This window comes from Sinorhizobium sojae CCBAU 05684 (assembly GCF_002288525.1).
GTDB classification, from domain to species: Bacteria; Pseudomonadota; Alphaproteobacteria; order Rhizobiales; family Rhizobiaceae; genus Sinorhizobium; species Sinorhizobium sojae.
Genome location: NZ_CP023068.1, coordinates 1379323 through 1436163, shown reverse-complemented (window position 1 = coordinate 1436163; position 56841 = coordinate 1379323). Strand labels below are relative to the sequence as shown.

Here is a 56841-nt window from a genome sequence, read left to right as displayed (position 1 = left end):
GCATGCAGGCCGACATTTTCCAGCACATCGACAAGCGTCTTCTCATCCGCCTTGATGCCGAAATGGTCGAGCGGGCGTTCGAGGATCGCCCGGATACGGCGGCGGGGGTTGAGCGAGGCGTCGGGGTTCTGGAAGATGTACTGGATCTGCCGCAACTGCTCGACCGAGCGACTTTTCAGTGCCGGCGCGAGCAGGCCGCCGGCAAGGCTGATCAGCCCCGCGCGCGGCGGCAGGCGGCCGCTGATGGCGCGGGCAATGGTCGACTTGCCGCTGCCGGATTCGCCCACGAGTGCCACAACCTCGCCGGCGCGCAGTTCCAGATCGATATCGCGCACCACGGAAGGGCTTGTGCGGCCAAAGAACCTGTCGAAAAAGCCGGGTTTCCGGTAGCTGAGATCGAGGTCGGCGACCGCGAGCAGGCGCTCGGGCCGTGCCGCGACACCGGCACGGCGTTTCGGCCTGCCGACTGGCGTCTCAGGCGCCACCGCCTCCCGCCATTTCATGCAGGCGACGGCGCGGGTGTCAGCGACCGGCTCCAGCGCCTGCGGCGTGGTGCGACAGGCGGCGGTCGCGAAATCGCAGCGCGGCTCGAACTTGCAGCCGGTCGACATCTGGTCACGGCGCAACATGCCGCGCAGACCACGCGCCTGCCGCTCCGTACCGTCGACGGTCGGGATCGAGGCGATGAGTCCGCGCGAATAGGGGTGCGCCGGTGCTGCCAGCAATTGATCGCAGGGCGCGACTTCGACGAGCTGGCCGGCATACATGACGCCCACCCGGTCGGCGATCTGGGCGAGCAGCGCGAGGTCGTGCGTCACGTAGAGCATTGCCATGCCGATGCGGCTTCTGAGATCGCCGAGAAGCTGTATGATCTGGCGTTGCGTGGTGACGTCGAGGCCGGTCGTCGGCTCGTCCAGCACCAGCAGGTCCGGATTGCAGGCGACCGCCATGGCGATCGTCACGCGCTGCTGCTGGCCGCCGGAGAGCTCGTGCGGATAGCGATGGCCGACATCCGGTAGGCCGACCAGCGCAAAAAGCTCGGCGATGCGGGCCTGCATGGTCATGCCGGCCGGCAAGGCCTTGTGCGTGGCGATCATCTCGCGGATCTGAGAACCGACCCGCATGCCGGGACTGAGCGAGGTCGTCGGGTTCTGTGGCACAAGTGCGATGCGGTTGCCGCGTAGCCGCCCGAGTGATTTCGCGTCGAGCTTCAGCAGGTCTATGCCGTCGAACAGCACCTCGCCGGTCTGCACCAGGCTGTTGATCGTGCCGTAGCCGAGCAGGCGATAGGCGACGGTGGACTTGCCGCAGCCGGATTCCCCGACGAGCCCGAAGGCCTCGCCGCGCGCGATCTCGAAGGAGACGCCCTGCACGACATTGGTCCAGCGGGCGGGGCTGCCATAGGCGATGTTCAGGTTCCGGACTTCGATGAGTTTTTGCATTTTCACGCTCCCGCAACGGGCCGCTGGCCGAGCATGCGCGACAGGCCATCGGTGAAAAGGTTGAATCCGATAACGAGGGAGGCGAGGCCGAGGCCGGGACCAAACACCGTCACCGGCGAGGCGATCAGCAGGTTGCGGTTCTCGCTGATCATCAGGCCCCATTCCGGTGTCGGCGGGCGGATGCCGAAGCCGAGGAAGCCAAGCGCGCCGATGAGGATGGGCGCATAGCTGAGGCGCAGCGAAAACTCGACGAGCAGCACGTTGGCAGCGTTCGGGAGGATTTCGCGGAAGACGATGGACCAGATGCCTTCACCGCGCAGCTCCGCGACGGCGACATATTCGCGTGTCGCGATTTCCATGGCGGCGGCGCGCGCGATGCGGGCGATGCGCGGTGCATAGACGAGGCCGACGACGAAGACGATCAGTACCGGCTCGCCGGCAAGCGCGGGACCGGCAGCGATGATCAGCACCAGCGCGAGCGCCAGGAAAGGAATGCTGATCATAGCCTCGACGATGCGTTGGGTAACCTCGTCGAACCAGCCACCGATATAGCCCGACAGAAGACCGAGCGTGGTGCCCGCGACCATGCCGAGAATGGTGCCGGCGAAGGCGAGCAGCAGCACGATATGCGCGCCGTGCATGAAGCGGCTGAAGACATCGCGGCCGATCTGGTCGAGACCCATCGGGTGTTGCCACGAGGCGCCCGAGAGCGGCAGGCCGGCACCCATTTCGGCAAAGCCGTAGGGCGTCCAGAACACGCCGGCAAGGGCAAAGAGCGCGTGGGCGAGAAGGATGACCGCGCCGACCCTGAAGGGACCGGGCGTGGCACGCCAGCGGTCGATGTCGAGCCAGGGGACGCGCTTGGCGAGATTGGAGGTGATCGTGGTCATCGGCTTGCCCTCAGGCGCGGTTGCAGCAGGATGGCGAGAACGTCGGCGACGAGATTGGCGGCGACATAGACGGCAGCGCTGATCATGACGGTTGCCTTGATCAGAGGGATATCGCGCAGTTGCAGCGCGTCGATCAGCAGCGTGCCGAAGCCGGGATAGGAGAAGACGCGCTCGACGATGACGACACCGCCGATGAGAAAACCGAGATTGAGCGCTGTGACGTTGAGCGCCGGCACGACGGCGTTAGGCAGAGCGTGGCGGAAGAGTACGGCGCGGGGGCGCAGACCCTTGAGCTCGGCAAGGCGTATGTAGTCCGAGCGCAGCACCTCGATCAGGCTGTCGCGTAGTACACGGATGGCATAGACCGCCATCATGATGGCGAGCGTCACAGCGGGCAGCACCATGGCGCGCAGCATCTCCTGCCAGGTGCTGGCCTCGGAGACAGTCGCCAGCGCCGGCAAGATCGGCACGGCGACGGCAAACAGGAAGAGCAGCATCGTCGCGAGCAGGAAGTCCGGCAGGGATAGTAGGACGAGTGTGATGACCGAGATGATGTTATCGACGGCCTTGCCGCGGTTTACCGCCTGGATGATGGCTGGAACCACCGCCAGCACGAGATAGATCACGAAGGCGAAGAGTGACAGGAGGAGCGTGTTAACGATGCGTGGGCCAAGCACGTCGGCGATTGGTCTCCCGGTGGCGATCGACACACCGAGATCGCCGCGCAGGAAATCGCCGAGCCATTGGAAATAGCGCACGAGCGCGGGCTGGTCGAGATGGAGCTGGCTGCGCAGCACCTCCAGCGCCTTGGCGGTCGCATCACGGCCGAGGATGCGGGTGGCGACGTCGCCGGGAAGCGCCTCAAGGATCAAGAAGATCAGGATCGAGACGAGAAGAAGTGTCAGCACTGATAACAGGATCCGGCTGGCGAGAAGACGAAAAATACTCATGTTGCATCGAGCCCCACTGAAGAACGGGCGGCATCCGCCGTCATGGTATCGGCAATGAAGGCGGCATCTGTGACGAGGTCGCCGTGCCATATGTAGAGAAGCACAAGAGGCCGCTCCGCCGAAAGCGTCGCATGGGGTAGCCACGGCGGATGATGGATGATCGCATCGGTGCCATAGCTGGTCCAGTTCGCCGTGCCGGCGCGCCAGAATGAGGGGCCGGTGACAGTGTAGTAGATCTCGTCGGCTGGGTGGTGGTGGAGGGGATAGTGGGTCTTCGGCCCCAGGAACATCAGGCCAAAAGCTATCTCGGGGTCTTGGATCAGCGCCGGCGGCCCATCGCCGGGACCGCAGATGACGCCGTAGCCGTAGTTTTCGCCGAAATCGCTGCTCGGCGGGTTGGCGAGATAGTTGCTGCTGCGGGTGATGTGAAGCGAGGGTAGGAGCCCGGCGAGCGCTCCGGCAAGAGGCGACTGCACGGCATGGGACGCCAGCTCGGCTTCGCAGACCGCCTGGATCGGCACGCGGCCCGCCGGAGTGTCTTTAATTGGCGGTAATTGCCTCGCAATCCGGCGCAGCCGGGTGGCATGAGACCCGGGCACAGGCTTCGGATCGCGATCGAGCGCAGCGGCGAAGCAGTCGAGAAATGTCGTCAGGGCGGAAACAGTCATGCAGCTATCCTCTTCCACGGGACGGCCTGTCCCGTGGATGCGGTTTTCCTGGAGGGGTGCGACGGCGGTTATTGGCCGCAGGTCAACTCGGCATAGTCGATGCGGTTCACATCGACATTCGGCGTATAGCCTGTGCAGCCTTTGCGAAGGCCTGCGACGACCGATGTGAAGACTGGCAGGATCATGCCGCCTTCTTCGGCGACCATGCGTTGTGCCTCCCGATAGAGTTCGTTGCGCTGCATCTCATCGGCCGTCTGGCCGGCCTTGACGACAAGCGCATCGAAATCATCGCGTCTCCAATGGGTCTCGTTCCATTCCGACTTGCTGTTTAGCGACAGCGTCAGGGCCTCTGCCGGCGGTCGGGCGCTGGTATAGGAGATAACGGCCGGCTTCTTCAGCCAGATCGTGTCCCAATAACCTTCCGCCGGTGAGGTGATGACATTGACGCGGATACCGGCGGGAGCCGCCATCTGGGCGTAGACCTGGGCAAGCAGCATCATACCGGGATAGGAGTCCGAGGTGTACAGATCGAAGTCGATGCCATCGGGATGGCCGGCTTCCGCCAGCAGCGCCTTGGCTTTTTCGACATCTGCTGTCTTTGCCGGTGTGGCAAGACCGAGCGGCGAGGAGAGCGGGATGGGCGTATCGCCACCGACCTCGCCATAGCCTAGCAGCACGGTGTCGAGGATCTTCTGGCGGTCCATTACCAGTTTCATCGCCTGACGGACCTTGACGTTGTCGAAGGGCGGCGTATCCGTCCAGACTGCCAGATAAAGCGATGTGGCGCCGGGCGTGGCAGCGAGTTCCACGGCGGGATTGTCCTTCAGCGTAATAAGGCTCGCCGGATCGACCGTGAGCGACAGGTCGACAGTGCCCGACAGCAGCGCGGAAAGGCGGGAAGTCGGCTCCAGGCTGGTGGTGATCTCCAGGCATTCGGCCTTCGGCAGGCCGGCACGCCAGTAGTTCGGATTGCGTCGCATCACCCGCACCGCACCGTTGATGGTGAAGGTCTCCTGCATGAAGGGGCCCGTGCCGTTACCCTTGACGCGCAGGTCCTCGGATGTGGCACCCTCTGGCACCATTAGCGCATATTTGGTCGCGATCAGCATCGGTAACTCGACGACAGGTGCCTTCACTTTGAAGCGCACCGTGTGATCGTCGACGGCTGTGATCCCATCCGTATCCAGAAAGGCAAGCGTCGAAAACCCGCCGGGCGAAACGGCAGGATCGAGCAGACGGCGATAGGAATAGACCACATCCTTGGCGCCGAAATCGGAGCCGTCATGGAACTTCACGTCCTTGCGGAGGCGAAAGGTCCATTCCGTCGCATCGGCATTCGCTTCCCAGGATTCTGCGAGTGCCGGCACGGGCTGCATCGTGTTGCTTCGATCGACCAGAGGCTCGTAGACCGCGCGGATATGGTAAACGCTGTCGGTTCCGATGAGTGCGGCCGGGTCCATGGTCTGTTTTTCACCATCGGATTCGTACCCAAGTACGCGCACGCAGGTCTGCTGCGCAAAGGCGGTCGTCGCGGAAAAAAGGCATGCGGTTATGGTCACGGCGAGCGCCGTGCCCTTGTGAAGATGTCTCTTCATTTCAGTTCCCCATTTTTGATTATTTCAGCAGTATGAAAATCGAACCCCCGCCTTGCAAACGATTAGAATTAACGTCTACATGAGGAAAATTCATGTGGGTTTGCGAGTATGATCCAGCGCACTTTGCCTCCCCTGTCGACACTGCGGGCATTCGAGGCGGCCGCGCGGCTGATGAGTTTCAAAGCCGCGGCCGAAGAGCTGCATGTCACCCAATCCGCCATCAGTCACCAGGTCGCCTCGCTGGAGCGCAATCTCGGAGCCACCTTGTTCCTCCGGCTGCCGGGCCGGGTGGAGCTTAGCGAGACGGGGGCTGTTTACTTCCCCGTGATACAGGATGCTCTCGACAAGATCGCGCTGACCACCGACCTCATCCGCCAGAACAATGGCCCGGCCTCGCTGACCGTACAGGTCTACGTCACTGTCGCCGTGCGCTGGCTGATACCGCGTTTGCAGGCCTTCAAGGAAGCTTCGCCCGAAATCGCCGTCAACCTCGATGCCAGCCTGCTCGATTGGGAGTTCAATCCCGACCGCGCCGATATTGGCTTTATCTATACGCGTACGCCGAACCGACCGAACCTTTCCTATACACTGCTGCGCCGGGAGCGGCTCGTCGGTGTCTGTTCACCTCCGATCGCCCGGGCTATCAAGGCGGCGGAAGACCTGCGACACTTCTCGTTCCTTGCGGTCAGCGGAACCACTGAGGACGCAGCAACATGGGTCGCCAGCGTTGGTGCGACCGGCGTTTCGCAAAAATCCGCACCGCTCTTCGACAGCAACCTGCTTGCCATCGAGGCAGCGATCAGCGGGCAGGGTGTTGTGGTCGTTCCACATTTCTTGGTCGAGGCGGATATCGCTGCCGGCACTCTCGTTGCTCCGCTCGCCTCTGATGTCATGCAGCCAGGCGGATGGTATCTCGTTCACCAGGAGCGGCGGGGTAACGAGAAGGCCATGCGCAAATTCCTACAGTGGATCCAGGAGTTGGCGTGATGCCCGCCAGAGCGGGCTTCCCGGAATGTTCAAGCGGCCCGCAACGGTCGGGTTGCAGGCCGAAAGTGTCAAAGCCTTGCCGGGCAAAATCAGTTCATCAGGGCATATTCCTTCAAGAAGATGGATCCGGCGGCGATATCGGGGGTCATGGACCGGTCATGATCCAGGAACGGCACCTTTTGGCGAAACGCATCGTGAAAGGATTTGGTCGCTGTCGCCAGCTTTCGCTCCGGGTGCTCCTTAAGCCGCAAATCCGCCGCCTGCGCAGCATGCAGCAACTCCATGGAGAGGATGGTGAAGCTGTTGTCGATTTGCGCGCGCACGCGTTCCACGACGAAGGACGCATTCGTTCCGACATCTTCGACACCGCCGGCGATCGGTCGGGAGTCGAACGAGGTCGGCTGCGCCAGCGCCCGGTTCTCTGTCGCCAGAGCCATCAGGGGTGCTTCAACCACGAGAAACGCGTGGTGCGTGTTTTCTGTGCCGAGATAACGCGGCAGTTTCGAATGGGTCGGATTGTTGAGCTTTAGGACGCGTTCGGACGCCGCCGTCGTGTGATGCGCCAGCACGATGCCGAGCTCCTCGAAAGTGATAACCCAGGGCAACGGTTCGAAGTTCGCCGTCGGAAGCACCGCGCCGCCCTCCACGTAGCCGCTCCGTGCCTGCGGGAGGTCCGATTTCGGCTTGGCGCCCACGGCGATGCCGGGATTGTCGTCCGAAGAATTGATCTGGATCTCCACAAGCGCCTTGGTCCGAGACAGGCTGTCCGCAAAGCTGCCGAGCAGATAAGGCGCGGTGCGGAAGCTCAAAGGGTCCTGGAGAATACGCTTGTCATCCGCTTGCCAAAGATAGCTGCCGTCGAGCACGGTCCGCAGTTCGGCGGTCGAACTGAGGTGACTCGGGAACGGCCGGAGTTTGGCAACGTCTTCGAGCAGGGGAGAGACGTTCCCGTTCAGACCCTCTAGGCTGAGCGCGTAGACGAGGCGGGACGTCGAAAGCAATTGTTCGGCATCGTGGATAGCGATGGCCGCGAGACCAGCGGCATAGGCGTTGGAGCTCAGGATGGCGAGACCGTCCTTGCCGAAAGGCTTCAGCGGTTCGATGCCGGCGGCCTTCAGGCCATCGGCGGCCGGCATGCGGCGACCCTGATAGTCGACGTCGCCTTCGCCAAGCATGGCAAGGCCGATATGGCTGAGCAGTGTCATATCCGCCTGGCCGACCGAACCGCGCGATGGCATGATGGGCGTGATGCCTTTGTTCAGGAACGCGATGAGCATTTCGGCGACATGCGGCTGAACGCCCGGGCCGCCGGTCAGGATGTTGTTGAGGCGCACGGCCATGGCGGCGCGCACGACGGGCAGGGCGGTATCGGGTCCGACGCCGACCGAGTGGGCGCGCAGTAGACCCTCATTGAATTCGCGCGAGGCTTCCATGAGCTCCGGCGTGAGTTCGCCCGTGGCATCGACCATCTTGCGGTCCTTGTTCCAGCCGACGCCGACGGTCAGGCCATAGATCTCCTGTCCTTCTTTTGCGCCCTGCAGAAGCACTGCATAGGCGCGGGCAACTCTGTCGAGGCTGTCATCGTCGACCATGACCGCTTCACCATTGGCGACGCGTACGATCATTTCGGGCGTGGCGTCCCGGCCGTTCAAAGCGACATCGGCCATGGCTGTACTGGACAAGAGCAGGCAAGCGCCCACGACACTGTAAAAAAGGCTGTTAATTCGCATCTAATTTCCCCTGGCGTTTGAGTGCCGGAGGACTATCGAAGCAACGAAAGTCGATCGCAAATGATGAGATTTAAACTCCGCTTGAAAGAAATTCATGCGGACGGCAGGGGCGGCGACTAAATAGAAACCCGCCGCGATGCGGGCCTTTGATTGTTGGCCTGCTTGGCCACAGCACTGGCGGCCGTCCTGGCGAGCGTTTGATGCAACGGCTCGGCATGCCGGTCAGCGACGACACTATCCTGCGGCATTTAAAGCGGGATGCCACTGTTGCTCACCACAATACCGAGATCCGGGTGGTTGGTATCGATGATTGGAGTTGGCGGCGGGCAACAAGCTATGGGACCGTCATGGTCGATCTCGAGCGCCGCTCAGTTGTCGACATACTGGACGATCGGAGCGTTGAGAGTGCGGCCATGTGGCTGCGGAGCCATCCTTCGGTCGAGGTCGTCAGCCGGGACCGCTGCGGCCTTTATGCGCAGGTTGTTCGCGAGGGTGCACCGCAGGCGCGACAGGTCGCCGATAGATTTCACCTGGTCCAGAATCTTCGTTCGGCGATCGAAGAACAGATGAGCCTTTCCGGCCGGGCCACCGGTAGGGCGATCCTGTCGAAGGACGCAATCGTCGATGCTGCGACACACCGCCGTCGCGCCCGCCTCGCGCATAGGCAATCTCGCCAGGAAATATTCGAGAAGCTGCATGCCTTGCGCGATGAGGGTCTGTCTTACAGCGAAATCGCCCGACGGACAGGCTATGAGCGTCGTAGTGTGGCGAATTGGCTCAAGTTCAAGGCTCCCCCAGACAGACGTCGAGCAGCATTGAAGCCCACATCACCTTGGTATTTCGAGGCCTTCCTCGCCCAATGCTGGAGGGATGGGAACCGCTGCGGCCGACACCTGTTTCATGACGTCAAGCAGCGCGGCTACACCGGCAGCTTCGCCAATCTGGAGCGACTATTGGGAGCTTGGCGGAGAGCCGAAAGGGAGCGGGTCGGTGATGTGCTGCCGACCGTGTTGAAGTTGGAGCCGGTTCGAGATCCGGAAACTGGCCATGCGATCTCGCCGGTGATTGCCGCATCGCTGTGCATCAAGCCACGAGGCATGCTGACAGACCGGCAGGTAAGGAAGGTCGATGCCCTTAAGCAGGGATCTGAAGCTTTCGCCGAAATGCGACGCTTGGCGATGCGCTTTAACGGCATCCTCCGCGGCAAGAGATCGGCACCACTGGAGGAGTGGATCGACGATGCGATCGACTCCGAGCTCATTCCGATCATGCGGTTCGCCCGCGTCCTGCGCAGAGACATCGATGCCGTCAACAACGCTATTGAGATGCCCTGGAGCAATGGACAGGCCGAGGGCCAGATCAACCGCCTCAAGAGTAAGCGGTGTTCTCAGGCCACGGGCTTGGTTTCTGGCTTTTCGGCGTAGGCCCAAGGCAACAGGTCGTCGAGCTGGCTGTTCGGGTGGCCATTGACGATCTTGGTGATGACGTCGGTCAGATAGGCAAGTGGCTCAACGTCATTGAGCTTGGCCGTTTCGATGAGCGAGGCGATGGTCGCCCAGTGTTCGGCCCCGGCGTCGGAGCCTGCGAACAAGGCATTCTTCCGATTGAGGGCAATCGGCCGGATGGAACGCTCGACGGTATTGGAGTCGATCTCGATACGGCCGTCATCGATGAAACGGATCAATCCGTCCCAGCGTGAGATCGTGTAGCGGATTGCTTCGGCGAGCTTGGTCTTCTGGCTGATGAGGGAGAGTTGCTCGGTCAGCCAAGGCGCGAGACTGTCGATGATCGGACGGCTCTTGTCCTGCCGAACGGCGCGACGTTCCTCGTGGGTGAGACCGCGGATATCGTCCTCGATTTCGTAGAACTCGGCGATACGCCTGAGCGCTTCGCTGGCGATGGGCGCGGGACCTGCGGCGGCCAGCTCATAGAAGCGCCGATGCACATGGCTCCAGCAGAATGCCAGAGACACGCTATTGCCGGCGGCGAGCGCGCGATAGCCAATGTATCCGTCCACCTGCAGGACGCCGACGAAGGAATTGAGGTGTGCCATCGGTCGTTCGCTCTTGCGATCGGGCGCATAGACATAGACGACGCCGGGCGGATCGGCTCCCTGCCACGGCCTGTCGTCGCGAGCGTAGGCCCAGAGCTGCCCTGTCTTCGTCTTCCCCCGACCCGGATCGAGCACTGGGGCGGTCGTCTCGTCGGCGAAGAGCTTGGACGAGGCCTTCAGATGTTCGAGAAGCCTTTGATGGACCGGGCGCAGGTGCCAGGCAGCGCGGCCGACCCAATCGGCGAGTGTCGAGCGGTCCAGGTCGATCCCCTGGCGCGTGTAAATTTGCGCCTGCCGGTAGAGCGGCAGGTGATCGGCATATTTGGAGACCAGCACCTGGGCGACAGTCGCTTCGGTCGGAATGCCGCCCTCGATCAACCGCGCGGGAGCCGGAGCCTGGACAACGACCTCCTCACAGGCACGGCAGGCATATTTGGGACGGCGTGTTACCAGAACGCGGAACTGGGCCGGCACGATGTCGAGCTTCTCTCTCACGTCCTCGCCGATCCGGTGCAGGCCGTTGCCGCAGCAGGGCAGTCATGGCTGTCGCTTGGCACGTAAACGTGAGAATGCGGCTGTTTCAGCCGGATGTGGCATTTAAAGATGAGAATCCGACGGGCGGGATTCTCAAATTAACTGCAACTGCGAAGACGCCACCGAACGGCATGTATGGGTCATGATCTCGTCGATAGCGCTGCTGAATCGTGCTTGGTTCTGACCCATCATTTTCGCACGCAGCATTTTGAGCATCTCTGGTCCAGCCCGCTCGACGATAGCTACTCCTGCCAGCAGAGCAGGTCGCAGATGCAGCGGCAGGATCGGACTTGCTGGAGTAGGCAGGTTCCTCCGTTCCGTAGCGACGACACCATCGAGATCTGGAATGATTGTGCCGAGCACCCTGAATCGCCACGGTTCGTACTCACGGGGAAGGGGTCTCGGCACGCGTCGCATCAGCAGAAGGCGCGCGATTTCGGCCGGCGATGTCCAGGTTCGGATACCGCGCTCGGCTTCATCGTCGAGGAGCCGTTCTCCTATGAGCGCGGCCCCTTTATAGCGGTCGAAAGGAGAGGGGCGATCATGCCCTCCTGCGCGCTCGAGCAGGTCGCCGCAAAGCGGACAGGTGATGCGCCAGCCGAGAAACTGGCTGCGAAGGAGAGGCCTCGGTTCGTGGTCACCCGAATGACAGGCACAGGACTGTAGCGGTCTGGCTGCAATCAGGCGTCGCGATGCTGGCGCCACATTCGAAAAGGTCATGCGGCGCAGGGTGGCCGGTTCGGTGGAGAAGATGCCGGCGAGGCGGGTGACCTGAGTAGCGGTCAGATTGCGATCGGCCGAGCGCAAAGACGACACCTCGGGAAGACAATGCCGCAGCATACCAAGTGGCGGGATCGCATAGAAGGAAGCATGCCGGCTGATCCACGACGACAAGAGCTCGTCGGCGTGGGGCGCCAAGATTACCGGCAATTGCCGCGAGGATGTTCCCGCGTCATGCGAAGGCTGCCTCGGCATCAAACTCCGGCTCCCACTTCTCGATCGCTTCGTTGGTAATCTGCTCGCGTCCGCTTTCGATGGCCTCAATGGCGAGGGTGTTGATGGTGTGGAAAATGTTGGCGGTAATGCCCTCGGTGATCTGCAGCATCCGCCGCAGCGATTTTGCAGTTAACACCGAGGACTGCCGCAATGGAGTGTTGCGCAAGATTGACACGACCAGAGTTTCGAACTGTTCGTTTGCAGCCCAGCGGCTCAACGTGAATTGCTCGAACCGGCGGGCCAGTTGCACGTCGCCGCTAATGGCTTCCCGCGCCTCGTTGACGCCGAAGCAAACGAGTGAGATCCGCAGACGATTGCTAAGAAAGCGCAGAGTGTTGAGAACGATGCGCTGCTCACGATAGGTTCCGGCGAGAATGTTGTGCACCTCGTCGATCACCAGCGCCTGCACGCCGATCGCTTCCATGATCCGCAATGCAGCCTGCTCCATCTGGGCGATATCGGCCCGCGGCCGCTGGGGTGCGCCGAGCAGGGTCAGCAGTTCGGCGTAAAACCGCCGTTCGCCGGGCCGGCTGGTCATCTCCATCGCCAAAACCGGTGTCTTCAGTGTTCCCGTCAGCGAATTGAACGTTGGCGGATGCTGGTCGCGGAAGCGCTTCATGATCATCGTCTTGCCCATGCCGCTGTCGCCATAGATAGCGACGGAAGGCATCCGCGTTCCTCGTGGATGATCGAGGAGCCGGTTCAGCCGATCGAGCGCCTGCTTGGCGCGCGGGTAGAGCACCCAGCGGCGCGATCGTATCGCACGAATGCGTTGCTCGTCCGTTTCAGCAAGCAGCGCTGCGGCGCTCGCGGTCAGGTGGGAGATTTCGTTGTTCATGCCAGCTCACTCCGTGTCCTCGACAAAGGGCACAGGTTTGCTGGAGTCGATTCCCCGAAGCGAGCCCCATCCGCGGTCATCCACGTTCGTTTTTGGCTTTCCTGCACCGCCGCGTCGTACGGCTGCCGTCTTCTTGGTTGCTGCATCCACCAGTTGGCGCTGCGCGATTGCCGTGCCGACGATGGCGCGGGTATTGATTTCCTGTCGCCCTTTCGCCAGCAGTGTGCGTCGCGCCGCCACGGCCTCATGAAGTGTCACCGAAGGCAGGGTCAAATCAGCATAGCGGGCTTCCACGAAATTGCCCGAAGGTCGCCGTACGAAGATACGGGCCATGTCCCGCGGGTCGTATTTGACGAGCAGGCGACGGTTCGAGCGACCGACGTCGGCGCTGAGCGCAGCTGACCAGTAGCGCAGGCCAAACAGATGAATTCCGTTTGGCCGCAATGTGCGCTCCTGTTCGGGCAGGAACGCCAGCCAGAAACGCATTCGATCCTGCGGCAGTCGCAGCGGAATTTCCTGAAACAGGGTAGCTCAAGACTGTATGTCGACGAGACCACGGCTCCGGTGTTGGATCCGGGGCGCGGCAAGAAGAAAACTGGCTATCTTTGGGCTATTCTTCGCGACGACCGCGGCTGGAACGGATCTATCCCGCCCGGCGTGGTGTTCCATTATCGGCCTGGGCGTAAGGGCGAATATGCCGCAGAAATCCTCGACGGCTTCACCGGCACGATCCAGGTCGATGCCTATGGCGGCTACTCACACCTCGCCACGCCAAAACGCACCGGCGGCGATCCGTTGAGGCTGGCCTTCTGCTGGGCGCATGGCCGCAGAAAACTGATCAAGTCCCAGCCGAAGAAGGGATCGCCCATCGTCGACGAGGCGTTGTTGCGCATCGCTGCCCTCTACAAGATCGAGGATAGCATCCGAGGTTGTGATCCCGATCATCGCCGGGCTGTCCGCCAGAACCTGTCCCGCCCGCTGGTGGACGAGTTCTTCACCTGGCTGGCAGCTCAGGCCGCGCGCGTCTCGCGCAAGTCCGACCTCGGCGAGGCCATGGCCTATATGCTGAAACGCCAGGTCGGCTTCCGGCTGTTCCTGGACGACGGCCGCGTCGACATCGACTCCAACCTCGTCGAAAACGCGATCAGAAGCCCAGCCATGAACCGCCGCAATGCGCTCTTTGCCGGCCATGATGAAGGCGGCCGTAATTGGGCCCGTTTCGCCAGCCTGATCGGCACATGCAAGATGAATGGCGTTGAACCATACGCCTACCTGCGCGATCTCTTCATCAGCCTCGCAAATGGCCACCTCGCCAAAGACATCGACGCCCTCATGCCCTGGGCCTATGCGCAACGGATCTGCAGCTCATAATGAGCTCGTCCGGGACTCCCCGACGTGCTCACCGACCTTCCGCAAGCGCTAGACCTGACCGTTGCAACCGGGAAATCAATGGGGTGGAGACGCCGCATACAAATGTATCGTTTGGCAACTAAGAGCTCGTGTCGCGGCAGGTCACCCCTAAGCTCTTTTGAAAAGCAACTTGGAGACCGAGGCCGATTAGCACCGTGCCACCTGCACGCTGCATCAGACGCTGTGCACGACTGGAGTACCTCAATCTCGCAATGACTGCGCCGGCCAGCACGACACCAACGATGTCGGCTAGGGAGAACATCGCGTTCACGATAGTGCCGAGAATGAGGAACTGCAGCCAGATCGGAAAGGCTGCCGCCGGATCGACGAACTGAGGCAAGAACGCCAAGAAGAAAATCGGGCTGAGCGGATTATTCGCCGTCTGAATCCAGCCCGTGCTTCCAGCAGTATGCCCTGGAGATATTCAGGTCAGCCAAGAGCCTGGCTGGCCAGGACGAAAGTTCGAACCTCCGGCGTTTGCGGTCCGCCGGTAGCGCCTCGAGCCATCGCAACCACGCCGCCCTGGTGAGGCAGCCCCCAACCTTCGAGCAATAACGAAAGGCCGCTCTGTTCAGGGATGTCGATGCGCACGAAACGACCTTCCTTACCGGAAAGGATGAAGGCGATCAAATCCCTCGCCTGTTGAGCGTTCTCTGCCACGACCGGCCCAACGACTTCGCCGATCCCGAAAGGCCGCGTGGCCGCGAAAGCGACGATATTGTCACCGTTCCGGACCACGGCAAATGGCCCCTCCTTCGCCAGCGCATCGTGGAGTGCGCCGCGATCGGCGCCGAAAGCCGCACGATCAAGCGCTTTGAGCGCCGGCAGGGCGTCGTCGGGCGCGATCCACCCGACATTTTCAGGTGTATCGATCCGACCAACAACACCCTGATGGCGTACGACTTGATGCCTCGCAACGAAGCCCAGCTTCTCGTAAAGAGGTAAGCCGTCACTCGTCGCCGTCAAACGGCATTCCCGATCCCCGGCGAGTTCGATCACGGCGGTGGTCAATTGTCTTCCCAGTCCCCGGCCACGCTGGCTTTCATCGACAATAATCATGTTGATCGCTGAGCAGCTGTCGCCGAAGGGAGTCATGAGGGCCGTGCCCACCACACGGTCACCAGCGAGGGCAACGCGTCCCTCGCTCAACGACCATATCATCTCCCAGTCTTCTCTCCTGTGCGCCCAGCCCGCTGCACGCGACAGCGCCAGTGCACCATCCAGATGGTGCGCCTCGAAAGGCGCGAGAGTAACGGTTTCCGTTTGCATGGGTTGATCCATTTCGTTGGTCAAGTTTCAGGCTGTACCGCGACGACAGCGATGCGCGAGCCCTTCATTGAAAAGGCTTCCGCCGCAAGCGCGAGCCGGTTTGGTAAACAGCGTGGGCGGATGTACCGCCCATCCAAATTTCGGGATGGAGCCGATCGAAGGGCCGTGCCTACGGGATCGCTCCGTTCCCGACCTGAAATTAGGAGACAATGCACCTCAAAACCGCAACGCTCCCTCAATGATCAGGTGACCGTGACGAAGATTTTCCGCACCGTCTCGATCGTTTTCCAGACTCCGACATAGCCGGGTTTCATGACAAAGCTGTCGCCCGCGCGATAAATGACCGGCGCCTTACCCTTCTCGGTCAATTCGATCACACCATAAACGAGATGGCAGAACTCAAACGTTTCGCCCTTTATGGAGTGCGTCTCGCCCGGGGTCGCCTCAAAAACACCGGTATTGACTCTGCCCTCCTTGGCAGTGTCCTGCAACCAGGCCTTGAAAGCGGGGCTGCCGGCGATCAGGCGATCCGGCTCGGCAGTTCTATGCTTCGGTTCAAACGATGGATTCGGGTCGATGGTTTTCAGTAGTGACATCTAGTTCTCCATTTTTTTACCTGAGTGAAAGCGACTCGGCGTGGTCATTAGGAAACCGATGCATCGCAAATGCATTCTCCTGGGCCCCTTCTGCGCGACGCCATAACGGCTTACTCCTGATCTGCCCTCCACGATCAGATTGCTCCGACTTTGACCTTCGAACCGTCAACGAAACGCGACAGGCGGAAGGGGGTGGGGTCGACACAGGGCGTATCATTGGCCACCAAGTCGGCCGCCAGGTGGCCGATGCCCGGCCCGAGCCCGAAGCCGTGGCCGGAACCGCCCGCGGCCAGGTAAAGGCCCTTCACACCATCGGCCGGCGAGATGACCGGTACCGCGTCCGGCGTGCAATCCACATAGGCCCCCCAGCTATCGGCGATCTCGATGCCTGCCATCGCAGGGAACTGTTCCGTGACCCGGTGAAGAATGGCCGCGATCGTGCGGCGGCTCGGTGCGGGGTCGAGAACGCGCATCCGTTCGAAGGGCGACAGTGTGTCGCCATTCCAGCTACCGAATGCCTCCGGACCATGAAAGAAGGACTCGCCGATGCCTATTTGCACCGCTTTCAGACGCGCCAGGAACATCGGCATGAACCAGCGGGCGTAGCGAAGGCCTTGTGGGGTGATATCCAGTGTAGCCCTGCCGCTGATCGCAAGCGTGTAGCTGCCATCCTGCCGGCGGGTCAACGCACACTGCGGCGTATAGATCGCCTCACCCAAATCCTTTGTGGGTCGCGTACGAAGCGCTGTTTGGCGCACGCTCGCCTGCGGAAACAGAACGCCGTACTGGCGACAAAACATCGACGTCCAGGCGCCGCCGGCGCAGAGAACGGCTTGTGTCCGGATGGTTCCCTTTTCGGTGATCACCCCGGCTACCGCGCCATTGACCAGATCGAGACCTCGCGCAGCGCACTCCTGGTGGATCGTCGCCCCAAACTTGCGAGCGCCGTTCGCAATCGTCGGCGCGGCGATGGCGGGTTCGGCTTTGCCGTCATCGATCGAATGCACCCCGCCCAGCCATCGGCGGCCGTTTGCCGGAATTGCGGCAGCCGCTTCCTTGGCGCTGAGCATCCTGGTATTGACGTTGAACGGGCGAGCCGTGTCACGCCATGCTTCCCATTCCGCAAGCTGCCGCGGATTATCGGTAGCGTAGAGCAGACCGCATCGGCGGAAACCGACGTCCTCTCCGATCTTCGCCGCAAACTCATCCCAAACCTGCAAAGCGACACCGGAGAGCGGCAGCTCGCGCTCATCCCGGTTCTGCCGCCGGCACCAACCCCAGTTGCGGCTCGACTGCTCGCCTCCGACATGGCCCTTTTCGACCAGGGCGACGGACAGTCCCCGCTCCGCGAGAAGGAATGCCGCCGTTGCACCGATAATGCCGCCGCCGATGACGACGACATCCGCCTTGGCGGGAAGCTCTTGATCGTTCTGTATGCGTTTGACAATCGGAGACATGGGGGCTGACCTGAACTTTGGCGGCCGATCTATACGGCACTTTTTCCTGCCCCTCCGGCAGGAGCATCGGAGGCAATGACGGCTATTGCATCGACTTCCACGAGATAGCCGTAGTGAAGTTCCGGCACTGGAACGACGGTGCGAGCCGGGCGGGAATCCCCTAGTCGCGCCGCATAAACCTGGTTGAAGCGAGGCCAGTTGGCCACGCCGACGATGTAGGCAGTCACCCTGACGAGATCGGCGGGGTTCCCGCCTGCGGCTTCAAGAATTGCCAGCAGGTTGTCGAGCGCCTGCGCCGCCTGGGTCTCGAAGCTGTCGTCCGCCAGGGCTTCTCCACCCGGTCGGATCGGTAGCTGGCCCGAAATGTAGAGGTGCTGACCGACAAGCTTTGCTTGTGAGTAGTGGCCCGCTGGGCTTGGTACTCGATCGGTATTCACAGTTATGGATTTGGGCATCACCAGCCTCCGAAGCGGGTCCAGCGGGTCTCGATAACGTGCGAGCGGCCGCGGACCACGTGATAGGTTTCGTGCTGCGCAGCGGTTGCACAGGCGTGGTTTGGCAGGATCCGCACCCGTTCTCCGACCGCCAGGTCCGGCAGTCGTGCATTCGACCCGGGGCGCACCGCTATAATTCCATGTTCCTGGTTCGCGTCGGAAACGATGATGTCATGATAGGGCGTGCCATCCACGTCGCATACCAGACCATAGCCCTGGTCGACGGCCTGCTTGCCAGTGCCACGGTCCCGCGACAGCGACATCCATCCGCCATCGGTAATGATCCAGCCTTTCTCGCGCTGGTGACCGATGATCGTCGCAAGCACGCTAAGCGCGATGTCGTCGATTTGGCAAATGCCCAGCCCAGCCATCACCAGGTCGAAGAAGACGAATACGCCGGCGCGCACTTCGGTCACTCCGGCGAGATCCGTCGCGTGATGGGCCGTCGGTGTCGAGCCGACGCTGACGACGGGGCACGGCAGGCCCGCGGCGTCCAGAATGCGCGCGGCGTCCACGACGGCCAGGCGCTCCGTCTCCGCGTAGCGCCGCAGCGCCTCGATGCTTCCCCCATTATAGCTGTCGCCGGCATGGGTGAGGACGCCACGCAGCTCGCCATCTGCCGTCAGCGCCCGCCCGATTTCCACCAGCTGCGCCTGATCAGTGGCGCGCACACCCGAGCGATGGCCGTCGCAGTCGATCTCGATCATGGCGGGGATGCGCGTCCCGGCCCGCCGAGACGCCTCGGCCACCGCTCGTGCCTGCTGAACAGTATCCAGAGTGACCACGAGATCCACGCCGCTCGCTCGCAGCTCCGCGACACGCTCGAGCTTGGCTGGAGCGATGCCGACTGCATAGATCATGTCCCGGACGCCTGCCGCCGCGAACTGTTCAGCCTCCTTCAGGGTAGAGACGGTTGCCGGTCCTTCCGGTGAGGTCATCACCCGCCGTGCCACTTCGATCGACTTGGCGGTCTTCAAATGCGGCCGGAGGGACACTCCCATGGCGTCAAGTCGGCTCCTGAGCCGCAGAACATTCCTGTCCATTCGGTCTGCGTCCAGTACCAAACAGGGTGTTTCCAGGTCCTCAAGGCTGGCCGAGGCGGCCAGCCGGGAGGTGGGGTCGGTCGTCGCTAGAACCATGAAACTGATCTCCAATTCGGGATTTCACCTTGTAGTCAAACCATGAAGATGACAATTAATGGCTGGTGAATGTTCGCTTCAGGTGCTGATTAATGTTGACCTCCGACGATCTTGCCTTCTTCTCGGTTCTCACAGGCTCGAAGTCTCTCGCCGACAGCGCGAGAAAACTAAACGTGACGCCTCCGGCGGTGACACAGCGCTTGCGTGCCCTGGAGGAGAAAGTCGGGGTGCGGCTGATCGACCGGTCCGGACGGCGGCTGCGGCTCACGGAAGAGGGTTCATTGGTCGCTTCTCATAGCGTTATCGTCAGTGAGGCCATCGATTCGCTCGCCGAAGCCTTAGCTGATCGCAGGGGTGTGGTTCGCGGACACCTCAGGGTCGCAGCCCCCCACGGCTTCGGACGGCTCTATGTGGCCCCGGTCGTGGAAGCATTCGCGCGAGAGCACGGCGGCGCGACCGCTACTCTGCAGCTATCCGATCATCCGACGGCTCTGCTCGTTGAAAGCTATGATGTCGTTGTTCATATCGGGGCGCCGGGGCATCTGGACCAGGTCGTTACGACATTGGCACCGAACCCGCGAATTCTCTGCGCAAGTCCGACATATCTTGACGCTGCACCGCCCATTTCAGCGCCCGCCGATCTTGCTCAACATCGTTGTCTAGCGGTTCGCGAGAACGACGAGGACGTGACGCTGTGGCGCTTCAAGGGGCCGCGGCAGGAGATTGCGACGGTGCGCGTCAATCCGGTCCTGTCGAGCAACGATGGTGCCGTCATCCGCGAGTGGGCGCTTGCCGGTCAGGGCATCATGATCCGTTCCGAGTGGAACGTCGCAGAAGATCTCGCTGACGGACGGCTGCGGCAGGTGCTGCCCAACTGGAAGCTCCCGCCGGCCGACATCGTCGCGATGCTCGGCTCGCGGCACGGGCGAAGCGCCCGGACTGCCGCCTTCCTGACGATGCTTCGACAGGCGCTGAAGCCGCCGCCCTGGCGAGCCGCTCGTGCGGATCCGGGTAGTCAATAGCCCAGGATGGCCTTCGTCTCGAGATACTCCTCGAGCCCGTGAACGCCATATTCGCGGCCATTGCCCGAGCGCTTGTAGCCACCGAACGCAGCCGTCCCGTCCCACGCCGGATAGTTGATATGAACTTGCCCGGCGCGGATCCGGGAGGCAACCCTCCGTGCCCGCCCCGGATCCGAGGACTGGACATGGGCTCCTAGTCCATAAACCGTGTCGTTGGCGATCGCGATTGCCTCTTCTTCGTCGCGATATGGAATGATTACCAGCACGGGTCCGAAGATTTCCTCGCGAGCGATGCGCATGTCCGGCCGAACCTCGGAAAAGATCGTCGGCTGTGCGAAGAAGCCTCGATCCTGACCTGCTGGACGTCCCAGTCCGCCGCAGAGGAGCTTCGCGCCTTCATCAATTCCCGCACGGATCATCGCCTGCACCCGCTCATACTGGGCGCGATTGGCGATGGGCCCCATGGCGGTCTCGGGATCGCGCGGGTCGCCCACGCGGATGGCGCGCCCAGTTTTACCGGCCAGAGCTTCGACTTCCGCAAGCCGATGGGCGGGTACGAGCATGCGCGTCGGGGCGCTGCATGACTGTCCGACATTGCGCATTCCGGCAAGGACGCCCTTTGGCACCGCCTCGGCGAAATCAGCATCATCGAGCAGGATGTTGGGTGATTTGCCGCCAAGTTCCTGGACCACCCGCTTGACCGTCGGGGCCGCCGCCTGCGCGACGAGCACCCCCGCACGCGTCGAGCCGGTAATCGAGATCATGTCGACATCCGGATGGCCGGCGAGAGCTGCGCCGACACTGTCTCCAGTGCCATTAACCAGGTTGAACACGCCTGGCGGAGTGCCTGCATCATGCATCAGTTGGGCGAAGAGCAAGGCGCTGTAGGGGGACAGCTCACTGGGCTTGAGGACGACGGTGCAGCCCGCCGCGATCGCCGGGGCGGCCTTGGCGGTGATCTGGTAGAGTGGCCAGTTCCACGGGGTGATCAGGGCGCAAACGCCGATCGGCTCCTTGGCCGTCGCGGTTTGCCCATTAATCGTCAGGAACGGGTATTTCTCAAGCACCTCCATCTGGACGCGAACGTGCTCGGCAGCGAAAAAAAACTGCGAGGCACGCGCGAAGCTGATCGCCGCGCCCATCTCCATGACGAGAGCTTCGGCGAACAGTTCCGCTCTCTCGTTGAGGAGCGCATACACCCTGCCGAGGAGCTCAAGCCTTTCGGACACAGATGATTGAGAGAAGGCGGGGAAGGCCTTGCGAGCTGCCGCAACCGCGAGATCGACGTGGTTTGCCTCTCCGGCGGCGATATGGCCGATAACCCGTTCCGAGGCGGGATCAACGACGGGCAGACTTGTTGCGTCCGCGTATTCTTGCCACTCCCCGCCAATATAGAACTGGGTTCCTCGTTCGGTTATCATCATTTGAACCTCTTGATAGTGCCATGCCGCCGGGGCGGGCCTGCGTCAGAAGCATGCCTCATCTCACCTGAAGGCGACAATTTACGTCGCCTGAATGTCGCCTTAAGGAGGGCGTTAACAAACGCGTCTGCGCTCGGTGTCAGCGATCGCTGATCTGAACGCGTCTCCTTTTGCGGTAAAGTCCAAACAGGATGTGCCTCTGTTTTGCGGCACTCTATTTCCGGATTACAGAGGAGAGAGCAAAGGCAGTTAGCGTATCGCGCACCCCCGGCATCTCGGCTATATGCTGCCAAATCTGCCGGATGCGGTCGGCCTCGGCAGACTCTACCCTGACGAGGAGATCGAAGTCGCCGGTCATAACGTCGCAAGCGACGACTTCCGGGATTTTCCGCAGCGCCTGGATGACGTCGCCGCCCCTCATGCGATCGTGCCGGTAGACGAAGATCAGTGCGGTCGTAACGTGTTGGCTACTCCCATCGCCGGTCACGATCGTATATCCTTTGATGAAGCCTTCTCGCTCCAGTCGTTCGATCCGCACTCGCACGGCGTTACGCGAAAGATTCACCTTCGCCGACAACTCCGCGTGCGAGATCCGGGCGTTGGCCTTCAATTCGACGAGTATCTGTTCGTCAGTTCGATCGAGAAGATATTTCATGGGGTTGCAGCCGGTCGATCAGCCTAGAATTTCGAGCGTTACTGACCGGTAAGCTACCACGGCGATTTCCGGTAGTAAGGTTCTTTCCTTCTGACTGGCAAATCGCCTCGATGTCGAAGCCATTATAAAACCCGCTAATGCTTCCTTTTCCGCGCCGCTCAGGCTTCGAACCTCTTCATAACCCTGCAGTACCGCCCGCGCCCGTTCCTTGTTCAGTTCTCCGTTGGATTCCCCCGCCCAACCGACAAGCACATCCGCAACCTCTGACAACAGCGCATCATCGTGCCGCAGCCTGAAGTTGATGACCCCGCTTACTTCCTCTCCGAGGAAAAAAACATTCTCTTGGACCAACGCGCCGTGAACAGCCCCAGCTGGAAGATCCCTTGATGTGCGCTTTTCCTTTCGTTCCAAGACAGTATGGATCTGAGCCATCACACGTCCCAGGCTTCGGCATTTTGCCGCGCCTGCAATGGTGGATGAGGAGCCCGGTACGAAGCTGACGACGGCAACCAATCGATCCGCGGCCCGGCACGTGGCGTGGCCCTCGACGGTGCGCAGCGGTTTGGGGCAGGGGACGCCCTCTCGATGGAGCGCCTCCATGGTTTCGAAGGCTCTTTCGAGATCTAAAGGCTGGGCCCCGTTCTCGAAGAGCGTAACGATGAATTCGCCTTCCTGGGCGCGAAACAGGTAGGTCGTCTCGCTGTCGCCGTCAGCGATCCCAATCACCGACGAGAGCGACGTAAAACCATAGGCTGCAGTGATCGATTGGCGATCTTCATCAGAGAGCTCGGTAAAAACAGCCATTCTTCTACCCTTATGAGGCTGATGAACTTAGCGACGTATGTGCGGTCAAGTCGACTTCAATTCCCTCGGTGCATGCGTTCAATTCTCATTCTCTACTCCCCTGATGCAGAATTCCGGCGTGGCGCATTGCAGCAGTGATTGCTTTCTGAACCGATGGGCTAACCTCAACGAGAGGAAGGCGCAAGTCGCCGCTGATTTTGCCGAGTTGAGCCAAAGCGAATTTAGCGCCGGCCGGACTGGTCTCGAGGAACAGTGCGTGGTGAAGGGGCATCAGTCGGTCCTGCAGAGCCAATGCGGCGGCGTAATCGCCGTTCAGGCATGCCTGCTGAAATTCTGCACACAGCCGGGGAGCGACGTTTGCGGTCACTGAGATACAGCCGTGACCTCCGTGGGCCGTACAAGCCAGGGCCGTCCCATCTTCGCCAGTTAGAAGATTGAACTCTTTGCCGCAGGTCATCCGCTCGAGCGACGGGCGCAAGAGATTGCCCGTCGCATCCTTGACACCCTTTACGTTCCGGCAATCGTTGAAAATGCGGGCGAGCGTTTCGACCTGAATATCGATCACACTCCGCCCTGGAATATTGTAGACGATGATCGGGAGCGAAGCTTCGGCATCGATCGCCTTGAAATGCTGATAAATCCCCTCTTGCGTGGGCTTGTTATAGTATGGGGAGACGATCAACAAACCATCTGCGCCAGCCTCTTGGGCGTGACGCACAAAGTCGATTGTTTCCTCGGTGCTGTTGGAGCCTGCCCCGGCAATAACGGGAACACGACCTTTGGCGGTCGCGATCGCGATCTCCACGACTTGCTTGTGCTCGGCATGGCTGAGGGTCGGGCTTTCCCCGGTGGTCCCGCATGGAACAAGGCCGGACGAGCCCTCGGCGATCTGCCACTCGATGAGGCTGCGAAGCGCAGCCTCATCGACCTTCCCATCAGCGAACCGCGTGACGAGCGCTGTGATGGATCCTTTGAACATCTTTGACTCCCGGAAGCACTGATGGGCTGAGCTGGAGGAAGCGGCGCCTGTCACCGCTTCAGCCGATTGATGCAGACGACCTTCGGCTGGGTCATGTCTTCATAGGCAAACCGAACGCCTTCACGTCCCATGCTGCCGTATTTGAAGCCGCCAAAGGGCATCGCGTCGAACCGATAGTCGGACGAGTCATTGATCATGATACCTCCGGCGTCGATTTGATTGGCGGCATCGAGAGCCTCCTCCAGATCATTGGTGAAGATACCAGCGTGGAGGCTGTATTCCGGGCTGTTTGCCAGCTGGACTGCCTCATCCAGTTCATCGAACGGCTGCAGGATGACAATCGGTGCAAAGACCTCCTCATTCCACACGTCGCACGTTGCTGGCACGTTCTCCAGCACTGTCGGGGGGTAGAGAGTGCCGGAGGGCCTGTGCCCGCAAAGGAGTGTAGCGCCAGCGGCGATTGCGCGCTCGACCATGGCAGCAGCTCGGCCAACCGCCTTTTCGGAAATCATCGGTCCCACGTCAGTATCTGCTTCCATCGGATTGCCGGTCTTGAGCCCGGCAGTCCGAGCGAGGAACTCCGCCTTGAAGCGCTCATAGATGGGCCGCTGGACCAAAATCCGCTGCGTGCCGATGCAGTTCTGGCCCGCCGCCCAGTAGGCACCCGACACGCACTCTTCAACCGCCGCGTCAAGATGGCTGTTTTCCATGACGATAACCGGTGCATTTCCGCCGAGATCCATCGCGAGCTTCTTGATGCCGGCACTCTTCGCGATGGCCTCGCCGGTCGAAAAACCACCCGTGAAGGAGATCATCCGGACGTCCCTGGCCGAAACGAGCGCTTCTCCCAGCTCCGCCCCGCCGATAGCTACCGTGATGACTTCATCCGGCAAACCGCTTTCGAGCAGCACGTCCACCAGCTTGATGGCCGACAGAGGCGTAAGCTCCGAAGGTTTCAGGAGTACCGCATTGCCGCCGGCGATCGCGGGGCCGAGCTTGTGGGCCACGAGATTGAGTGGGTCATTGTAAGGCGTTATTGCAGTGATGATGCCGAGCGGCTCCCGTGTGTACCAGCCTTGACGGGATTCCGAGCCGGCATAGGAATCAAAGGGGATCACCTCGCCAGCATTCCGCTTGGCTTCCTCCGCCGAGAGCTTCAAAGTATTGACACACCGCGTAGCCTCCTTGCGGGCCTGGGTGATTGTCTTCCCCGCTTCCCGCACGATCAGGAGTGCAAAATCCTCCTTTTGGGCTTCAACAGTCGCTGCCGCCTTTTCGAGAATTGCGGAGCGTCTATGACGGCGTAGGGACCGTGCGATCTGGGCACCACGATTGGCGCGCTCAAGCAGCAGGTTCACACTGTCGGCACCGGTCTCAGAGACTGTTCCGACAAAGCTGCCGTCGAAGGGATTGCTGATAATGATCTCGTCCACGGACGTCTTCTTGCTGAGGGCGAGGCTCTGCATCATGCGGCCTCCTTCGTAGCTGTGGCTCTCCGGGCGTTGTGGATGGCGACAATATCGGACAGCAGCGCATAAGCGGTCTCGATCCGGCCGGCGCCAGGGCCTGTGACGGTGACAGAGCCGAGCAGTTCGGTGTTAAGCGATACGGCATTGGTCGCGCCGTTTACACCAGCGAGTGGATGCTCGAAGGGAAGTTGCTTCGGGGAAACACTGCCTGTTACCGTCCCGTCTTCATTCCGAACCGCCGATCCGATTAACTTCCAACGGCTATTTACTGCTTTCGCGTTTTCGATATCGGAAGGAGAAAGGTTGGAGATCCCCGTGCACGTGACCTCTTCGGGCTTGAGGCTTGCCCCCAGCAGCTCGTTTGCCAGGATCACTACCTTGAGGCGAACGTCAAAACCTTCGACATCGGCGGTCGGATCGGCTTCCGCATAGCCGAGTATCTGAGCCTCCTTGACCGCAGTTGCGAAGTCAAGGCCGCGTTCCATACGGCCGAGGACAAAGTTCGAAGTACCGTTCAAGATGCCCTCGAAGCCCTTCATCTCCGCGCCGGCAAGCGTCTTTTCTGCCATACGGATGACAGGGGTGCCACTCATGACGGAGCCCTCATATTCGAAATGAACGCCGTGCGCCTTTGCAAGAGCCTTCAGTTCCTGCGCAGCGATCGCGACCGGCCCTTTGTTCGTGGTGACGACATGCTTGCCGGACTGCAGGGCCCAGCGGCAGTGCGAAACAGCCGGCTCGCCGTCCTTCGGGTTTGTAAACGTTGCTTCGACGATTATGTCAGCAGGCGCCGTCTTGATGATTGTTTCGTTATTGGCTTCCGCGCTGCCGCCAGAGAGCTGGCCAAAGCCGCCTTTCGTGAAGTTCGCTTCAACCAAGGTCTTGGCATCGAGCCCGTTCGGCGAAATAACGGCACCGAGATAGAGGTCGCTGACAGCGACGATGTTCAGACGGAAACCCAGGTCTCGTTCCCAGAGCGGGTTCTTCGTCGCGATGAGTTCGGCCAAAGCGCGATTGACGCCACCAAACCCGATAAGAGCAATGTTATAGATTGTCATTTGGATCCTCCGGTGAAGCATTGTGTTCCGCAATGATGAGATGCGGATCGCTCAGTCGGAACAGCACAAACAGACCAATCTACCGTGCGTTTTGCTCATTCCACCGCCGCCGTGGCTGGTGGGTAGGGGGTTGAGCCGAAGACGGCTACCGCTGTTCAACGCCCAGCGTGCGGACAGGCAGAACTCGGATCAATGAGGATCTGGCCGAGGAAGCATTATTGCTTTGTCTCCTTTTCGTACCCATTCCTGTCTTGCAAGACTCTGCGGGCGAATGGCTGCGATGGGTCGGTTGTTCGCACTGACCACCATCGCAGAAGAGTTTATCCGGCCGTCCAAGTCGACGTACTTCGGAGCGGATTTGCGTTGGTCAAACCGTCACAACGATCTTGCCGAATTGTTCATTGGATTCCAGAAAGCGATGCGCCTTGACAATCTGATCGAACGCAAAGGTCCTGGCGATGACCGGTTGGAGCGACCCCGATATCACCCCGTCGAGAATGAACGCCTTGGCGGGTTCCAGCCGGGCCGGATCGCCGATCACCTCGTGAACGAGGTAGCCGCGCAGCATCAGGCTCTTGCTGAGCACGGTGAACAGCGGAAAGGGCGTCTGCTCGGGGCTCAGGCCGCCATACTCGATGAGAATGCCGCCTGGCGACATGGCAGCGGTCAAAGGCTCGAAGATCGGTCCGCCGATCGGATCGAACACCACCCGAACGCCCTGTGGGCCGGCAATTTCCTTCAGGCGGGCTTCCAGGTCTTCCTCCGCGGAGGCGATGACATACGCCGCGCCGGCCTCCAGCAGCGCCTGCCTCTTGGCCGATGTCCGGGTGACTGCGATCGGTATCGCGCCAACCTTGTTGGCAATCTGGATCGCGGCCAGTCCGACGCTGCTTGACGCCGCGGTAATGACGACGAAATCCTGGCGGCCGAGCCCACCGATGTCGATCAGCCCGCCGTAGGCGGTGAGATACTGCATCCAGACGGCGGCCGCCCCCTCCCAACTAAGCGATGTCGGATGCTTGACGAGGAGCGCGGCGGGAAAGGTCGCGAGCTCGCCATACGACGGCCAGCGGATCATCGACCTCGCCGGCACCACGCTGACCGCATCGCCCGGCGCGAAGCCGTCCACGCCTTCGCCGACTTTTTCCACGACGCCCGCGGCTTCCAGGCCGAGGCTGGAAGGTAATTGCGCCGTTTCAATATAGTTGCCTGACCGTAGCAGGGCTTCGGCTCGGTTGAGGCCGAGCGCCTTGACCCGGATCCGAACCTCGCCCCGACCGGGCTCCGGAACATCCACATCTTCGATCCGCAGAACTTCCGGACCACCAAGCTCGTAAAGCGAACGACGCGCGTCATGGCTAAACACCAAAACAAGTGAACGGAATGAGCTATGACAGCAGTGTTTCAGCAGATAAATAGCGGACTAGTCAGCACAGTAGAAACCAAAGGTTTTGAATATGGATCGCCTGACAAGCATGGCCGTGTTCGTCAAGGCCGTCGATCTCGGCTCGTTCGCGGCGGCCGCAAGCGCGCTCGAGCTCTCCGGGCCAATGGTCGGCAAGCATATCCGGTTTCTGGAGGAGCGGCTCGGTGTGCGCCTCATTAACCGCACCACGCGGCGTCAAAGCCTGAGCGATTTTGGTCGCGCCTACTACGAGCGCTGCCGCGTCATTCTTGCCGAGGCGGAAGCTTCGGATGCGCTTGCGGCCGACCAGCTTTCCGAACCGCGCGGAAAACTGCGCGTCACCATGCCGGTCCATTTCGGCCGGCGCTGCGTCATGCCCGTACTGCTGCAACTCGCACGCCAGTATCCGGCACTGGAGCTTGACCTCTCCTTCAACGATCGCCTCACCGATCTTGCGGAAGATGGCTATGATCTCGCCATCCGCACGGGCACACTGGCGGACAGGGCCGGATTGATCGCGCGTCGTGTCGCGCGCCAGCCAATGATCGTTTGCGCCTCACCGGCTTACCTCGAAACCCATGGCCGGCCGAAGACGGTGGAGGAGTTGGCGCAGCACAAAGCAGTCGTCTATCGCCGATCCGGCCCTGTTCCGCCTTGGCTGTTCCCACAGCAGGGCCAAACGCCATTCGAAGTGCTTCCGCTCAACCGATTCCGCCTCGATGATCTCGATGCCATCGCCGATGCCGCGACATCCGAGGCGGGGCTTGCATGGCTTCCATACTGGCTGGTGAGGGAGCGGATCGAGACAGGCGCTCTTATCCGGCTTCTCCCCGATCAGGCACCGTTCCTTTATGATTGCCATGCTGTATGGCTGCAGACGCGGCATCTGCCGCTGAAGGTCCGCGTTGCCGTCGATGTTTTAGCCACGGAATTGCCCAGGTTCATGATTTGAAATGCAGGAGGGCCGCTCATGAGCACAAACGGTGCATCACGTTTGTTGCGCAATCTCCCGAACGACGCGTCGAAGCCATTGGTGGCCGGGATCCGCGTCATGACGTGCATGCCAAGCCTGGACAACCCGAAACGGCGGAATATCGATCGGGGGCGGAAAGAAGCGAAGCGGCAGCGGGCTGGGCAGTGACCCAAAAAGGCGGCGGGGTTCGGTGGCCACGAGGTTCGAGGATTCGACCAGAAGGGGCGCCATCAAGAAATGCCCAACGGTAACAGCGACCTTCCTCTTCAATCCGCGCTCCGCCAGGACGGCGTCGACATAGCCATGCGGATTACCTCTCGTCGACACCTGAAGATGTCGCAGGCATAGATAGCGGTCGAGGTCGAGGGGATCCGCAAGGTCTGGGTGGTCGCCTCGGCCAGCACAGACAAAATCCTCCTCGTAAAGCAGTTCCTCACACAGGTGAGACGGCGGCTCGGGAAAGTTGCCGGCAATGAGTTCGACTGATCCCTCCTCCAGCATCGGCAGGCCGACACTGTGGCTGGTGTTGCGGATCACGAGCGATATCTTCGGCGCTTCGCGTTCCATCCGTGCGGTCAATTGGGGCAAAAGCACGAAGGCCGCATAATCCGAGAGGCCAAGCACGAACTGTCGACCGCTCTCTTCTGGTTCGAAGATCCGGCCCCCGCGCAGAACACTTTCGACCTGCTCGAGGATTGAGCGGATGGCCGGAGCGGCGTCCAGTGCAGCCGGCGTCGGGACCATGCCGCGCGGCGAGCGGATGAAGAGAGGATCTCCGAACAGAGCACGCAGCCGGTTGAGCGCGTGGCTGACCGCTGGCTGAGTGAGACCTATCCGCTGTGCGGCGCGGGTGGCATGCCCTTCCGCTACCAGAGCGTCGAACACCACCAGAAGATTGAGATCAATGTTCGCGATATTTACCAGCTTCATGAGGGCGATACTAAATATGCATTGGATTTATTGCAAACGCCGGGCGATGCTTTGGCTGCATCTCAGCGATCGGGTGACGATCGCCTGTGCCGTCCCAAAAGGCACGAAATATCAAAATAGACCAAAGGATGCTCACATCGATGATCAAGACATGGAAAGTTGCCAGGCCTGATGGTGACCGTACCACAGATCGGGGCAGACGAACGATGATCCAAACAACCATGGGACTGATGACAGCGGCCGCTCTGGGCAATTCTGCGGCTGCTCAATCCAGCGAGGAACCAGGCGCTGATCGCCGCGCAAGGGGCCTCGAGGCGCTCAGGGCCGTTGGCGGCGGCGACGTCAGCCGGAACCTGGATCCGCTTTCTCCGGATCTTTCCACGCTACTTATCGAACATGCCTATGGCGACGTGATGGCGCGCCCAGGCCTGCCCCAGAAAACTCGCGAGCTCATCAATGTCGCTGTCATTACCACACTCGGCACGGCCCGCCCAGCTCTGCGCTTTCATATCGCCGGGATGCTGGAAACTGGTTGGAGCCCGCGCGAGGTTGTCGAAACCTTGCTCCACAGCGTCGTCTATGGCGGTTTTCCTTTCGCACTAGACGCAATGCTACTCGCCCGCGACGTGTTCGCCGAGCGCGGCGTCACCGTCGGAACGGGCACGGGGCGGCCGGACGGCGACGACTGGGTGCTCGGCGTCGAACAACTGCTCAAGACAGGCGGGGATGACGCCGGCGCCTTTGTCCGACGTGTGATTGAAGGCAGCGGCCCATCCCCGGATCTCGATCGGCTGACGGTAGAATTTGCGCATGGCGAAATCTGGAATCGGCCGGGGCTCGCGCTGAAGGATCGCGAACTGGCGACACTCGCCATGGTGATCGCCATCGGCAATCTCGACAGCAGGGTTCGCTTCCATGTCGAGGCATGTCTGCGCACGGGTTGGACACGTGCCGAAATCACCGAATTGCTGATCCAGATGCCGGTCTATATCGGTTGGCCGCAGGCATTGACGGCAGTAGCACCTGCGTTAGATGTCTTTGCGGAAGTGGAAGCGGGTGGCCTGGCTGCGCCGTCACTCACGGGCGAGGCTATCGCCACGCAACGCTCACAGTCGGAACCAGATGACGCACGCTTCAACAGAGGTGTCTCTGCAATGGCCGCAACCAGTCAGGTATCTGGCGAGGGCGTCGTCGATGCTTTCCGCGACATCGCGCCTGATCTCGGCCGCTATATCGTTGAGTTCGCCTATGGAGAGGTGTTCTCAAGGCTCGGCCTCGATCTCAAATCGCGGGAACTGGCCACAGTCGCCGCATTGACGGCGCGTGGAACAGCAGCGGATGAAACGCCGTTGAAGGTCCACGTCGAGGCGGCCTTGAACACCGGGGCGACAAAGCAAGAAGTGACAGAGGCGATTCTCCACATGCTTCCCTATGCTGGTTTCAGTCGTGTTCAGGCGGCGATGGCGGTGGCGACGCAAGTCTTTTCCGACCCGTAAACGAAGGCGGAGAACCGCGGAGAGCAGGGATACTTCCTTGCTTTCCCCAATGCTCGAGAAGCGCAGGCAGGCATTTTTGTAGTTCACTATGTCCGCTGATGGCACCAGCGTCGGAGTTCTGGACCGGGCCGGCGAGCGTCTGCATTGGGGTCGAAGGGAGCCGTTCTTCATAGGCCCCATGCACGGCTTGTTGCGAGGATGTGCACGTTTTGGGCTAAAAAGATCGCATAATGTATCGTCTGGAACGCTATTTCCAGAACACCGCTTCGGTGCCCCCGCGGCTTGAAAGCCGTCGAGGTGTGCAACCAAGGCAGATCAACCCCGCAGGTCAGGCAGATTGAAAGCCTGGCGGAAGTAGGATCGAAATGCAGTCATTGCCGGCGTGAATTCCACATCCTTGCGCCATGCAAGGCCCACGTCCATGGCCGGGACCGGATCGCGGACGTTGATCGTCTCGATGCGTCTGCCTTCCAGCGACCATGGCCGGTGCACCATGTCCGAGAGAATGGCGACGCCCTGGCCGTTGGCGACGAGCGAGCGCACGGCTTCCACCGACGACGTTCTGAGTGTGATCCGGGGCTGGTAGCCGCTGTGGCTCCAGTATTTCAATGATGAGTAGGCCGCCTCGTCGACGGTGAGCATGATATAGGGCTCCTCGGCAATCTCCTTGAGGCCGACGGAATCCAGCGCCAGCAGATGGTGTTGTGCCGGTACCCAGAGCCTGCGGATGGAACTGAGAACCTTCTCGGTAGTCAGCGACGGGTTGAGGATGTTGGACGTGAGCAAGACCGAAATGTCATAGCGGTTGCTCAGCAACCCTTCTTCGATCGACTCCCGGTTCAGTTCAAAGAGCTGAATCTCGAGCTTGGGAAAGAGCCGCCCCAACCGTTCGATATGCAGCGGCAGGAAATAGCCGATCACCGTATATGTCGCCGCCACCGCCAGCGTGCCCTCAACGTCGTTGCTGACGACCTGCATGCGCGCCGCCTCATCGACTTTTTTCAGGATATCGTAGGCATGCGACAGAAACTGCCGGCCAGCGCCTGTCAGGTCCATGCCATGGGGCGAACGCAGAAAAAGGGCGGCTCCGACGACCGCTTCAAGTTCCTTGATCGCCGTCGTCACCGCCGATTGCGAGATCGAGAGCTCCACCGCCGCCTGAGAAATCTGCCCCGTCTCGGCGGTTGCAATGAAGTAGCGTAGTTGTCTGAGGGTGAAAGACACCGTCGTAGACCTTTCTGAAATTCGAAGACGCCTCTTCTGAAAAACTGAAACACTGCCTTTTCGAGTGGCACTTTCTTGCCGCCGGCAAGGCAGTATTGTGCCAGAGCCTTGAATAAATGGGGAATTAACGTGGCTGCCAAATCAGCGACGAGTTCTGTTTTTTCGATATCGATGCACAGAAAATTGTATTTTTCAAATGCCGTTTTTACCCCTAGCTTTTTTGAGGGTTGAGAAAAAAGCGAACGACCCGGGACTGCCCGAAGAGAAGGATCCGGCATTGCGTGACGTGGTGGACATCAATTGCGATATGGGCGAAGCCTTTGGGCGCTGGCGGATCGGTGATGCCGATGATGGAACACTGATGCCCCTAATCAGTTCGGCTAACATCGCCTGCGGTTTCCATGCGGCAGATCCGAACCTGATGGACGACACCGTGCGCCTTGCCGCTGATCACGGCGTCGCGATCGGCGCCCATCCTGGCTTCAACGATCTGCAGGGCTTTGGACGGCGCAAGATCGCGGGCACGGCTAAGGAACTCGTCAATGACGTCGTCTACCAGGTCGGAGCCCTGAAGGAGTTCGCCCGACGCCACGGAGCGCGTCTCCAGCATGTGAAACCGCACGGCGCGCTCTACATGGAGATGGCCGCCAATCCGGAGCTCTCGCAGATCTTCGTGCAGTACATGCGCAAGGCGGAACCTGACGCCCTCATCTTCTGCATGGACATCTCGGCTACTTATACGGCCGCCGTGGAGGCCGGGCATCGCGCGGCTCGCGAATTCTATGCGGACCGCGATTACGACGAGAGCGGCTCGATCGTGTTTACCCGGGATGCCGGTCGGCCGGATCCGGCAGTGATCGCCCGCAAGGTCCTGCGTGCCTGCACGGAGGGCAAGGTGAGGGCGGTGACCGGCAAGGACATCGACATTTCCTTCGAAACCATCTGTTTTCATTCCGACACGCCGGGGGCGCTCCATATTGTCCGCCACATGCGCGAGGCGCTGACGGCGGAAGGCATCCGCATCGCGCCCGTGTCGGATATCGCCAGCCGCTGACCTACCAACCGGAGAGTGACATGAGCAAAACGGAAATCCGATCCCCCCTTCCAGGAACCTTCTACCGCTCTCCGGCCCCCGACGTGCCCCCCTTCAAGGCGGATGGCGACAGCGTCGCCGCTCCTGACACGATCGGTATTATCGAGGTGATGAAGACATTCCAGGAACTGTCGGCCGGTGTAGAGGGCAAGGCAATCCGCTTTCTGGTCGACAACGAAGAACCGGTCATGGCCGGACAGGTGATTGCCGAGGTCGAGGCATGACGATCCGATCGCTCCTCATAGCCAACCGCGGCGAGATTGCGGTCCGCATCATCAAGGCGGCCAAGGCGCTCGGCATCCGCACCGTACAGATTTACAGCGCCGCGGATGTCGACATGCTGGCCGTGAAGCTTGCGGACGAAGCGGTCGAGGTCGGACCGCCGGCTGCCAGGAAGTCTTACCTCAACATCGAGGCGGTCGTGGCGGCGGCGAAGGCGGCGGGCGTCGATGCCGTTCATCCGGGCTACGGTTTCCTTTCGGAAAATGCGAATTTCGCGGACGCGGTCGAAGCCGCAGGCCTGACCTTCATCGGGCCGAAAGGGGATGCGATCCGGCTCCTAGGCGACAAGGTGGCGGCCCGCGAAGTTGCCGCTCGTGCCGGTGTCCCGACAGTGCCGGGCAGTGCCGGGCGGATCGACGGCCTTGAAGAGGCGACTGCCGTTGCCGAGAGGACCGGCTATCCGGTGATGATCAAGGCGGCCGCAGGCGGCGGCGGACGCGGCATTCGCGTCGCGAACAACCGGGCCGACCTAGAGCGGCATTTCCCCCAGGCGTCGGCCGAGGCGCTCGCTGCCTTCGGCGATGGCGGACTCTATCTTGAAAAGGTCATCACCCGCGCCCGCCATGTTGAAGTGCAGATTCTCGGCGATGGAGAGAATTTCATCCACTGCTACGAGCGTGAATGCTCGCTCCAACGCCGCCGGCAGAAGGTCTGGGAGGAGGCACCGTCATTCTTGCTGCCACAGGATGCACGCGAAAAGCTCTGCGCAAGTGCCGTGGCGCTCGCGAGGGAAGTCTCCTATCGGGGCGCAGGCACGGTCGAATATCTGTATGACGACGAGACTGGCGAATTCTACTTCATCGAGGTCAATACCCGCATCCAAGTCGAGCATCCCGTCACGGAGATGATCACCGGTATAGACCTCGTCGCCGAAATGATCAGGATCGCCGGCGGCGCCAAGCTCTCGATCGCACAGGAGCGGGTGAAGATCGCCGGCCACGCGGTCGAATGCCGGATCAATGTCGAGGACCCGGTCCGCGGCTTTCTGCCGACCCCCGGCAGGATCGATCGGTTGGTGGTGCCAGCAGGCGAAGGTGTCCGCTTCGACACCATGCTCTACGAAGGCTATGCGATCCCGCCTTTCTATGACTCGCTCGTCGGCAAGCTGATCGTGCATGCCGAGAACCGGGACGCATGTCTTGACCGGCTTGCCCGGGCGCTCGCCGACCTCACGATCGTCGGCCCGCCGACCACGGTCGGCTTGCATCAGGCACTCGCAGGTGATCCCGCTGTCAAGGGCGGGGCCTTCCATACCCGCTTCCTGGAGCAGTGGCTTGAGACCGAATTTGCCGGAGAGACCGGCAGGACCGCGGAGGTTGCCTGATGACGACCCGATACAGCTTCGGAGGGGATGAGCACCTCTTCGTCGAGTGCAGCGAGGAAATGTCGCTCGAAGCATTCTTCAAGAGCCTGTCCATGGTGAACGGCGTTCGCGAGAGCGGCATCAGGGGCGTGACCGAGATTTGTCCGGCAAACGCTTCCTTCCAGATCAAGTTCGATCCCGACATCATCCACCCGGATGATCTCCAGAAGGAAGTGCGGGCCATCGAGGGCGCCGCGGAAAAGGCCGAGCCGGTCATCAAGACGCGTATTGTCGAGATTCCGGTCTTCTACAACGATCCCTGGACCCACGAGACGCTGATGCGCTTTCGCGAGCGTCATCAGGATCCAAACGGCACCGACCTCGAGTACGCCGCTCGCATCAACAGTTACGCCTCGGTCAAGGAGTTCATTGCCGCCCATTCCGGCTCGCCCTGGTTCGTCTCCATGGTCGGCTTCGTCGCGGGCCTGCCCTTCATGTACCAGATGGTCGAGCGCCGGCGGCAGATCGAGGTGCCGAAATACTTGAGGCCGCGAACCGATACGCCGCGCCTGACCATCGGCCATGGCGGCTGCTTCGGCTGCATCTATTCGGTGCGCGGCGCCGGTGGCTACCAGATGTTCGGCATCACTCCCATGCCGATCTTCGATCCTACCCAGACGACCAGCTACCTCAGCGACTTCATGGTGTTCTTCCGGCCCGGCGACATCGTGAAGTTCAAGTCCATAGACCGTGAGGCCTATGACCAGGCGGTCGAGGATGTCGACCATGGCCGCTTTGCGCCGCCGATCCGCGAGGTGAGCTTCGACCTTGCCGAGTTCCACAAGGACATCGATGGCTATAACGCCAAGCTGGAGGGCATGCTTTATGGCCATTAAGGTGCTTCATCACGGCCTCGCGACCACCGTCCAGGATCTCGGCCGGCCCGGGTATTTCCATCTCGGCATTCCGGTCGGCGGCGCGATGGACCGCTACGCCATGCGATCGGCCAATCTCCTCGTAGGCAATGACGAAGGCGCCGCGGGTCTCGAAGCGGTCTTCCTTGGCCCCAAACTCGAGTTTGCCGCGGACGCGCTCGTTGCGGTGACCGGTGCCGACATGCCGGCAAAGGTCGATGGAGTCCTCCAGCCCGGCTGGACGGCCTTCAAGGTCGAGGCAGGACAGGTTTTGAGCTTCGACTTCCTCAAATCCGGCGCCCGCATCTGCATCGCCGTTTCCGGCGGCATCGACGTGCCGGTGGCGCTTGGCTCCCGCTCGACCTATCCGATTGGCGCTCTGGGCGGCTTCAAGGGACGGCCGATCGCGGCCGGAGACGTGCTCCCCGTTGGGGAAGGAAGCCTTGCCAGCGAAGGCCGGACCGTGGCCGAAGAGCTTCGCCGCAAGCCTGGTACGCCTGCCGAACTGAGAGTACTTCCGGGTCTTTATTGGCATAGGCTTACGGAGGAAGCCCAGGAGAACTTTTTCGCCGACGAATGGAGAGTCGCGTCCGAGGCCGACCGCATGGGCTATCGCTTTCGAGGCGGGCGCAAGCTCGAGTTTGTCGAGCGCCAACAGCCCTTCGGCGCGGGCTCCGATCCGTCGAACATCGTCGATAGCTGCTACCCTTATGGCTCCATCCAGGTGCCGGGCGGGACCGAGCCGATCATCCTGCACCGGGACGCAGTTTCGGGCGGCGGCTATTTCATGGTCGGCACGGTGATCTCCGCCGACATGGACCTGATCGGACAATTGCAGCCGCATACGCCTACCCGGTTCGTGAAGGTGACGATGGAGGAGGCGCTGGCCGCCCGCGCCGAATGGGCAGCCCTCCTCGAAATACTGCGACGAAGCCTGAACTGACAGTAGTTCCAACCCGAACAGAGGGAACAACAATATGACGATGCTTGCGAAACATGGTTTCGCCACGGCGGCGCTTGCGCTCGTCGCGGCAATTCGGTATCCGCCGCCACTTGGTATCCTATGACGTCGCCGACCGGGCCAAGGACATCGGCGTCAAGATGAACCTGGTCGACACCGGCGGCTATCCAGAGCTTACCAAGCAGATCAGCCAAATCGAGGACTGCGTGACCAGCGGCGCTGAGCTTGTCGTGATCGGCGCAATCTCCTCGACGGTCTCAACAGACGTTTGCCGAAAATGGTGCGGCAATCAGGAAAATGTGCGCTTCCTAATAAAAGTTGAGTCGCTGTAAACCAATCAGGATATGCGCCGTCGCGCTATATTCTGCACCGGCCAATAAAACAAGTAAAAATTTCCACGCGGCATCCGAACCTGGCCGTTAGAGGCCGCAAACAAACAAAGGGGAACAATTAATGAAATCAAATCGGGGTTTTACCTTCCTTCTCACTGCCCTTCTTGCAAGCTCTGCCCAGATTGCGCAAGCGGGAGATATCTGGCCATTCGACGTGGTCAGCATCAATGGGGATAAGCCGCAAACGGTGGCGTATACCGGCTTGGAAAAGGCGGAAAAGCCATGGAATATTTGCGTGCTGTTTCCGCACATGAAGGACAGTTACTGGATCGGGGTCAACTACGGCATCGTTGACCAGGCCCGCAAACTGGGAGTTCGCGCCACGATCCTCGAGGCCGGCGGCTATACCGAGGCGGCCAAGCAGGTTTCACAATACAACGACTGCCTCGCTAAAGGGGTAGACGCTATCATCATCGGCGCGATCTCCGAAGCCGGTCTCGCCAAGAGCGTGGAGGAAGGAAAGCGGAAGGGCGTGGTACAGGTCGGTGTCATCAATCCGCTGAAAAGCGATTTGGTCGATGCCAAGATTTTCGCCAATTACGACGACGCGGCCGAGGCCGGCGCCAAATTCATCGTCGATATGACAGTTGGCCAGCCCATGAAGATGGTTCATTTCCCGGGGCCCCAGGGTTCCGGCTGGGCCGAAGCCTCGACTGAAGGCGTGAAACGCGCAATCGCCGGCTCCTCGGTGGAGCTCCTCGAGGCGAAATACGGAGATACGGGAAAAAGCGAGCAGCTCCGTCTCGTCGAAGACGTGCTGCAGGCCCATGACGAGGTGAATGTGATCTTCGGCACCGCCGTGACGGCCGAAGTGGCTGGCCAGGCGCTCGAGTCCGCCGGCATCGAGGATGCCGTCGTCGCCTCTTACTACTCCAACGAGGGGATCGTCGATCTGATCGGATCCGGCAAGGTGACTGCCACGGTTACGGAATCGCCCGTCATGGAGGCGCGCATCGCCGTCGATCTCGCCGTTCGTATTCTCGAAGGCAAGGAGCATTACAATCATCTCTCGCCGACGATGACCGTCGTTACATCCGCCAACATTGGTGACTTGGATTTGACACGCACATTCGCCCCGGCCGACTGGTCGCCGGTCTACTCGGTGGAATAATGCCGGTGTTGTCGCTTGAGACCACCTTGCCTTGCGAGCCGGGCTCGCAAGGCAAAACGGCGCGGCCGCTTCTGCAACTCCATGGAATATGCAAGTCCTTTGGCGCATTTCAGGCGCTGAAGGATGTGACCTTCGATCTGCGACCGGGCGAGGTGCACGTTCTGTTCGGAGAGAATGGCGCCGGGAAATCGACGCTGATCCAGATTCTCTGCGGCGTTCAGAAATTCGATTCCGGCCGGTACGAGCTCTTCGGCCAGGACGTTGCGGGCCTGTCGCCCGCCGAGGCGCGCCGGCGCGGTATCAGCGTCGTGTTTCAGGAATTCAGTCTCATTCCCGAAATGACGGTGGAGGAGAATCTCTTCCTCGGGCACGAGTTGACCCGCAACGGTCGGCTGGCCAAGTCCGAGATGCGCAAGCGGGTGCGCGCGGTGCTCGACCGTTTGGGCTTCGACATACCGCCGGCCGCGCGCGTGTCCGGCCTGCGGCGCGCCCATCAGCAGATGGTCGAGATCGCCAAAGCCTTGCTCCTCGAATGCCGCGTCCTCGTATTGGACGAACCCACGGCATCGCTGACCGATCACGAAGCAGGCCGGCTCCTGGCTATGGTCGAGCAGCTTCGCGACGAGGGGTTGGGCATCGTCTATGTCTCGCATCGCATGGCCGAGATCGACCGCCTCGCCGACCGGATCACGGTCCTCAGGGACGGTCGTCACATCGCCACCCTGCCGCGCGAACGCGCCTCGCATGGCGAACTCATCGAACTGATGACAGGACGAACCTTCGAAAAGTTCTACCCCGAGATCATCCGCAACGTCGGTCCCGTGCTCATGCGGATCGAAGACCTGTCGCTGCCGCGCGGCCTGGCGAAGGATGTGAGCTTCGAGATCCGCGGCGGTGAGGTGTTGGGGCTGGCCGGCCTCGCCGGCTGCGGCAAATCCGAAGTCATCCGCGCCGCCTTCGGCCTCGAGCAACCCACGGGCGGCAAGATCGAAGTCTGCGGCCGGACCCTGCACGGCAACGGCCCGCGCGAGGCGATTGCGGCGGGGATCTGTTATCTTCCGGCCGACCGCGGCCGCGAGGGCCTGGCGATGCACCAGCCGATCGGCGCCAACGCGACCATGGCGGCCCTCGATGTGCCAGAGTTCTCGCGCCGGGCGTTCGGCCTGCGCCTGAAGGCAGAGCGCGCCTTCACGCGCGAGATCGTCGACAGGTTGAAGATACGCACCCCCGACCTGAACGCCACGCCCGACCAGCTCTCAGGCGGCAACAAGCAGAAGGTCATGATCGCCCGCGGCATGTCGCGCGGTTTCGACATCTACCTGTTCGACGAACCCACTGTCGGCGTGGATGTCCAGGCGAAGTTGCAAATCTACGATGTGATCAAATCGCTCGCCGAAAGCGGCAAGGCCGTCGTCGTGGCCTCCTCCGAACTGGCGGAGGTGCTCCATCTGTCGCATCGGCTCCTGGTGATGCGCGAGGGTGCTGTCGTCGGGTCGCTGGAGGGCACAGAGGCCACTGAGGATGCGGTCCTGTCTCTGTTCTTCGACAACACAGTGGCCAACGGAAAGGGGTGAACAGATGACAAGCCTTGCTTTGCTTGGAGGACGTACTGCCGTCCGACTGGGGCGGTCTGCCGGCTTGCCCCTGATGCTGATCGCGGCTTGTCTGATGGCAGCGCTGTACGAGCCGCGGTTTCTGAAAGCAGCCAATCTGATGAACGTGCTGCGCAACGCCTCTTTTCTGACCGTGATCTCTGCAGGCCAGATGATGGTGATGATCGTCGGCGGCTTCGACATTTCGGTCGGCGCGGTCGTCGCTCTCACGAGCGTCAGCACAGCAATGGCGCTGGTGTTCCTGGCTGACTGGGGGCTGGCCGGCGTCGGCTTGCTGGTCCTTGGATGTCTGGCCGGCCTGATCCCTGCCTTGCTGCTCGGGCTGTGCAACGGATTGTTTGTCAGCCTTGGGCGAATCTCCCCCTTCATGGTGACGATCGGTACGATGTCGATCGCCACCGGATTGGCTGCCTATGTCACCGGCGGCAGCCCGATCTACAACCTTCCCCCGTTGTTCCTAGAGATCCTCGGCAATGGGCGGCTCCTCGCAATTCCCGGCGTTGCCTTCATCGCGGCCGCAGTCGTGCTCGCGCTCTGGTACCTGCAGAGCCAATCCCGCCACGGGCGATATTTCTACGCGGTCGGCGGCAACGAGAAGGCCGCCCGCCAAACCGGCATCGACACCCGCAAATATATCTGCGCGGCCTATGTCATCGGCGCTCTGCTGGCCGGAGTGACCGGTATACTGCTGACGGCGAGAGTGGGATCGGGCGAGGCCACACTCGGGGGCAATCTGATGCTGCAGAGCATTTCGGTCGCCGTCATAGCCGGCGTCTCGCTCAAGGGCGGTGTCGGCAATGTGCAGAACATCGTTTTCAGTGCGGTGTTTCTTTCAGTCCTCAGCAATGCCATGAGCCTCGCCCGCATCGACAGCAAATATCATGTGATTGTGATCGGCCTGGTCGTGCTGATTGCCGTCTGGGTCGAGGCTCGCGCCGCCACCATGGAGACGTCCGATGTTTAAGTCGTTGCAACTGACATCGATCCGGCCGCGGGACTCGCTCATGCAACTGGCGTTGCCGGCGGTCATCGTTTCGGTGTTCCTGGGGTTCGGGCTCGTGGAACCGGCGATGCTGTCGAGCGGCAATATCGCCAACGTGTTGAAGCAGGGCGCGCTCTTCTTTTTTCTTGCCGCAGCACAGCTCGTCGTGCTGATCACCCGGGGCTTCGACCTGTCGGTCGGCGCATGCGTCTCGCTCGTTTCCGTCGCGGCCTCGATGGTGATGACCGCCGTAACGGCGACGGCCGGGCCCGTTACCGGCGTAGTGGCGGGGGTCGCAACAGGCCTCCTGATCGGTGCCGCAATCGGCGCGATTAACGGGACGCTCGTTGCCTATGGGAGGATCAATCCCTTTGTGGCCACGCTTGCGACTATGAGCATCTTTGGCGGTCTTTCCACCACCATCTCGGGCGGGTTCCCGATCTTCGACCTGCCACGGACTTTCACCTTCGCCTTCAATGAGGCTTGGTGGCTGTTCCTGCCTGCACCAGTAACGATCGCCGTCCTCGTCGGACTGGCGCTTCATGTCGTGCTGTCCTCGACGGCGCCGGGACGTGTGCTCTACTTGCTGGGCGACAGTCCGGCGGCGGCTCATGCCGCCGGCCTCAAGGTCCGGCTGCATCTCTGCCTCGCCTATGTGGCTAGCGGCCTGCTCGCGGCGCTGGCAGGGCTGTTGATGACCGCGCAGATCGGCTCCGGAGAACCCAATCTCGGCACCAACCTCGTGCTTGGCAGCATCGCCGCCGCGGTGGTCGGAGGCGCGTCGCTTCGCGGCGGAAGGGGGACGGTGCTGGCCCCTGCTCTGGGCTCCCTGCTCGTCATCGGTTTGTCCGTGGGCATGAACCTGTTGCAGATCAACGGACAGCTTCAGCCGGTGGTCGTCGGTGCCATCCTGATCCTCGGCGCCGCCTTCGACATGTTGCGCTCGCGCGCACGGTGACGTGGGGGCTGCAGCCGCAGCCCGCCTCAACGGCTGGGTAGATCGCGCGATCGGTGGGCGTGAGACGCAGAAAAATTATACGCTTTTGACCAAGCAAATCCGATCGATCGGTGTAAAGTCATTCCAAAGAAATAAAGCCGGCGAAAGACCGGTCATCAAGAGGGGTGAACATGAAGTACGTCGTCGACAGTGGCGGGATCACCAATTGGGGTGCGGATGCCTGGCAGCAGGCTGTTACCGAAACCTACTTCCCGCTCGATACTGAATATCGCAATCGTGCCGAGTTCTCCGGCAGCCTCGAGACCTGGTCGCTCGGCATCGTGGGCCTGTCCAAGATGCGCTGTGACGGAATCCTCTACCGTCGCCATCGCCGCCATTTCCTGAATGAACGCGACAGCAGCATCCTGATCACGATCCCCGAGCTGAACGAGGTGAATTTTTCCCAAGGATCCCGCACGGCGAGATGCGGCGTTGGCGGCTTCCTAGTGGAGCGTGGCGATGCGCCTTACGAGTTCTGGCACGGCAAGGCGAACTCACTCTGGGTGCTCAAGGTTTCCTCGGCAAGCGTGCGCTCGCGCATCGGGTCGGCCGAACGCATCGGTGCGCTGATCTTCGACGCAACACAGGGCGTGGCGTCGTATTTCATCGATACCGTCAAGACGACAGTCGCCCACATCGACCATATCGGCGAGGCGGCACGCGAGGCTGCGGGAATGCATATCCTCGATATGCTCTGCCTTGCGATCCGCAGCGACGAGCGGGTTCTCGACAGTACGGTCTCTCCTATTCGGGCAGCGCATCTGCAGCGCGCGGAGCAATATATTCGTGACCATTTGAAGGATGCCGCCCTCAGACCGCAATCGGTCGCGGATGCTTGCGGAATCTCCCTGCGCTACCTGCAGCGGCTTTTTTCGGACAGCGATCAGTCGATCAACAGCTTCATCAGGGACAATCGCCTGAACCGCTGCGCTGAAGAACTCGCAGTAACCAGCAGCAAACGCTCGGTCGCGGAAATCGCCTATCGCTGGGGATTCGCCGACCAGTCCCAATTCTGCAAGCATTATCGGGCGCGTTTCGGCGTAACGCCGACCGAGGCGCGACGACAGGCCGTGGCGGCCGCCTCGGCGCAGGACTGAGCCCGCTCGAAACCACTAATCCATCTCTATGAACCCGACGCGCCGGACTTTCCGGCGCGGGGCGGAGCCTTGCCTGCGCCTGACACCATAGGAGCCAACATGAAGAAGATCCGAGTTGCAGTCGATGTCGGCGGCACATTTACCGATATCTGCATCATGGACGAGGATAGCGGTGCCATCCGCATCGAAAAGACATCGTCCACTCCCGATGATCCGATGGTCGCGATCCTGAACGGGGTCGAGCAGGGGAAAATCGACCTCAGCGAAGTGTCGATGTTCTCGCACGGCACGACCGTGGCAACCAATGCATTGATCACGCGCCGCCTGCCGCGGACCGCCATGGTCTGCACCGAAGGGTTCCGGGACGTGGTGGAAATCCGCCGCGCCAACAAGGAGGACCTGTGGGACACCTACAAGGATGTCGCCAAGCCTTACATTCCGCGTCGCGATCGCCTGACGGTGCGGGAGCGCGTCGATGCCGAGGGAACCGTGCTCGAGGCGTTGAACGAGAAGGATGCCCGCCGCGTAGCGGAGGTCTTGAAAAAGCGGCACGTGAAGTCGATCGCCGTCTGCTTCATGAACTCCTATGTGAATGGCGCTAATGAAAGGCGGATGCGCGCAATTCTCAAGGAAGCGATGCCGGACGTGCCGGTGTCCATTTCCTCAGAGGTGATGCCGGAGATATTCGAACATGAGCGCTTTTCGACGACCATGGCCAATGCCGTCTGTGCCCCCGTCGTCGTCGACTACGTCTCCCGCCTGAGCGAGAAGTTGGCCGCAGCCGGATATGAGCGCGATCTTCTCCTGCTGCATACAGGAGGCGGCGTGATGACGCCCGGAAGCGTGAAGGACTTCTCGGCTCGCCTCGCCGGTTCGGGAATCGCCGCCGGGGCAATCGCCAGCCGCTTCATCGGGAACCTCTGCGGCTACCCGAATTCCATCGGCTTCGACATGGGAGGCACTTCGACCGACGTTTCTCTGGTCTTCAACGGCGAGCCGCGCATTACGAAGGACTGGTACATCGAGTACGGTTATCCGATCCGTTTTCCCTCCATCGAGGTTCTGACGATCGGTGCCGGCGGCGGTTCGCTGGCCTGGCGCGACGAGGGCGCTTCGCTCCGCAACGGCCCCCAGTCGGCGGGCGCTTATCCGGGGCCGGCCTGCTACAAGAACGGTAATGTGACCGCGACCAACACCGATGCCAACGTCGTGCTCGGACGGCTGGGGACCAGTCTCGCGGGCGGCAAGATCACCCTCGATCCGGCCTTGGCCGAAACCGCGGTCAGAGAGACGGTTGCAAAGCCTTTCGGCATGGGCCTGCACGAGGCAGCCGAAGCCATCATCGCCGTCGCCAATGCCAACATGGCCAATGCGGTGCGGCTGCTGTCGATCAGCCGCGGCTATGACCCGCGTGATTTCGCGCTGGTTGCCTTTGGCGGGGCAGGGGCGCTGCATGGCGCCGCGGTTGCCAGGGAACTCTCCATTCCGACGGTAATCGTACCCCCCAATCCGGGCGTCACCTCGGCACTCGGCTGCCTCCTCGTCGACGTCCAGCACGATTTCTCCGAAAGCTTCATGGCGAGCGCCGCGGCGACCGATCCCAGAGACATCGAGGAAGCCTTCCTGCGCATGGAGAAAAGTGCCGTCGAGCGCCTGGCGCATGAGGGCGTGCCCGAGGCCGACATGATCCTCCAGCGCAGTGTCGAGATGATGTACCAGGGACAGTGGCGCTCTCTATCGGTTGCGGCCCCGGCGCGGATCGATCGTATTTCCGATCTGATCGAGGCCTTCCACTCCGAGCACGAGCGTGAATACAACTTCCGCCGCGACGAGGCTCCGGTCTCGATCTTCCGGATCGCCGTGAAAGCCATCGGGACAGTGCCGAAGGCGGCCATCCCGGAGTACGAGGCCACCTCGCATCTCCCCGAGCCGACGAGCCGGCGAAAGGTCTGGTTCGATGGCAAGGCCTACGATGCCGACATCTATCAACGCGAAACCCTTGCCGCTGGCGCCGAACTGTCTGGACCGGCAATCGTCGAACAGTTCGACGCCACCACCGTCATTCCCGCCGGGATGAGTGCGGTCGTCGACAAGTTCATGAACATCCTGATCCGCACGAAAGGCTGAGAGATGAACAAGATGATGAAACCGACCCTCGATCCGGTGACCTTCGAGGTGCTGAAAAATTCCTTCATCTCCTCGGTCGACCAGATGGCGGAGCGAATGCTGCGGACTTGCTATTCCTTCGTGATCTACAATCGCGACTTCTCGAACGGCCTGCATGACTCCGACGGGAATTCCGTCGCCCAGGGCAACCAGGATATCGCGGTCCATGTCGGAACGCTGCATTTCACCTGCAAGGACGTGATCCGCGCCTTCGAGGGCAATATGCTGCCGGGCGATGTCTATGCGATCAACGATCCCTATGCCGGAGGAACCCATTTCAGCGATGTCCGCCTGATCCGGCCGATTTTCGACGAGGACCATCTGATCGGCTTCTCACAATCGAACGGACACTGGTCCGATCTTGGCGGCTCGGTGCCCGGTTCGTTTGACGTCGCGGCGCGGGAGATGTTCCGGGAAGGAATGCGGATCACCCCGATAAGGCTGTTCCATGGCGGGCGGTTCTGCGCGGATGTGGCGAACATGATTGCAGCCAACACACGCGATCCTCAATCGATCATCGGCGACATTCATTCGCAGGCCCAGGCCACCCAGGTTGCCGAGGGTGACCTGCTGCGGTTGGTCAAGAAATACGGTCGCAGTCAGGTGATGCAGGGCATGCAGGAAGTGCAGGATTATGTGGAGCGCGCGGTCCGTCAGCGCATTGCCGCCCTGCCGGACGGCAGCTGGGAAACGGTGGATTACATCGATCGCGATCCCGCCGGCGGGGAGGGGATGATACCGATCCGGATCAAGATGACGATGAAGGGCGATAGCATCCATTACGATTTCACTGGAAGCCATCCGACGATTGGGTCGATATACAATTCAGCGCCCGGCGCGACCTTCTCCGCCGTCGTGGCGGGCATGAAGACCTTCTTCCCGGACCTGCCACTGAACAGCGGGTTCTACCGGATGATCGAGATCACCGCGCCAAAGAACAGCGTTGTCAGCGCCGAATGGCCGGTTGCCGTCACGGGCTTCCTGATGCCTTTCGAGAAGATCATGAACTCGATCTTCGAGATGTGGTCGAAGATCATGCCCGAGCGCGCCATCGCCTGCGCGTTCAACCTCGAATATCTTTTGGCTGGCGGCCGCGATGCGCGTAAGGAAGACAAGCCGATCTTTATGTTCTATGAATGGCTTCCGGGTGGCTGGGGCGGGCGCAACGGCAAGGATGGTGCCGATGTGACGACCGCGGCTTTCGGCACAGGTTTGATGTCGCAGCCAAATGAGGGCAACGAGCGGGTGAACCCGACCCGCACCGTCGAATTTCAGATCCTGCAGGATTCGGCCGGTCCCGGTAAGTGGCGTGGCGGCACCGGTGTTCAAAAGACCTCGGTTCTTCTCAACTCGGAAAGCGCGGTGATGTCCTACATCTGCGATCGCGAGCGGGCCGTGGTGTGGGGCGTGGAAGGCGGCCTCCCGTCGATGCCGCACGGCCTGTCGATCAAGCAGGCGGGCAGCGATCAAGAAATCTGGCTCGGCTCGGTGTTCTCCGACTATCCCGTCCAGACGGGCGATCAATTTGCGCGGCCGACCGCCGGCGGCGGCGGATTCGGCGATCCGCTGGAGCGCGACCCCGCCAAAGTCGTGGAGGATGTGATCGACGACTATGTCTCGATCGAGCGCGCCGCTCTTGATTACGGTGTGGTCATCCGGGCGATCGACCCCGATCTCTGCCAGTACGAGGTCGACACCGAAGCCACCGAGGCGCTCCGCGCCGAGATCCGTGCCAAGCGCAAGGACTGGGCGCGGATGGATCCGGAAGAGGTCAGCCGTCTCTACAAGACAGGCAAGATCGACAAGCTGGATGTGCTTCGACGTCACGCGGTGATCCTCGACTGGGAAACCGGTGATGTTCTCGAAAAGACCACGGCGCAGTTCCGCGAAAGCTTCGAGAGACGCACCGTCGCTCATTGGGGCTGAGCGACGGGCCGGGGATGTCACGCCGCTGGCATCCCCGATCACTCCAACATCGAGGAACGACGGCGATGCACGGCATTGTAGAAGAGCGGCTGATCGTGGCCGAAACCATTGAAGAGGCGCGGGATGCGCTGCGACAGGGCCGCGCTGTGCTCGCTGGGGGAAGCTGGGTAATGCGCGCGCCGGTACGCGGGCAGGCTTTGCCCGAAAGGCTGGTGTCCGTGGGCCGTATCGCAGCACTCAGTCGGGTCGAGGTGGAGGAAAACGAATACGTGATCGGCGCCGCCGTCACCCACTTTGCGCTGACCGAGGCCCTGCGGGACGTGCCGCAACTGACGGGTCTCGTGACGGCTGCGGCGACTTCGGCCAATCCTGCCGTCCGGCGGGTGGCGACCTTGGGAGGCAACCTCTGTTGCGTCGATTTCGCCGCGTCGGACTTCGCGCCCGCGCTACTGGCCTGTGGCGCCCTGGTGTACTTGGAGACCGCCCAAGGCCCGGCCACCCTGCCGATGGCGGAGTTCCTTGCGCGCCGCGCCGAGGTTCTGCCACGCGCGCTGTTGACCGGTGTACGGGTTCCGCGTTCGGTGCGGGCAAGTGCCCACCAGCGACTCCCGATGCGCAAGGCCGGGGATTACCCGGTTGCCATCGTCTCCATGGCGATATGTGGCGGCGAGCTTCACATCGCAGTCGGTTCGGTCGAGCCGATCGCTCGGCGCTGGACCGTGCTGGAACAGGCGCTGGATGGGCGGACGCTTAACCCCGAGCGTGCCGCGGAGCTTGCCGCGACCCTCAACGATTTCAAGGGCCGCGACGGGATCGAGGCCGACGGCTGGTACCGGCGCGAGGTCCTCCCCGCGCTCGTGCGCCGCTGCACCGCCGCGCTGCTGTCGGGAGAAAGCAAATGAGCACGACCTTTCAGCTCAACGGTGAAACCTGCCGCTTCGACGGTGATCCGATGACACCGCTCATCGACCTGCTGCGCTGCCAGAGGTTCATGACCGGGACCAAGGCAGTCTGCCGCGAGGGCTTCTGTGGCGCCTGCACCGTCAATGTGGAAGGCGAGCCGGTGCTGGCATGCCTGCGCCCCGTTGGTCTCCTTGAGGGGCTCTCGGTCATGACGATCGAGGGCGCCAGTCGGTACGATGCCGAGGCGCAACTGCTTCAGGCCGCTTTCGAGAGGGTCGACGCGGTCCAATGCGGCATGTGCTTTCCGGGCATGGTCATGAGCCTTTCGAAATTCCTCCGTGAGACCCCCCGCGCCGACCGCAACGCCGTCAAGCACGCCATGGTCGGCAACATCTGCCGCTGCACCGGATATGAACGGATCGTCGACGCAGTGATGGAATGCCTTGCCGAGGCCCATTCTGCTGGAGGCGCCGATGTCTGAGGTCGAGCGGACAATCATGAACCTGCCCCGTCGCGATGCGCCCGACAAGCTGCGCGGCAGGACGAAATATACGAATGACCGGATGGACTCGACGACGCTTCATGCGGCACTGTTGCGTTCGACCGTGCCGGCGGGGCGGATCGCCCGGCTTGATGTCTCGCGCGCGCTGAAATGCCCCGGGGTGCGCGCGGTGGCAACGGCGGGCGATGCGCCGGGTCTTTTCGGCATCGGCGTGGCCGATCATCCGCTATTTGCGTCGGATACGATTCGCTACATCGGCGAACCCATCGCAGCCGTTGCCGCCGAGACCCTGGAGCAGGCCCGAGCCGCCATTGCTGCAATCGAGCTTGAGGTAGAGCCTCTCGCGCCCGTGCTCACGATGGAGGAGGCGCTGGCTCCGGGGGCGCGGCTGGTCCATGAAAACTGGCGCAACTACGAGATATTGTTCGAGGGCGGCAGCCGTCGCGGCAACATTGCCTGGGAGGCAAAGGCGATGCGCGGCGACGTGGATGCCGCCTTCGCCCGGTCCGATGTGCGGATCGTCGAAAGCACCTTCCGTGTCGGCCGCCAGAACCATGTGCCTTTCGAGCCGCGCGTGGCAATCTGCAGCTGGGAAGACGACCGCGCGCATATCCAGACCTCCACCCAGGTGCCCTGGACGGTGCGCAATGTCACCGGCAGGGTCATGGGATTGACGCCCGGCCGGGTGCGCGTGACGGTGCCGGCGGTCGGCGGGGGGTTCGGGCTGAAGTTCGATGCGACGATCGAGCCGATCACGGCGGTGCTCGCCCGAAAGACGGGCCGGGCCGTCATGCTCGAGAACAGCCGCTTCGAGGAGATGACGACCTGTCTCTGCCGCGAGAATGCGGATATCCGCATCCGCTCCGCCGTCGCAGCCGATGGCGAGATCGTCGGGCGCGAGGCGACCGTGCTGATGGACTGCGGCGCATATGGCGGCGAGCAGATATTCCTCACCACCATGACGGCGCACACACTTGGGGGCAACTACCGCTTGGGCGCCGTGCGGCTGACGAGCCGCGCCATCTACACCAACACGCCGCCGAATGGCGCCTTCCGCGCGTGTAATGGCGTCTATAACACGTTCGCGCTGGAGCGGCACACCGACGAAATCTGCGCCGAGTTGGGCTTCAACCCAATCGAGTTCCGCCGTCGGAACGTTTTGGGCGATGGCGATCTTGGCGCCACGGGACAGCCCTTCGAGGGCGAGGTGCTGAGGCCGATGCTGGATCGGATGGAGGGCTTGCGCGAAAAGGTGGGTTCCGCGCGTGAGCGGGCGGCGGGGCGGCTTTACGGCCGCGCCACCACCGTCGGGACGTGGTTCATCTTCGTCGGGCCTTCGTCCGCCACCGTGAACCTTAACGCCGATGGCAGCGCCACCCTGGTCACCTCGGGCGTCGAGATCGGCTCGGGCACGATGACCCAATCCCTGCCGCAGATCGTGGCGGGCCAATTGGGGCTCGATCCGCGCGACGTGATCGTGAAACAGGCGGATACCGATGCAGCGGGGCTCGATGTCGGGGTCGGCGGCGGGCGAACCACGGTCTCCATTGGTGCTGCCAGCATCGAGGCCTGCGTTCCGATCCGGGAGAAGCTGCTCAAGACGGCGTCCGAGATGCTGCAGACACCGCCCGAACGGCTGACGCTGCGCAATGGCCGGGTCGAGATCGCCGCGGTTCCCGGCTCTGGGGCCACCGTCGCGGAGGTGGTGCAGCGGGCGCAGTCGATCAGCGGACCGGTGACGGGAACCGGCTCGTTCACGGCGAAGAACGTTCCCGCCATGGCGGGCTGTGCCATGGGCCATTTCATCGAAGCGATCGATATCCCCGTTTTCGCCGTCCATGATGCCGAGGTCGCCGTCGACCCGGAGACCGGCCATGTGGAAGTGCTTTCCTACAGCGTCGTCCAAGATGTGGGCCGCGCGCTCAATCCCCTGGCCATCCATGGGCAGGTGCAGGGCGGCGTCGTGCAGGGGCTCGGCTACGCGCTGCACGAAGAGGTCACCCTTGGCGGCGAGGGCGAAATCCGGCAATCCGGTTTCGAGACCTATCGCCTGCCGCTGGCGCTCGATGCGGTGCCCGTTGCAATCGACCTCTACGAGGGCGCGCCGTCAATGGGGCCGCTCGGGACCAAAGGCGCGGGCGAGGTGCCGATCCTGAACACGGCCGCGACCGTCGCCTGCGCCGTGGCAAATGCCACTGGGCGCCTGGTTCGCGAGATTCCGCTGACACCTCCACGGGTCCTGCGCATTCTCCGCGACCGGGAGCCCGCGCTTCCGCACCCGCATATTTCGGCCGATTGGCTGCAGAACACGCTGGATTGAGATTTTGCTGTACAGGGCGAGCCGCCGTAACCGCGGCTTGCCTTGAGATGCGCTGCCATGATCGGCACCGGCTGCGCTAGAAAGGATCATGCACGCCGCCTCGGGCGAAGCTGACAACACAATATTCATCAAAAAATGCACCGGAAGGGGTGGGTTAATGACCAGATCGCAAGCACTCAAATCAAGGCAGGCAAGTGCTGTTGTCGCCGGCGTGGCGACGAAGAGCATCTTCGTCGAGCGCGCCGAAAATTCGGAATTGTGGGACGCCGATGGACGGCGTTTCATCGATTTTGCGGCCGGCATCGCGGTAAATAATACGGGCCATCGGCACCCTCGCGTCATGGCGGCGGTCGCAGAACAGGCGGCGCAATTCACCCACACCTGCTTCCATGTCGCTCCCTACGAGAGCTACGTCCGACTGGCCGAGCGGCTGAACGCGATCGTCGATACGGGCGAAGAAAACAGAACCATGCTGGTGACCACCGGTGCAGAGGCGGTGGAGAACGCGATCAAGATCGCCCGCGCCCATACGGGGCGATCGGCGGTGATCGCGTTTTCCGGCGCTTTCCATGGCCGCACCATGCTCGGTATGGCGCTCACCGGAAAGGTCGTGCCGTACAAGAAGGGCTTCGGTCCCTTCCCCGCGGAGGTATACCACGTCCCGTTCCCGGCGGCTTTCTCTGGGGTGACGGCTGAGGATTCGCTGTCGACCCTCGACAGTTTGCTTGCATCCGATGTCGATCCCGAACGCGTTGCTGCCTTCATAATCGAGCCCGTTCAGGGCGAGGGTGGCTTCAACGCTGCGCCTGGTGAACTCCTCCAGGGACTACGTCTGCGGGCCGACAAGTATGGCATCGTCCTGATAGCCGACGAGGTGCAGGGTGGCATGGCAAGGACGGGAAGGATGCTTTCCATCGAGCACTCTGGTGTCAAACCGGACCTTGTCACGCTCGCGAAAGGGCTCGCCGGCGGTTTTCCGCTTTCGGCGGTGGTCGGCAAGGCGACGGTCATGAATTCCGCGCACCCTGGCGGCCTCGGCGGAACCTATGCCGGAAATCCGATCGCCGTCGCCGCGTCACACGCGGTTCTCGACGTCATTGAGGACGAGAAGCTTTGCGCGCGTGCCGCCTGGATCGGGGAAAAAATCGGCTGCCGTTTAAAGGCCATTGCGCAGCGCCAGGGCATGGAGCGCATCGGCTCCATTCGTTGCCATGGCGCGATGATCGCGTTCGAACTGGTGGACGATCGGGAGGGTAAGGTTCCGGCGCCGCAGTTGACCACGCAAATCGTCACGGAGGCAGAGCAGCGCGGGCTGATATTGTTGTCCTGCGGCACGCGCTTCAACGTCATCCGCCTCCTCCCGCCCTTGACCATACCCGACGCCGTTCTCGACGAAGCGCTGGACATCCTCGAGGCATCCTTGGAGGCGGCTTTCTCTAAGATTGGCATCAGAGCATGAAAACCGGGAGCAGGGATCTAATTGCTGGCGAAGATGCCCACAATGGCACCTTACGGTAACCGCCCGATTGGCACCGCCTGCCGGATAGCGCCTTGATGGCCTAAGACACGTCATTAGCGACGTGCCTTAGGCGAGGTATGGGATGCGTGTCGAAATTCTTGGTCAGGAACGGCGGCGGCGTTGGGGTGAGCGCCAACGTGCTGGATGGCGAGTTTGCGCCAACAAACGAACCTTGACCTGCGCCATCGAAGTCCGGAACGCATGAAAAGATGGATGTTGGCGGCGCCCCAGGAAAGACCTTTCCATACAAGCCCGCCTGTCGCCCAGGCGGGTCGGTCGCCGCCGTTTCCTTCAGGTCAGGAACGTGCGCAATGCTTGCAATTCCTCGGGGCGGATCTCATGTCCACCGGAATGGTAGCATGCCTCCACGCGGGCCCTCTGCGCCGCAAAGTAGTCGACGAGCCGCTCTGTGAGGGGCAGTGGGCAAATCGGATCGCGTTGGCCAGCGGTGATCAGGATTCGTCGCTCTTTCAACTGCTTGTTATCCGCGGGGATCCAAGGAATGAGCGGATGGAGCAGGGCAGCTCGATCGAAAAGCTGGGGCCGGCTGAACAGAACTGACGCAAGGATGTTCGCCCCGTTTGAATAGCCTAATCCGTATATTGCGCGTCCGGGATATTCCGCTTTGTGGGCAGCAATGAAATCGACCATCTTATCTGTTCGTCTCGCCAGGTCCTGCATGTCGTAGGAGCCTTCGCTCGTACGGCGAAAGAAGCGCAGCGCGCCAAATTCCGACACATCCCCACGCGGCGAAATCAGCCCGGCATCCGGCAAGACTTGCCTGGCCAGCGCGGCGAACTGATGTTCGTCTCCGCCCGTGCCGTGAAACGCGAAGACGATGGGCGCGTTGCGTCGCGGCGCTCTTATGAGCGCCTGATAGGATGAGATCGTCATGGTGGTCTTCTCCGTCGGGCTGGACCCGAATTGCCGTGGCCCTAAGCCGGTTAGTCTCTGATCGGCTCGAGGCGGCGTGAGATCTCGTCGCGATAGGGCTCGTAGCGCGTGGGAAGCTTCAGGGCTTCACCGAGGTGCCCGGTGTCTTCATCGCGATCAAATCCCGGCTCGTTGGTGGCGATCTCGAACAGCACGCCGCCGGGCGTGCGGAAGTAGATCGCCCAGAAGTAGTCGCGATCGATAACTGGCGTGACCTGATAGCCGGTATCGATCAGGGCCTTGCGGACCTCAAGCTGGGCCGCGCGATCGTCCACTGCGAAGGCGATGTGATGCACCGAGCCGGCGCCGAGGCGGGCGAGATCGGCACTGGGGACGACTTCCAGGTCGACGACGTCTGCCCCGTTGCCGCCGCTGATCGCGAAGCGCGACCACTCTCCTTTGCGGTCGACCTCCTGGTAACCCATGAAGCTGAGAAGCTCCCGCGTCGCGCCAGGATCCGTAAGACGCAGAGTTGCGCCGTGGAAACCTCTGATCGCCTTTTCCGCGTCGACCTCTGTGCCGGCGGCCCAACCGCGGCGCGGATCATCTTTGACTTCGACCAGCGAGAAGGCATCGCCGTCCGGACCCCTAAAGCGAAGGCGCTTCTCGCCCCAGAGTTGGTGCTCGGAGAGTCCGGCGACACCGCGCGAGGCAAGTCGTTCCTTCCAGTAGACGAGCGTGTCCTTGGCGACGGCGAAAGAGGTCTCGCCTACCTCCCCAGCACCCGGACGTCCCCTGGCGATGTGGGGAAATGGGAAATAGGTCATCACCGAGCCAGGCGTGCCGATCTCGTCACCGTAGTAGAGGTGGTACACCTCCGGGTCGTCGAAATTCACGGTCTTCTTTACACGGCGCAGGCCGAGCGCTTTGGTGAAGAAGTCGCTGTTCTCCTGGGCGCTGGCGGCCATCGACGTGACGTGATGAAGGCCTTTGATCTGTTTAAGCATGGCAGGTTCTCTCCGGACTAGCGTGTATCGGCTGATCTGGAGACAAAATCGCTCAGCTCCTCACGGAAGTGAACAGCAATAATATTGACAAAATTGTTGCATGTATTGCAATAAATGGACATGGGCGATCTAAGCGACATTCGAGTATTCCTGGCCGTAGCGCAGCAGCGCAGCTTCACGGCGGCGGCGCGACAGTTGTCGATGACGCCGCCGACCGTGACCCGCGCCGTCAGTGCGCTGGAGGAGAGCCTGGGAGTGCAGCTCCTGCTGCGCACCACGCGTCAGGTTTCTCTGACCTCTGCCGGCGCCGTCTACGCGGCCCGGGTAGAGCCACTGATAAGACAGTTCGACCAGGTCAGGGAGGATCTGCGCGAAGAGCATGGGGACGTGGCCGGGCTGATCCGCATCAACGCGCCGCTGTCGCTCGGCCAGCAGATCCTGCCGGACATCGTCTCCGGATTTCGGGCCGAATATCCTCGGGTGAGGGTTTCGCTTACGCTGACCGACCGCTTCATCGACATCGTGTCCGAGAGTTTCGATCTCGCACTAAGGGTTTCCGAGCCGCCGCGGGACAAGTCAACAATATGGCGCAAGCTATGCCGCGTGCGGCGAATCCTTGTCGCTTCCCCAGGCTATCTCGCCGCTTTCGGAACACCTGAGACGCCCGATGGCCTCCATCGACATGTCTGTATCGCCTACGACGAGGAAGCGATCGCCGAGAACTGGGAGCTGACCAACGGCGGGCGGACCCGAAAGGCTTTGGCCGGCAAAGTCCTTGCGGCGAACAACGGCGAGCTAATCGCCAGACTGGCGGAAGACGGGCAGGGCGTAGCCCTGTTGCCGCAATTCATCGTCGACGATGCGCTGGCGCGCGGCGCACTGAAGCAGGTCCTTGCCGAGTGGGAGCCTCCTGAGCTCTGGCTGACATTGTACTATCCGCCCTACGAGAAACTGCCGATGCGCGTTGCGAGATTCTCGGACTTCTTCGAAAGGTACGTTACCCATACGCGCCCGCTGTGAAGCGGAGGCGATTCCAGTCCTATTTTCCCCTCGAAGGTGTCCTTTCCGGCAAAAGGCGAGCAAATGTTACAAGAAATTGACGGCGCCCGCAGGCATGCTTCCTTTGAATCGGACTTGAACGGCCTATATGGGCCCCTTCTGTTGTCGAGTTCTTTGGGTCATTCAAATCGCGAATACGGTCCCTCGGTCCGGTCGCGACCGGACCTCTCGCAGCAGAAATGCAAATTCACTTGGAGGCGCGAATGAATCATAGGACGGGAACGGAAGAGGGCGTCGGCGCTCATTTTGGGCTGCCGTATGCTCCATGTCTCCCGGCTCGACCGGTTCGGGACGCCGAATTTTCCGTGACGCGCCTGGAATGGCGGCTCAACGGGGATGCCAACCGTCTGGTGTCCTTGCCCCCCGACGAAGCCTACTTTCTGATGCTGTACCTCAAGGATGCGTATCATTGCGACGTTGCTCCCGATGGCACCGAGAGCGAGACTCGCCGCTTCCGGCAAGGTTCCGTTTGCCTCGTGGATATTGCCCATGGCGCCTGCATCCGGCTGTTCAGCGATCTCGATTCGCTAGCCTTCCAACTGCCGCGAGAGCTCTTTTGGGAAATTGCCGAGTTCTCGGCTGCCCCAAAAGCAACCAGGCTTAGATGCCGGCGGGGCGAGGAGGATGATGTCATGCGAAATCTCGGAGCGGCTCTTCTGCCCCTGTTCGAGAGGCAAGGGGACTCCCGCACTCCGGTCTTACAGCACATTGCCATCGCCATCTGTGCCCACTTGCTTCACGCTTACGGCGATCATCGCGATCAGGGGGGTTCCGGTTCAACGCAACTCACTGTTTGGCAGGAGAAGGCAGCCAAGGACTTCATGATCGACCATTTTGCCGATCAATTCCCAATGGCGGCAGCAGCTTCGGCGGCTGGTGTTTCCATCCGTCGCTTTATCGAAGGCTTCAAGGCCGTGACGGGCCAGACGCCGCAACAGTGGCTCCTGGGCTATCGAACGGCACGTGCCAAGCAATATCTCGGCGAGCGTTCTTTGACACTCGCGGAGATCGCCACCCGGTGCGGCTTCACCGACGAGGATCATTTTACCAATAGTTTCCGTCGCGTGACGGGCAGCACCCCAGCAGCCTGGCGGGCGCGTTGGCTACAGTGACGGTTTTGTGCAATGAGGTCATTTTCCATTCAAGCCTTGGGACTATTGTAGCAATCGCTCTGCAGTCGAACCGGCACTATTGTAGCCTTGGAGACAGCACTGACGGTCGCGCATGGCCAGATATCGGGAGACCACGCCGATGGACCTGCATGAGGGATTGAACGGCACACGTCATCGGCCAAGCCCGATCGTCAAATCAGTTGCTGCCGGCGATATCATTGTCAC

49 protein-coding genes and 4 pseudogenes (2 of these 53 cut by a window edge) are annotated in these 56841 nt (G+C 61.6%); 26 read left to right on the top strand and 27 right to left on the bottom strand.

Annotated features, from left to right (window positions below):
• The 5 genes from SJ05684_RS24335 to SJ05684_RS24315 form a co-directional block, all read right to left on the bottom strand.
• Positions 1 to 1442 carry the 5' portion of an ABC transporter ATP-binding protein gene (locus tag SJ05684_RS24335; protein ID WP_034859499.1) on the bottom strand. 595 nt of this gene lie to the left of the window's left edge, so only the first 1442 of its 2037 coding nucleotides appear in the window; its start codon is at positions 1440 to 1442; its stop codon lies beyond the left edge, outside the window.
• A gap of 2 nt (positions 1443 to 1444) precedes the next feature.
• Positions 1445 to 2332: an ABC transporter permease gene (locus tag SJ05684_RS24330; protein WP_034859498.1), complete on the bottom strand. Its 888-nt coding sequence runs from the start codon at positions 2330 to 2332 to the stop codon at positions 1445 to 1447.
• A complete protein-coding gene (locus SJ05684_RS24325; RefSeq protein ID WP_034859497.1) occupies positions 2329 to 3282 on the bottom strand; it encodes an ABC transporter permease in 954 nt (317 codons plus the stop codon). Before SJ05684_RS24325 ends, SJ05684_RS24330 begins: the two co-directional genes overlap by 4 nt.
• Positions 3279 to 3950 (bottom strand): dimethylsulfonioproprionate lyase family protein, encoded by a 672-nt coding sequence (locus SJ05684_RS24320; RefSeq protein ID WP_034859496.1) that lies wholly within the window; start codon positions 3948 to 3950, stop codon positions 3279 to 3281. Before SJ05684_RS24320 ends, SJ05684_RS24325 begins: the two co-directional genes overlap by 4 nt.
• 68 nt (positions 3951 to 4018) lie before the next feature.
• Positions 4019 to 5545 carry an ABC transporter substrate-binding protein gene (locus SJ05684_RS24315; protein ID WP_034859495.1) on the bottom strand — a complete coding sequence of 509 codons (1527 nt, stop codon included), beginning with the start codon at positions 5543 to 5545 and terminating at the stop codon, positions 4019 to 4021.
• A gap of 108 nt (positions 5546 to 5653) precedes the next feature.
• Here SJ05684_RS24315 and SJ05684_RS24310 point away from each other — a divergent pair, with 108 nt between their 5' ends.
• A complete protein-coding gene (locus SJ05684_RS24310; protein ID WP_034859494.1) occupies positions 5654 to 6532 on the top strand; it encodes a LysR substrate-binding domain-containing protein in 879 nt (292 codons plus the stop codon).
• An 89-nt stretch (positions 6533 to 6621) separates the two neighbouring features.
• Here the strand turns inward: SJ05684_RS24310 and SJ05684_RS24305 are convergent, their stop codons facing one another.
• Positions 6622 to 8262 (bottom strand): HAL/PAL/TAL family ammonia-lyase, encoded by a 1641-nt coding sequence (locus SJ05684_RS24305; protein WP_034859493.1) that lies wholly within the window; start codon positions 8260 to 8262, stop codon positions 6622 to 6624.
• 149 nt (positions 8263 to 8411) lie between these two features.
• On the opposite strand from SJ05684_RS24305, the pseudogene SJ05684_RS24300 reads away from it, so the two are divergent.
• Positions 8412 to 9686, top strand: a pseudogene (locus tag SJ05684_RS24300) (ISL3 family transposase); the annotation flags it as partial.
• On the opposite strand, the pseudogene tnpC (SJ05684_RS24295) reads toward SJ05684_RS24300, so the two are convergent.
• The 4 genes and pseudogenes from tnpC (SJ05684_RS24295) to SJ05684_RS24275 form a co-directional block, all read right to left on the bottom strand.
• Positions 9650 to 10849, bottom strand: a pseudogene (tnpC, locus tag SJ05684_RS24295) (IS66 family transposase); the annotation flags it as partial. The pseudogenes SJ05684_RS24300 and tnpC (SJ05684_RS24295) sit on opposite strands and share 37 nt — an antisense overlap.
• Positions 10850 to 10942: 93 nt before the next feature.
• Complete coding sequence (locus tag SJ05684_RS24285; RefSeq protein WP_095694367.1) at positions 10943 to 11824, bottom strand: TniQ family protein; 882 nt, start codon at positions 11822 to 11824, stop codon at positions 10943 to 10945.
• Positions 11802 to 12683 (bottom strand): TniB family NTP-binding protein, encoded by an 882-nt coding sequence (locus SJ05684_RS24280; protein WP_034859561.1) that lies wholly within the window; start codon positions 12681 to 12683, stop codon positions 11802 to 11804. The genes SJ05684_RS24285 and SJ05684_RS24280 overlap by 23 nt, the downstream gene beginning before the upstream one ends.
• 6 nt (positions 12684 to 12689) lie before the next feature.
• On the bottom strand, positions 12690 to 13169 hold the full coding sequence (locus tag SJ05684_RS24275) for a Mu transposase C-terminal domain-containing protein (RefSeq protein WP_244426742.1): 480 nt from the start codon (positions 13167 to 13169) through the stop codon (positions 12690 to 12692).
• A 30-nt stretch (positions 13170 to 13199) separates the two neighbouring features.
• Between SJ05684_RS24275 and tnpC (SJ05684_RS24270) the strand changes: the two are divergent.
• Positions 13200 to 14054: pseudogene (tnpC, locus tag SJ05684_RS24270) on the top strand (IS66 family transposase); the annotation flags it as partial.
• A gap of 118 nt (positions 14055 to 14172) precedes the next feature.
• Here tnpC (SJ05684_RS24270) and SJ05684_RS24265 read toward each other — a convergent pair.
• The 6 genes from SJ05684_RS24265 to SJ05684_RS24240 all read right to left on the bottom strand — a co-directional run bounded on the left by SJ05684_RS24265 (position 14173) and on the right by SJ05684_RS24240 (position 19048).
• Positions 14173 to 14517 (bottom strand): LysE family translocator, encoded by a 345-nt coding sequence (locus tag SJ05684_RS24265; RefSeq protein WP_157212042.1) that lies wholly within the window; start codon positions 14515 to 14517, stop codon positions 14173 to 14175.
• Positions 14518 to 14522: 5 nt separating this feature from the next.
• Positions 14523 to 15362: a GNAT family N-acetyltransferase gene (locus SJ05684_RS24260; protein WP_034859565.1), complete on the bottom strand. Its 840-nt coding sequence runs from the start codon at positions 15360 to 15362 to the stop codon at positions 14523 to 14525.
• A gap of 242 nt (positions 15363 to 15604) precedes the next feature.
• On the bottom strand, positions 15605 to 15958 hold the full coding sequence (locus SJ05684_RS24255) for a cupin domain-containing protein (RefSeq protein WP_034859560.1): 354 nt from the start codon (positions 15956 to 15958) through the stop codon (positions 15605 to 15607).
• Positions 15959 to 16092: 134 nt separating this feature from the next.
• A complete protein-coding gene (locus tag SJ05684_RS24250) occupies positions 16093 to 17415 on the bottom strand; it encodes an NAD(P)/FAD-dependent oxidoreductase (RefSeq protein ID WP_095694366.1) in 1323 nt (440 codons plus the stop codon).
• A 29-nt stretch (positions 17416 to 17444) separates the two neighbouring features.
• A complete protein-coding gene (locus SJ05684_RS24245; RefSeq protein ID WP_034859558.1) occupies positions 17445 to 17870 on the bottom strand; it encodes a RidA family protein in 426 nt (141 codons plus the stop codon).
• Entirely contained in the window at positions 17870 to 19048 is a 1179-nt protein-coding gene (locus SJ05684_RS24240; RefSeq protein WP_034859557.1) for a DSD1 family PLP-dependent enzyme, read from the bottom strand. Before SJ05684_RS24240 ends, SJ05684_RS24245 begins: the two co-directional genes overlap by 1 nt.
• A gap of 92 nt (positions 19049 to 19140) precedes the next feature.
• Between SJ05684_RS24240 and SJ05684_RS24235 the strand changes: the two genes are divergently transcribed.
• Positions 19141 to 20070: a LysR family transcriptional regulator gene (locus tag SJ05684_RS24235; RefSeq protein ID WP_034859555.1), complete on the top strand. Its 930-nt coding sequence runs from the start codon at positions 19141 to 19143 to the stop codon at positions 20068 to 20070.
• On the opposite strand, the gene SJ05684_RS24230 is transcribed toward SJ05684_RS24235, so the two are convergent.
• The 7 genes and pseudogenes from SJ05684_RS24230 to SJ05684_RS24200 all read right to left on the bottom strand — a co-directional run bounded on the left by SJ05684_RS24230 (position 20064) and on the right by SJ05684_RS24200 (position 27812).
• A complete protein-coding gene (locus SJ05684_RS24230; protein WP_034859563.1) occupies positions 20064 to 21491 on the bottom strand; it encodes an aldehyde dehydrogenase family protein in 1428 nt (475 codons plus the stop codon). The genes SJ05684_RS24235 and SJ05684_RS24230 overlap by 7 nt on opposite strands.
• A gap of 214 nt (positions 21492 to 21705) precedes the next feature.
• Positions 21706 to 22146 carry an Lrp/AsnC family transcriptional regulator gene (locus SJ05684_RS24225; RefSeq protein ID WP_034859554.1) on the bottom strand — a complete coding sequence of 147 codons (441 nt, stop codon included), beginning with the start codon at positions 22144 to 22146 and terminating at the stop codon, positions 21706 to 21708.
• An 18-nt stretch (positions 22147 to 22164) separates the two neighbouring features.
• Complete coding sequence (locus SJ05684_RS24220) at positions 22165 to 22950, bottom strand: phosphotransferase (RefSeq protein ID WP_034859552.1); 786 nt, start codon at positions 22948 to 22950, stop codon at positions 22165 to 22167.
• A gap of 85 nt (positions 22951 to 23035) precedes the next feature.
• Complete coding sequence (gene dapA / locus SJ05684_RS24215) at positions 23036 to 23929, bottom strand: 4-hydroxy-tetrahydrodipicolinate synthase (protein ID WP_034859550.1); 894 nt, start codon at positions 23927 to 23929, stop codon at positions 23036 to 23038.
• Between the two features lie 50 nt (positions 23930 to 23979).
• Entirely contained in the window at positions 23980 to 25395 is a 1416-nt protein-coding gene (locus SJ05684_RS24210) for an aldehyde dehydrogenase family protein (protein WP_085939167.1), read from the bottom strand.
• Positions 25395 to 26456 carry a homoserine dehydrogenase gene (locus SJ05684_RS24205; RefSeq protein ID WP_034859547.1) on the bottom strand — a complete coding sequence of 354 codons (1062 nt, stop codon included), beginning with the start codon at positions 26454 to 26456 and terminating at the stop codon, positions 25395 to 25397. The genes SJ05684_RS24210 and SJ05684_RS24205 overlap by 1 nt, the downstream gene beginning before the upstream one ends.
• 367 nt (positions 26457 to 26823) lie before the next feature.
• Positions 26824 to 27812, bottom strand: a pseudogene (locus SJ05684_RS24200) (zinc-dependent alcohol dehydrogenase family protein).
• 101 nt (positions 27813 to 27913) lie between these two features.
• Here SJ05684_RS24200 and SJ05684_RS24195 point away from each other — a divergent pair.
• Entirely contained in the window at positions 27914 to 28813 is a 900-nt protein-coding gene (locus SJ05684_RS24195) for a LysR family transcriptional regulator (RefSeq protein ID WP_095694365.1), read from the top strand.
• A gap of 36 nt (positions 28814 to 28849) precedes the next feature.
• On the opposite strand, the gene SJ05684_RS24190 is transcribed toward SJ05684_RS24195, so the two are convergent.
• On the bottom strand, positions 28850 to 29764 hold the full coding sequence (locus SJ05684_RS24190) for a LysR family transcriptional regulator (protein WP_034858391.1): 915 nt from the start codon (positions 29762 to 29764) through the stop codon (positions 28850 to 28852).
• 206 nt (positions 29765 to 29970) lie between these two features.
• On the opposite strand from SJ05684_RS24190, the gene SJ05684_RS24185 reads away from it, so the two are divergent.
• Positions 29971 to 31260 (top strand): carboxymuconolactone decarboxylase family protein, encoded by a 1290-nt coding sequence (locus SJ05684_RS24185; RefSeq protein WP_034858392.1) that lies wholly within the window; start codon positions 29971 to 29973, stop codon positions 31258 to 31260.
• 315 nt (positions 31261 to 31575) lie between these two features.
• Here the strand turns inward: SJ05684_RS24185 and SJ05684_RS24180 are convergent, their stop codons facing one another.
• Positions 31576 to 32484: a LysR family transcriptional regulator gene (locus tag SJ05684_RS24180; protein ID WP_034858395.1), complete on the bottom strand. Its 909-nt coding sequence runs from the start codon at positions 32482 to 32484 to the stop codon at positions 31576 to 31578.
• Between the two features lie 277 nt (positions 32485 to 32761).
• Between SJ05684_RS24180 and SJ05684_RS24175 the strand changes: the two genes are divergently transcribed.
• The 17 genes from SJ05684_RS24175 to gabT all read left to right on the top strand — a co-directional run bounded on the left by SJ05684_RS24175 (position 32762) and on the right by gabT (position 52505).
• Entirely contained in the window at positions 32762 to 33538 is a 777-nt protein-coding gene (locus SJ05684_RS24175) for a 5-oxoprolinase subunit PxpA (protein WP_034858397.1), read from the top strand.
• A gap of 20 nt (positions 33539 to 33558) precedes the next feature.
• Positions 33559 to 33801, top strand: a complete 243-nt coding sequence (locus SJ05684_RS24170; RefSeq protein ID WP_034858399.1) for an acetyl-CoA carboxylase — start codon at positions 33559 to 33561, stop codon at positions 33799 to 33801.
• Positions 33798 to 35183, top strand: a complete 1386-nt coding sequence (locus SJ05684_RS24165; protein ID WP_034858401.1) for an acetyl-CoA carboxylase biotin carboxylase subunit — start codon at positions 33798 to 33800, stop codon at positions 35181 to 35183. Before SJ05684_RS24170 ends, SJ05684_RS24165 begins: the two co-directional genes overlap by 4 nt.
• Positions 35183 to 36058, top strand: coding sequence for a 5-oxoprolinase subunit B family protein (locus SJ05684_RS24160; RefSeq protein ID WP_034858402.1), 876 nt, complete (start codon positions 35183 to 35185; stop codon positions 36056 to 36058). The genes SJ05684_RS24165 and SJ05684_RS24160 overlap by 1 nt, the downstream gene beginning before the upstream one ends.
• Positions 36048 to 37019 carry a 5-oxoprolinase subunit C family protein gene (locus tag SJ05684_RS24155; RefSeq protein ID WP_034858405.1) on the top strand — a complete coding sequence of 324 codons (972 nt, stop codon included), beginning with the start codon at positions 36048 to 36050 and terminating at the stop codon, positions 37017 to 37019. Before SJ05684_RS24160 ends, SJ05684_RS24155 begins: the two co-directional genes overlap by 11 nt.
• A gap of 158 nt (positions 37020 to 37177) precedes the next feature.
• Complete coding sequence (locus SJ05684_RS31075; protein ID WP_193354435.1) at positions 37178 to 37369, top strand: hypothetical protein; 192 nt, start codon at positions 37178 to 37180, stop codon at positions 37367 to 37369.
• Positions 37370 to 37490: 121 nt separating this feature from the next.
• Positions 37491 to 38540, top strand: coding sequence for a TMAO reductase system periplasmic protein TorT (torT, locus tag SJ05684_RS24145; RefSeq protein WP_034858409.1), 1050 nt, complete (start codon positions 37491 to 37493; stop codon positions 38538 to 38540).
• Positions 38540 to 40114 (top strand): sugar ABC transporter ATP-binding protein, encoded by a 1575-nt coding sequence (locus tag SJ05684_RS24140; protein ID WP_050980167.1) that lies wholly within the window; start codon positions 38540 to 38542, stop codon positions 40112 to 40114. Before torT ends, SJ05684_RS24140 begins: the two co-directional genes overlap by 1 nt.
• 4 nt (positions 40115 to 40118) lie before the next feature.
• The gene (locus SJ05684_RS24135) at positions 40119 to 41117 is read left to right on the top strand and encodes an ABC transporter permease (protein WP_157212008.1); all 999 of its coding nucleotides are present in this window, start codon (positions 40119 to 40121) and stop codon (positions 41115 to 41117) included.
• Complete coding sequence (locus SJ05684_RS24130; protein ID WP_034858410.1) at positions 41110 to 42093, top strand: ABC transporter permease; 984 nt, start codon at positions 41110 to 41112, stop codon at positions 42091 to 42093. The genes SJ05684_RS24135 and SJ05684_RS24130 overlap by 8 nt, the downstream gene beginning before the upstream one ends.
• A 170-nt stretch (positions 42094 to 42263) precedes the next feature.
• Positions 42264 to 43229 (top strand): helix-turn-helix domain-containing protein, encoded by a 966-nt coding sequence (locus SJ05684_RS24125; RefSeq protein ID WP_034858412.1) that lies wholly within the window; start codon positions 42264 to 42266, stop codon positions 43227 to 43229.
• A 99-nt stretch (positions 43230 to 43328) separates the two neighbouring features.
• Complete coding sequence (locus tag SJ05684_RS24120) at positions 43329 to 45356, top strand: hydantoinase/oxoprolinase family protein (RefSeq protein WP_034858413.1); 2028 nt, start codon at positions 43329 to 43331, stop codon at positions 45354 to 45356.
• A gap of 3 nt (positions 45357 to 45359) precedes the next feature.
• The gene (locus SJ05684_RS24115) at positions 45360 to 47321 is read left to right on the top strand and encodes a hydantoinase B/oxoprolinase family protein (RefSeq protein WP_034858414.1); all 1962 of its coding nucleotides are present in this window, start codon (positions 45360 to 45362) and stop codon (positions 47319 to 47321) included.
• Between the two features lie 65 nt (positions 47322 to 47386).
• Positions 47387 to 48223, top strand: a complete 837-nt coding sequence (locus tag SJ05684_RS24110; protein WP_034858417.1) for an FAD binding domain-containing protein — start codon at positions 47387 to 47389, stop codon at positions 48221 to 48223.
• Positions 48220 to 48705: a (2Fe-2S)-binding protein gene (locus SJ05684_RS24105; RefSeq protein ID WP_034858418.1), complete on the top strand. Its 486-nt coding sequence runs from the start codon at positions 48220 to 48222 to the stop codon at positions 48703 to 48705. Before SJ05684_RS24110 ends, SJ05684_RS24105 begins: the two co-directional genes overlap by 4 nt.
• Positions 48698 to 51046, top strand: coding sequence for a xanthine dehydrogenase family protein molybdopterin-binding subunit (locus tag SJ05684_RS24100; RefSeq protein WP_034858420.1), 2349 nt, complete (start codon positions 48698 to 48700; stop codon positions 51044 to 51046). The genes SJ05684_RS24105 and SJ05684_RS24100 overlap by 8 nt, the downstream gene beginning before the upstream one ends.
• 157 nt (positions 51047 to 51203) lie before the next feature.
• The gene (gene gabT, locus SJ05684_RS24095; protein WP_034858423.1) at positions 51204 to 52505 is read left to right on the top strand and encodes a 4-aminobutyrate--2-oxoglutarate transaminase; all 1302 of its coding nucleotides are present in this window, start codon (positions 51204 to 51206) and stop codon (positions 52503 to 52505) included.
• Between the two features lie 351 nt (positions 52506 to 52856).
• Here gabT and SJ05684_RS24085 read toward each other — a convergent pair whose 3' ends face one another.
• Both SJ05684_RS24085 and SJ05684_RS24080 read right to left on the bottom strand, forming a co-directional pair.
• On the bottom strand, positions 52857 to 53459 hold the full coding sequence (locus SJ05684_RS24085) for an alpha/beta hydrolase (protein WP_034858424.1): 603 nt from the start codon (positions 53457 to 53459) through the stop codon (positions 52857 to 52859).
• 50 nt (positions 53460 to 53509) lie between these two features.
• Positions 53510 to 54445: a VOC family protein gene (locus tag SJ05684_RS24080; protein ID WP_034858425.1), complete on the bottom strand. Its 936-nt coding sequence runs from the start codon at positions 54443 to 54445 to the stop codon at positions 53510 to 53512.
• Between the two features lie 120 nt (positions 54446 to 54565).
• Between SJ05684_RS24080 and SJ05684_RS24075 the strand changes: the two genes are divergently transcribed.
• The 3 genes from SJ05684_RS24075 to SJ05684_RS24065 form a co-directional block, all read left to right on the top strand.
• On the top strand, positions 54566 to 55465 hold the full coding sequence (locus SJ05684_RS24075; RefSeq protein WP_034858427.1) for a LysR family transcriptional regulator: 900 nt from the start codon (positions 54566 to 54568) through the stop codon (positions 55463 to 55465).
• A gap of 242 nt (positions 55466 to 55707) precedes the next feature.
• A complete protein-coding gene (locus SJ05684_RS24070; protein ID WP_034858468.1) occupies positions 55708 to 56616 on the top strand; it encodes a helix-turn-helix domain-containing protein in 909 nt (302 codons plus the stop codon).
• A gap of 139 nt (positions 56617 to 56755) precedes the next feature.
• Positions 56756 to 56841, top strand: partial view of a helix-turn-helix domain-containing protein gene (locus SJ05684_RS24065; protein WP_034858428.1) — the 5' portion only. 820 nt of this gene lie beyond the right edge of the window; only the first 86 of its 906 coding nucleotides appear in the window; its start codon is at positions 56756 to 56758; its stop codon lies beyond the right edge, outside the window.

Excerpts from the sequence above, each read along its gene's own strand:
- SJ05684_RS24330 (WP_034859498.1), bottom strand. The coding sequence starts at position 2,332 with ATGACCACGATCACCTCCAATCTCGCCAAGCGCGTCCCCTGGCTCGAC.
- SJ05684_RS24325 (WP_034859497.1), bottom strand. The coding sequence starts at position 3,282 with ATGAGTATTTTTCGTCTTCTCGCCAGCCGGATCCTGTTATCAGTGCTG.
- SJ05684_RS24320 (WP_034859496.1), bottom strand. The coding sequence starts at position 3,950 with ATGACTGTTTCCGCCCTGACGACATTTCTCGACTGCTTCGCCGCTGCG.
- SJ05684_RS24315 (WP_034859495.1), bottom strand. The coding sequence starts at position 5,545 with ATGAAGAGACATCTTCACAAGGGCACGGCGCTCGCCGTGACCATAACC.
- SJ05684_RS24310 (WP_034859494.1), top strand. The coding sequence starts at position 5,654 with ATGATCCAGCGCACTTTGCCTCCCCTGTCGACACTGCGGGCATTCGAG.
- SJ05684_RS24305 (WP_034859493.1), bottom strand. The coding sequence starts at position 8,262 with ATGCGAATTAACAGCCTTTTTTACAGTGTCGTGGGCGCTTGCCTGCTC.
- SJ05684_RS24285 (WP_095694367.1), bottom strand. The coding sequence starts at position 11,824 with ATGCCGAGGCAGCCTTCGCATGACGCGGGAACATCCTCGCGGCAATTG.
- SJ05684_RS24280 (WP_034859561.1), bottom strand. The coding sequence starts at position 12,683 with ATGAACAACGAAATCTCCCACCTGACCGCGAGCGCCGCAGCGCTGCTT.
- SJ05684_RS24275 (WP_244426742.1), bottom strand. The coding sequence starts at position 13,169 with ATGCGTTTCTGGCTGGCGTTCCTGCCCGAACAGGAGCGCACATTGCGG.
- SJ05684_RS24260 (WP_034859565.1), bottom strand. The coding sequence starts at position 15,362 with ATGCAAACGGAAACCGTTACTCTCGCGCCTTTCGAGGCGCACCATCTG.
- SJ05684_RS24255 (WP_034859560.1), bottom strand. The coding sequence starts at position 15,958 with ATGTCACTACTGAAAACCATCGACCCGAATCCATCGTTTGAACCGAAG.
- SJ05684_RS24250 (WP_095694366.1), bottom strand. The coding sequence starts at position 17,415 with ATGTCTCCGATTGTCAAACGCATACAGAACGATCAAGAGCTTCCCGCC.
- SJ05684_RS24245 (WP_034859558.1), bottom strand. The coding sequence starts at position 17,870 with ATGCCCAAATCCATAACTGTGAATACCGATCGAGTACCAAGCCCAGCG.
- SJ05684_RS24240 (WP_034859557.1), bottom strand. The coding sequence starts at position 19,048 with ATGGTTCTAGCGACGACCGACCCCACCTCCCGGCTGGCCGCCTCGGCC.
- SJ05684_RS24235 (WP_034859555.1), top strand. The coding sequence starts at position 19,141 with ATGTTGACCTCCGACGATCTTGCCTTCTTCTCGGTTCTCACAGGCTCG.
- SJ05684_RS24230 (WP_034859563.1), bottom strand. The coding sequence starts at position 21,491 with ATGATAACCGAACGAGGAACCCAGTTCTATATTGGCGGGGAGTGGCAA.
- SJ05684_RS24225 (WP_034859554.1), bottom strand. The coding sequence starts at position 22,146 with ATGAAATATCTTCTCGATCGAACTGACGAACAGATACTCGTCGAATTG.
- SJ05684_RS24220 (WP_034859552.1), bottom strand. The coding sequence starts at position 22,950 with ATGGCTGTTTTTACCGAGCTCTCTGATGAAGATCGCCAATCGATCACT.
- dapA (WP_034859550.1), bottom strand. The coding sequence starts at position 23,929 with ATGTTCAAAGGATCCATCACAGCGCTCGTCACGCGGTTCGCTGATGGG.
- SJ05684_RS24210 (WP_085939167.1), bottom strand. The coding sequence starts at position 25,395 with ATGCAGAGCCTCGCCCTCAGCAAGAAGACGTCCGTGGACGAGATCATT.
- SJ05684_RS24205 (WP_034859547.1), bottom strand. The coding sequence starts at position 26,456 with ATGACAATCTATAACATTGCTCTTATCGGGTTTGGTGGCGTCAATCGC.
- SJ05684_RS24195 (WP_095694365.1), top strand. The coding sequence starts at position 27,914 with ATGGATCGCCTGACAAGCATGGCCGTGTTCGTCAAGGCCGTCGATCTC.
- SJ05684_RS24190 (WP_034858391.1), bottom strand. The coding sequence starts at position 29,764 with ATGAAGCTGGTAAATATCGCGAACATTGATCTCAATCTTCTGGTGGTG.
- SJ05684_RS24185 (WP_034858392.1), top strand. The coding sequence starts at position 29,971 with ATGATCCAAACAACCATGGGACTGATGACAGCGGCCGCTCTGGGCAAT.
- SJ05684_RS24170 (WP_034858399.1), top strand. The coding sequence starts at position 33,559 with ATGAGCAAAACGGAAATCCGATCCCCCCTTCCAGGAACCTTCTACCGC.
- SJ05684_RS24165 (WP_034858401.1), top strand. The coding sequence starts at position 33,798 with ATGACGATCCGATCGCTCCTCATAGCCAACCGCGGCGAGATTGCGGTC.
- SJ05684_RS24160 (WP_034858402.1), top strand. The coding sequence starts at position 35,183 with ATGACGACCCGATACAGCTTCGGAGGGGATGAGCACCTCTTCGTCGAG.
- SJ05684_RS24155 (WP_034858405.1), top strand. The coding sequence starts at position 36,048 with ATGGCCATTAAGGTGCTTCATCACGGCCTCGCGACCACCGTCCAGGAT.
- SJ05684_RS31075 (WP_193354435.1), top strand. The coding sequence starts at position 37,178 with ATGAACCTGGTCGACACCGGCGGCTATCCAGAGCTTACCAAGCAGATC.
- torT (WP_034858409.1), top strand. The coding sequence starts at position 37,491 with ATGAAATCAAATCGGGGTTTTACCTTCCTTCTCACTGCCCTTCTTGCA.
- SJ05684_RS24140 (WP_050980167.1), top strand. The coding sequence starts at position 38,540 with ATGCCGGTGTTGTCGCTTGAGACCACCTTGCCTTGCGAGCCGGGCTCG.
- SJ05684_RS24135 (WP_157212008.1), top strand. The coding sequence starts at position 40,119 with ATGACAAGCCTTGCTTTGCTTGGAGGACGTACTGCCGTCCGACTGGGG.
- SJ05684_RS24130 (WP_034858410.1), top strand. The coding sequence starts at position 41,110 with ATGTTTAAGTCGTTGCAACTGACATCGATCCGGCCGCGGGACTCGCTC.
- SJ05684_RS24125 (WP_034858412.1), top strand. The coding sequence starts at position 42,264 with ATGAAGTACGTCGTCGACAGTGGCGGGATCACCAATTGGGGTGCGGAT.
- SJ05684_RS24120 (WP_034858413.1), top strand. The coding sequence starts at position 43,329 with ATGAAGAAGATCCGAGTTGCAGTCGATGTCGGCGGCACATTTACCGAT.
- SJ05684_RS24115 (WP_034858414.1), top strand. The coding sequence starts at position 45,360 with ATGAACAAGATGATGAAACCGACCCTCGATCCGGTGACCTTCGAGGTG.
- SJ05684_RS24110 (WP_034858417.1), top strand. The coding sequence starts at position 47,387 with ATGCACGGCATTGTAGAAGAGCGGCTGATCGTGGCCGAAACCATTGAA.
- SJ05684_RS24105 (WP_034858418.1), top strand. The coding sequence starts at position 48,220 with ATGAGCACGACCTTTCAGCTCAACGGTGAAACCTGCCGCTTCGACGGT.
- SJ05684_RS24100 (WP_034858420.1), top strand. The coding sequence starts at position 48,698 with ATGTCTGAGGTCGAGCGGACAATCATGAACCTGCCCCGTCGCGATGCG.
- gabT (WP_034858423.1), top strand. The coding sequence starts at position 51,204 with ATGACCAGATCGCAAGCACTCAAATCAAGGCAGGCAAGTGCTGTTGTC.
- SJ05684_RS24085 (WP_034858424.1), bottom strand. The coding sequence starts at position 53,459 with ATGACGATCTCATCCTATCAGGCGCTCATAAGAGCGCCGCGACGCAAC.
- SJ05684_RS24080 (WP_034858425.1), bottom strand. The coding sequence starts at position 54,445 with ATGCTTAAACAGATCAAAGGCCTTCATCACGTCACGTCGATGGCCGCC.
- SJ05684_RS24075 (WP_034858427.1), top strand. The coding sequence starts at position 54,566 with ATGGGCGATCTAAGCGACATTCGAGTATTCCTGGCCGTAGCGCAGCAG.
- SJ05684_RS24070 (WP_034858468.1), top strand. The coding sequence starts at position 55,708 with ATGAATCATAGGACGGGAACGGAAGAGGGCGTCGGCGCTCATTTTGGG.